The sequence below is a fragment of the Brevundimonas sp. LPMIX5 genome, from assembly GCF_003576505.1.
Taxonomy (GTDB): domain Bacteria; phylum Pseudomonadota; class Alphaproteobacteria; order Caulobacterales; family Caulobacteraceae; genus Brevundimonas; species Brevundimonas naejangsanensis.
The window spans coordinates 1-53,579 of the sequence record NZ_QWTZ01000008.1 but is presented as its reverse complement, the minus strand read 5'-3'; the positions used below and the strand labels follow the sequence as shown (position 1 = coordinate 53,579).

Below are 53,579 nucleotides of genomic sequence, written 5' to 3'. Positions count from 1 at the left end.
CAGCCTGAACCGGCGCCTGCCGCGCCAGCAGTAGCGACCCCCGTTCCGGTCCCGGCGAAGACGCCCCAGAAGGCGCGCGCCGCGCCGACGCCGCCGACGCCTCGCCCCAGTCGTCCGACGCCTCTGGCGCCGCAGGTTGAGCCGCTGCCGGTCTCGGCGCCTGAACCCAGCGTGTCCTTTGTTTTGCTGGGAGATGGCGCGCTCAGCGGCGCCTTGACCGCGGGGCAGGGGACGGGCGGAGGCGGTGGGACGGGCTCCGGGGCAGGCGGCTCCGGCGGCGGCTCCGGTTCAGGGACAGGCGGTGGTTCGGGGCAGGGGTGCGACATGGTCAAGCGCATCCAGGACGCCCTGCGCAACGATGCGCGCATCAACGCGGCGATAGGAGAGGCCTATCGCACATCCGGCGCCTCGGGGCAGGCTATCCTGATGTGGAACGGCGACTGGCTGCAGAGCCCCGGCGAGGAAGGCAAGGGGCTGGCCGGGGTGCGTCAGGCCATCGCCGTCACGGTCGGATTCTCGCCGCGCGCCTGTAAGGCGGAAACGGTGAACGGCTATGTGCTGCTGACGCTCAGCGACCAGCCGGGCGCGCCGCGCGTGGCGCTGGGCAGCGGCGGGCGCTGGCGCTGGTCTGACCTGCTGTCCCTCTAGCCTGGCAACCCGAGGCCGAGGGGGCCGTAAAGCCAGGTCAGCCAGGCGCCGATCGCCAGAAAGACGCCGAAAGGCAGGCGGTCGGTCCCGGCGATGGGGCGGCGAAGGACGACCTTGGCCGCGACGACGCTCAGGCCGCTCAGGGACGCCCACAGGAGCACGCTGGGCAGACCCATCCAGCCGACCCAGGCGCCGATCGCGCCCAACAGGAAGGGATCGCCTCCGCCCAGACCGTCGCGACCGCGCAGGCGCTTATAGATAAAGGCCAGCAGCCATAGGACGCCGAAGCCCGCCGCCGCCCCGATCAAGGGCGTTTTCAGCGGGCCGACCAGCGACCATTGCAGGCCGCTCTGCACATTGGCGGGGTCCAGCGCCACGGCCGCGAACAGGCCGCTGAGAAACAGCGGCAGGGTCAGGGCGTCCGGCAACCAGAAATGCTCGGCGTCGATGATGGCGATCAGCAGCAGCTGCCAGCCCAGGACCGCCCCCGCCAGCGCCCAGGCGGGATCGTCGAGGCGCAGCGCCGTCCAGACGCCGATGGCGGCGGCGGCCAGTTCGATCAGGGGATAGCGCACAGGAATGGCCGCGCCGCAGTCGCTGCATTTCCCACGCGTCATCGCCCAACTGACGACAGGGATCAGCCGCCAGGGCTTCAGGGGACGGCCGCACGACCCGCAACGAGAGCGCTGCACGACGACATCCTGACCCTGCGGCAGGCGCAGGCTGACCAGGCCCAGAAAGCTGCCCACGATCAGTCCCAGGCCGCCCATCAACGTCGCCAGCATGCGTTTCCCTCTGTCTCCATATCCAGGTCCGGCCCCTAGTGCGGCGATCTCCCGGCGACATGCAATCGAATTGCTGCGACGCAAAGGTTGTGTCGTATCGCGGCGACACCTAACGACCTATCGGTCGGACGCGTCGCTGAAGACTGGACGCACGATAGTTCAAATGGATATTCAGGTTTTGTGACCATAGTTTCGGCGATCGATAAATTGACGCCGCGCGAACGGGAAATTCTTCTGCTCGTGGCGGAGCGTCTGGGCGACAAGGAAATCGCCCAGCAACTGAACCTGTCGCCGCGCACCGTTCAGAACCATCTGCATCGCGCCTATGAAAAGCTGGGCGTTTCCGACCGCCAGCAGGCGGCTCGCCTGCTGAGTAATTCCTACTCAGGGCAATCGTCGCCCCTGTCGCCCGCGCCGCTTCTGCCGTCAGAACAGGGCGTCCTTGCAGGTTCTGGCCGTGTCGAGGACGGGAAGACTCCCTGGCCGGTTCCCTTCTACGGAGGTTACCTGCGCCTGGGGCGCTGGCGTCGGCCACGCAGAATCGGCGGCTCTGTCCTGCTGTTGATCCTGGGCGGCGCGCTGGCGTGGATTCTGCTCGCAGCCGCTGCGGTCAGTTTGATCCCTCCCGTCCTGGAGATGATCCAAGGCCTGCGCTGACGCTTCGGGATGGCGGAGATGCGCATGATCAAAGGGAATTAAGCGCCTGACGACCGTCGGGCCGAGCGGAGACGTTGATGAGTCCCTTGCAACTCGCACTGCAGTTCGCATTGCTGGCGTTCAGTCTGATAGGCCTTTCCCTGCTTCTCTGGCGAGGAAGGACCTGGGACCGCGCGGCGGCGGGAGTCGTGCTGATGGCTCTGACACTATCATATGCCATTGATAATACTGGCAAAGATGGCTTTGAGTTCGGCGTGATCCTGATCGATGCAGCGGCCTTTATCGCCCTGTGGTTGATCGCCGAACGAGCGGGGCGTTGGTGGATCGTGATGACCGCTGCGCTGCATCTGGTGTCGAGCCTGGTCTACGTCGCGCCGTTCCTGACCTCGACCAGTCTGGCCTGGGCCGCGATGACGCTGATTTGGGTCCTCTGGCTCCTGACATCACTGACATTTTTCTTCGGCGTCTGGGAAATCGAAGCCGCCCGACGCTTCGCCTTTGGGGGGCGATATGGCTCAACACTGGACGATGGAGGCGGCCCGCGCGCTGCTCCGTCAATGGAATGACAAGCGGTTGGAAGCGTCCGTTCGAGCGGCGGGGCTGATGGCTGAACTGGGCGCGCTTGAGGTCTGGCTGCTGGAGCAGCGGCCCGAGACCCTGGCTGAGGCGGAGCGTCTTCTGGACCTGATCACATCGCATGAAAGCGGCGGCGGGCGTGGGCTGGAGCAGCTGTGCCGCATCGGCGGCGGAGTTCGTAACGACGTCGACGCCCATCGCAGCCGGGTGGAGCACAGCTTCGCTCCGCGCGCCTCGGGACCGCTGGCGGGGCGAGCCTAAAAAGTCATCATTTGATGATCGTCGGCCAGGGTTTCGTCCCGCCGACCGGACTGTTACAGCCGTTGCCAGTCCGCGACGAGGCCTTGCGCCGTCGCTCCGCAAAGCGGTTTTTCCTCCCATGAATTTCGCTGTTCGCGCCGCGTCTCTCGCGTCCGCCTCTATGTCCGTGCTCGCTTTCGCCGCCCCTGTTCTGGCGGACGCCCCCGTTGACGCCGGACCGATCCAAGTGTCCGAGATCGTGGTGACGGCCGAGCGCCGCGAGGCGCCGCTGGCGGCCACGCCGCTGTCGCTGACGGTGGCCGCCCAGCCCCTGCTGGACGGCGTCGGCGTGCGCGACATCAAGGATCTGCAGATCCTGGCGCCGGGCCTGATCGTGGCCTCGACCTCGAACCAGACCTTCACCACCGCCCGCATCCGCGGCGTCGGCACGGTGGGAGACAATCCGGGCGTCGAAAGCTCGGTCGGCGTCATGATCGACGGCGTCTATCGCCCGCGTAACGGCGCGGCCCTGGGCGATCTGGGCGAGGTTGAACGCATTGAGGTGCTGAAAGGCCCGCAGGCGACCCTGTTCGGCAAGAACACCTCGGCGGGCGTCATCAACGTCGTCACCGCCGCGCCTTCGTTCGACGCGCGCATGGCGGGCGAGGCGACCTTCGGCGACTATGGGACGCATGGCGGTTCCGTCTCCCTGACCGGCCCGGTCGTGGACGAGGTTCTGGCCGGACGGCTGTATGTCGCCGCGCGCCGCCGCGACGGCTTTTATGACGTGAAGATGGGGGAGGGGCCGCGCACCTCGACCGACGATCAGACCGAACATTATGACACCGTGCGCGGTCAGTTGCTGTGGCGCGCCACGCCGGACCTGACGGCTCGCCTGACCGCCGACTGGACCGAGCGGGACGAGCGTTGCTGCGTCGGCGTGCAACTGGTTACGGGTGCGACGGCGCCTCTTCTGGCGACCTTCGCGCCCGACGGCGGCGTGGCGGCGACGCCGAAGCCGTGGGATCGCGTGGCTTATTCGAACCGCGACACCAACACCCGCATCCGCGACAAGGGGCTGGCGCTGCACCTGACCGCCGACCTGGGCTGGGCGACGCTGGAGAGCACCTCGGCGGTGCGCGACTGGCGCGGCGTCATCAGCCAGGACTGGGACTTCACCTCGGCCGACCTGGCCTATCGCCCGGACGACGGCAGCTGGTCGAACCGCTTCCGCACTCTGACGCAGGAGTTCCGCCTGTCGGGCCAGAGCGGAAAGCTGGATTGGTCGGCGGGCGCCTTCTTCGCCGATGAGAAGCTGACCCGCCGCGACAGCCTGCTCTACGGCGCCGATTACGAAGGCTACGTCAGCCGTCTGCTGTCGCGCTCGATGTCGAATCCGCTGGGCGACCCGAACTACGTCTCGACCCTGACCGGCCTGCCTGTCGGCCAGAGCTTCGTCGAGGGCGAGGGCCAGCTGGATCGCTATTGGCAGACGGCCCGCAGCGCGGCGCTGTTCGGCCAGATCTCCTACGCCGTGACCGACCGCCTGATCCTGACCGGGGGCCTGCGCCGCACCCATGAGACCAAGGAGATGACGGCCGCCTATCACAACACCGACGGCGGCCGGGCCTGCGCGGCGGCGCTGGCCAACGGCGTGAGCAACGCCACCTTGTGCCTGCCGTGGTCCAATCCGGCCTTCAACGGTCTGAGCCAGTCGGAGACCGTCAAGGACGAGGCCTGGACCGGCATGGCCCGCGCCGAGTTCAAGGCGGCGGAGGGGATGCGCCTCTACGCCTCCTGGTCGCGAGGGCGCAAGAACGGCGGCTTCAACCTGGACCGGGGGCAGACCAATCTGGTCCCCGACGCCTCGCGCGCCTTCCCGGCCGAGAGCGCCGACGCCTTCGAGGCGGGGATCAAGAGCGTAATGCTGGACCGGCGCCTGCTGGTCTCGGCCGCCGCCTTCCGCCAGACCTATGAAGACTTCCAGTTGAACACCTTCCTGGGGACGACCTTCCTGGTCCGCTCCATCCCCGAGGTGCGAGCCAAGGGCGTCGAGGCGGACTTCATGCTGTTGCCGTTTGATGGGCTGTCGCTGCAGGGCGGCCTGACCTACGCCCAGACGGAATACGGCGACGACGCCGTGCCGGGTCTGCCGCTGCTGGCGGGTAAGCGGATGAACTTCGCCCCCCTGTGGAGCGGGTCGCTGGCCGGAACCTATGAGCGGCCGGTGGCGGCGGGGCTGACGGGCCGGGTGACGCTGGCGGCCAAATATTCGTCGGAACACAATACCGGCTCGGACCTGGACCCGGCCAAGAGCCAGCCGGGCTTCTGGCTGGTCGACGGCCGCGTCGCCCTGGCGCGGGACGATGCCTGGAGCGTCGAATTGTGGGGCCGCAACCTGTTTGATCAGGACTATCGCCAGGTGGCCTTCGGCGCGCCGTTCCAGACGGGTACGCTGGGCGCCTTCCTGGGCGCGCCGCGCACGGTGGGCGTGACCTTGCGGGTCACACGCTGAGACCATGAAAAAAGGACGCCGGCGATGCTGGCGTCCTTTTGGATCACGACAGGAAGCGGCGGATCAGTTCTTGTCGCGGTCTACAGCCTTGGCCGCGCGCTCGGCCTGGCCGCGCCAGCCATAGCCTTCGCCATGTTTGCCGACGCTGATGAAGGTCGCTTCCTCGGCCTTGTGGAAATACTGCTCGGACACCATCCAGCCCTTGAAGGGACGCAGCACCGACAGGCACATGGCCGCCAGCACCGGGAAGGTCACCAGAAAGTGGACCCAGACCGGCGGATGAACGGTGAACTCGAAGATCATGAAGGCGATCATGCCGACGACGCCGACGGCGCACATGACGAAGAAGGCCGGGCCGTCCGCCGGATCCGCGAAGCTGTAGTCCAGCCCGCATTCGGGGCAGGACTCGCGCAGGCTCAGATAGCCCTTGAACACGGGGCCCTGGCCACAGCGGGGGCAGCGGGCGCGAATGCCGGTCTTCACCGGGCTGATCGGAGGATAGGCGGGGTCGGACACTAAAACTGTTCCTACGGCGAACGATGTCCATGATGTCGGCCGTTCGCCACGGGGAAGCAAGCGGGTGTTTTGTCCTATGGCTCGACAGACCCTCGGGTCCGGCCCCGTTAACGACGATTAAAGCCCTTCGCGCGAGCATGCGCGCGATATGTCCGGGGCCCCCGCCAAGAAGCGCGTTCTGCAGACGACCGTGGCGGCCGCCGCGGCGGGCGTCGTCGTCTTCGCGCCTCTGGCTCCGGCGCCGTCGCTGGCCCAGGCGGGCGCTCCAGTCGAGATCCGCATTGGGGCCAATGCGGGCTTCACGAGGATCGAGTTCGCCGGGGTCGTCGGAGCGCGTGCGCGGGTTCGCCAGGACGGCCGCACGGTTGTGGTCCGCATCGGCACGACCGCCGCCCCCGACGTCAGCCGTCTGCGCGTCGATCCGCCCAAGGGGCTGGAGAAGATCGAGACCCGCGCGGCGCAGGGCGCGACCGAACTGGTGCTGACCCTGGCCGAGGGAGCGGGCGCGACCAGCGGGTCCGCCGACGGAGCCGTCTGGCTGAACCTCTATGCGCCGGCCAGGGACGGCGACGGTCTGCGCCGCTCGCCCGTGCCGATCGGCGGCGCGGTGCCGGTGGCGGCCGAGGCCAAGGGCCAGCAGACCATCATGCGCTTCGACTGGAGCGGTCCGGTCGGCGCAGCCGTCTTCCGGCGCGGCGAGGCGGTCTGGGCCGTGTTCGACCACGCCGCCCGTATGCAGATGAAGGGCGAGGGCCTGAACGGCGCCCGCTGGGCCGCCGGCCCCGACTTCACCGCCGTGCGCATTCCGGTCGAGCCGGGTCAGGCTGTGGCCGCCCGCGCCGAGGGTTCGACCTGGGTGGTGACCATCGGCGGAACCGCCCCTGCTCCCAGCGGCGTGGACATCGAGCGCGACGACGCGGTCAAGGCGTCACTGACCGCGCGCATGGCCGGGGCGACCCGCACCGTCTGGCTGACCGACCCGATGATCGGTGACCGCTTCGCCGCCGTCACCGCCCTGGCGCCGGGCAAGGGGCTGAAAGTCGGGCGGCGTACGGTGGACGCAGGCTTCCTGCCGACCGCCCACGGCCTGGCGGTCGAGACGCCGACCGATGATCTGAGCGTCACCGCCGACGGCGATCTGGTGACGGTGACGCGGCCACGCGGGCTGACGCTGTCCTCGCCTACCGCAGGGCTCGAACGGGCGGCAGAGGGCGCCGATGCGCCGCGCGCGGCGTCGCGTCCGGCGCTGATCCCGGCAGACTGGTCCGCCGATGCGGGCGAGGGGGGCTTCATCGCCCGCCACCGCGGGCTTCAGGACGCCGCCGAACGCGAGAGCGGCCGCGCCGCCGAAGACCCGCGCGCGCCCATCGAGTCGCGGCTGGCCTACGCCCGCTTTCTGGTGGGGCATGGTCTGGGGTTCGAGGCGGTTGGGGTGCTGAACGCCCTGATCAAGCAGACACCCGCCATGCAGGGCGTGGCCGAGGTGCGCGGCCTGCGCGGCGCCGCCCGCGCCTCGATCGGCCGCTTTAACGAGGCGGAGGCTGACTTCTCCTCCGGCGCGCTGGCGGGCGATCCCTCGACCAAGGTGTGGCAGGGCTACATCGCCGCCCAGCAGGGCGACTGGGCTAACGCTCGGCGGCTGTTTGCGGCAGGCGCAAGCGTGGTCGACGGCTTCGCCCCCGAATGGCGCGCCCGCTTCGGCACCGCCCATGCGATGGCGGCGGTCGAGACCGGCGACGCCGACGCCGCGCGCGAGCTGCTGGCCTATGTCTTCAGCCAGCCGAACGTCTCGGCGCCCGACCAACTGACAGCCCGATTGGTCCAGGGGCGTCTGTTCGAACTGGATGAGAAGCCCGAGCGCGCTCTGGCGGTCTATAAGGCGGTGGCGCGCGCCCCGCTGGACGGCATCGCCACGCCCGCGCGTCTGGGCATCATCAAGCTTGAGATGGCCAAGGGGGCGCTGAAGGCCGACGCCGCCGCCGCCCAGCTGGAGGCGCTTAAATGGCGCTGGCGCGGGGATGCGACCGAGCTGGCGGTGATCCGCACTCTCGGTGAACTCTATCTGTCGCAGGGCCGTTATCGCGAGGCCCTGACCACGCTGAAGACGGCGGGGTCGAAGATCGTCACCCTGCCGGGCGGCGACCGGCTTCAGGCCGATCTCGACAACGCCTTCCGCGCCCTGTTCCTGGAAGGCGCGGCCGATGGCCTGCAGCCGGTGCAGGCGCTGGCCCTGTTCTTCGATTTCCGCGAACTGACGCCCGTCGGCGCTGACGGCGACGAGATGGTGCGGCGGCTGGCGCGACGCCTGATCGACGTCGACCTGCTGGATCAGGCGGCGGAACTGCTGAAATATCAGGCCGAGAACCGGCTGGACGGGGTGGCGAAGGCTCAGGTCTCGACCAATCTGGCCGCTGTCTATCTGATGAACCGCCAGCCGGAAGAGGCGCTGAAGGCCCTATGGTCGTCGCGCACGACCCTGCTGCCTGCCGCCATGAACCTTGAGCGCCGGGCGCTGGAGGCTCGCGCCCTGATGGAGCTGGGCCGTTATGAGCATGCGCTGGAGGTGCTGGGCAAGGACGCCTCGCCCGCCGCGCGCGACGTGCGCGCCGACATCCTGTGGAAGCAGCAGCAGTGGGGGGCGGCCGCCGCCCTCTACGACCAGCGCCTGGGCGACCGCTGGAAGGAGACGGCCGTGCCGCTCAGCGAGGTTGAGGAGACGCGCCTGATCCGCGCCGGGGCGGGATATTCGCTGGCGCGGGACGCCGGGGCGCTGACCCGTCTGTCGAAGAACTACGCCGGTTTCGCCGAGGGCGCGCGCTCGCCGGGCGCGATCCGGGTGGCGCTGGCGGGGCTGGACGGCGGCGACTCGGGCCGCCCGCAGGACTTCGCCGCCCTCAGCGCCGGGGCCGACGCCTACGCCGGCTGGATCGCTCAGACCAAGGCCGAGTTCAGGGCGAAGACGGGCGCGGGCCAATAAAAAACCCCCCTCCCGGCGGGAGAGGGGTCTTTTGCGTCCGCTCCCCGCGAGGAGGACCGGACGCGCCTGAAAGGCTTAGCCGTTGACGGCGTCCTTCAGCGGCTTGGACACGCGGAAGCGCACGGCCTTCGAGGCCGGGATCTTGATCGTCGCGCCCGTGGCCGGGTTGCGGCCTTCGCGCTCAGCGCGCTCGGCGGTGTCGAACACGCCCAGGTTGGAGATGCGGACGTCGTCGCCCGACTTCAGAGCCTTGTGGATGTTCTCGACAATGGCGGTCAGCACCTTGCCGGCGTCAGCTTGCGAAACGCCCGCGTCCTTGGCGACAGCGGCGATCAGTTCAGCTTGAGTGGTCATGAGGGTATTTTCCCAATGGTGGTCGCCCGGAAGAAAGCGCCGGGCGAGGACCGGGGGATCAACGACGGTTTTTATGAACTTGGCAAGCCCGCATTGGCGTCAAGACCTTGCAGGCTGGGGATTTATCCGGTTCCGGAGGCTCTCTGGAAGCTCTCGACTAGGCTTCCGGCGACCAGTCTCCACCCGTCCACCAGCACGAAGAAGATCAGCTTGAAGGGCAGGCTGACCACCACCGGCGGCAGCATCATCATGCCCATGGACATCAGCACGCTGGCGACCACCAGATCGATCACAAGGAACGGAACAAAAAGAAGAAATCCGATGGTGAAGGCGGTCTTCAGCTCGCTGATCATGAAGGCCGGGGTGACGACCCGCAGGGGCAGGTCCTGCACGTTCGCCGTGGCCGTGACGCCCGACAGTCGGGTGAACAGCGACAGGTCGTCGGGCTTCACCTGGGACAGCATGAAGGTTTTTACCGGTTCGGACGCCGCATCGAAGGCCTGAGGCAGTTCCATCTGCTGATCCATCAGCGGACGGACCCCCGAATCATAGGCGTCCTGCCAGGTCGGAGCCATGACGATGGCGCTCAGGAACAGGGCTAGGGACACTAGAACGGCGTTTGGCGGCGACTGCTGCATCCCCAGCGCCGTGCGCAGAAGCGACAGCACCACGACGATCCGCACGAAGCTGGTGGTCATGATGACGATGGACGGGGCCAGCGACAGCACCGTCATCAGCCCGACGAGTTGCACCACACGCTGCGTCAGGCCCGCGCCGGTCCCCAGGTCGATGTTGATGGCCGATCCGCTCTGCGCCGCCTCCTGCGCCAGGGCGCCCAGCGGCCAGATCAGGCACAGGGCGGTGGTGATCAGCGACAACAGAGCCGCGCGTTTGAGTTCGGCGCGGGTCGGGACGCCGAACAGGCTCTGTTTCTCCCTCCCCTTCATGGGGAGGGTGGTCGCGCAGCGACCGGGTGGGGAGGGCTTTATGGAACGCGCGGCGTTCGCCTCTAAGGTCGCCCCCACCCGGCTTCGCCCTTTCGGGCTCAGCCACCCTCCCCATGAAGGGGAGGGAGAGGCGCCATGCTTGCGGCCGTTCACTTCACGCCTCCCGGTTGGCGCGGCTCGATCAGTTCGCGACCCTCGCCCAGCAGGATCAGCCGTTCTTCGTCATCGACGCGGATCAGAACCAGACGGCGCGACGGGTCCAGCACCAGGGTCTCGACGACCTTCATCCGCCGCACCTGTCCCTGCTGGCCCTGAAAGCGCGCCAGGATCTCGGGCGCGTAACGGCGCGCCGCCCAGGCGGCCAGGCCGATGATGCCCAGGGTGATGGCCAGGCCGAAGATCGCCCGGAACAGATCAAGGAAGTTCATACGTCGGCAGGCCCCGGCGACGCGGACCGCCGCGACGCTTCGGGGCCATGTTTCAACGTACGTGGTTAACGGCGCGTTTAGGGATACGGGATATTAACCATGCAGGCGGCAAATTCTGCCGATCCGTTCGTCCGGGGGATTCGCATGTCCGTCACCGACCTGCCGCTGCTCAATCAGATCAAGGGCCGTCTGGCCTGGCTGGACGACCGTCAGCGGGTGATCGCCGAGAACGTCGCCAACTCCAACACCGCCGACTATATCGCGCGCGACCTGAAGACGCCCGCCGATTTCGCCACAGCCGTGAAGAAGAACGCCGGGCTGCGCATGACAGCCACCAATGCTCATCACGTCTCTCCGCCCGCGCGGGCGCCGCGCTTCGAGGGGATGGAGTCGCCCGATTCCGAGACCACCCTGGACGGCAATTCGGTCGTGGTCGAAGAGCAGATGCTCAAGATGGCCGAGAGCCGCATGGCCTATGACGCCGCCATCGGCTTCTACCAGAAGTCCATGCAGATGATCCGCCTGGCGGCCAAGAAGCCTGCGGCCTGAGGGGGAGTGAAGCATGCCTGACCCGATCAACAACCGCCCCGTCACGCCGCGCAACACGGCCATGGCGGTCGCCTCGACCGCGCTGAAAGCGCAGCAGTCGCGGATGCGGATCATCGCCGAGAACATCGCCAACGCCGAGTCCACCGCCAATGTCGCGGGCGGCCAGCCGTATCGGCGCCAGATGCCGGTGTTTCAGAGCCGCGACGTGGACGGCGCGACCGGCGTCGCCCTGGCCGAGGTTCGGCCGGATCAGCGTGACTTCCGCATGGACTACGACCCGTCGCACCCGGCGGCGAACGCCGAAGGCTATGTCATGCGGCCCAACGTCGACACCCTGATCGAGGCGATGGACATGCGCGAGGCGCAACGCGCCTATGAGGCCAATCTGAACGTCATCGAGACGGCGCGGAACATGGATTCGCGCACTCTCGACATCATCAAGAAATAAGAGGGGCTAAGGCATGAATCCCATCATGGCCGCCCGCGCCTACGCCGCCGTTCAGGGCGGCGGCGGCGTTAACGTCGCCTCTACCGCCAACGCCGCGCCGTCGATGCGCCTGAATCAGGCCGGGGGCTTCGCCGACCTGTTGCAGAACGTCATGACTCAGACGACCGAGGCGACCCGCACGGCCGAGGTCCAGATGGCGCAGTCGGTTCAGGGGCAGGGCAATCTGATCGACGTCGTCACGGCCATTTCTTCGGCCGAGGCTTCGCTGGAGACGGTGATGGCCGTGCGCGATCAGGTCATCTCGGCCTATCAGGAAATCATGCGGATGCCGATCTAGGCCGCCTTTCTCCCTCAATGAGGCTGGCGCGCGCAGGGATCGAACCGGGCCGCCGCACGCTTTCTTTCAGATCAGGAAAGGAAGCGTGATGCTCAAAGACAAGAACTCCTCGGCCATCGTGGCGGTAAAGGATCTTCAGCGGGCGAAGACCTTTTATTCCGATGTGCTGGGACTGAACCTGGCGGACACCGGCATGGATGGCGTGCTGGGTTATCGCACAGGCAATACGTGGCTGACGGTTTATCAATCGGACTATGCCGGCACGAACCGGGCCAACGCCGTGGTCTGGGACGTGGGTGTAGAAGTGGACGATATCGTCGCTGATCTTAAGGCCAAAGGCGTCGCCTTCGAGCGCTATGAGGGCATGGAGCAGGACGGCGACGTCCATGTGGCCGGGCCGCTGCGCCTGGCCTGGTTCAAGGATCCGGACGGCAACATCCTGCACCTGTTCGGCGGCGCCGGGGCAGGCTGAGGCTATCCTTCCAGTGAGACCACCGGCTGGCTGACGGCGGCGCTGCGGCCGCGCGCCTTCAGCCAGGCGCGGATGCGGTTCTGGATCGGCTGGTCGATCAGATAGTGCAGGCCGAAGGCGAAGACGAAGGCCGCCAGCACGCCCAGACCCCACAGGCCCCAGCGCCAGACGTCGCCCAGCGCCAGCTTGCCCGCCAGGGCGTCGGCCAGGCCGAACCAGGCGATGCGCACCACTTCGTTCGAGATGAACATGGAGAAGGACACCATCGCCGCCTGCTCGACCAGTTTGGAGGGCTTGCGTCCCGGAACGGCGCCCGCCGCCAGGATGATGATGCTGATGAAGACCAGCGAGATCAGGGCGTGTTTGTCGAAATACTGCACGCCCGCCAGGGCGACGGCAGCCAGCACGCCGGCCCAGCCGGCGACGCGCGGGTTGATCCATACCCCTTGCGCGAACCAGGCCAGACCCATGCCGAGGATGAACAGGGGCAGGGCGCGCCAGATGCCCAGGTTCAGCGGCATCTGATAGACGGGATATTTCAGGATCGCCCAACTCAACTCATTGGCGGCCAGATAGCCGACGACGACCAGAATGAGCGCCGTCCACGGCCCGATCCGGCTGAGGCCGCGCAGCACGAAGGGAAAGGCGACGTAGCAGCCCAGCAGGGCCGAGATCGACCACGTCGGCGCGTTCCAGCCGATGCCGCCGTGCACGCCGAACGACTGCACCAGAGCGACCTGAGCGGGCAACTGATCCCAGGCGAACCACTCGGGATGGTTGGGCGGCATGCCTGCGGCCGTGGCGACGAGCACCAATGCAACGAGCAGACCCAGGACGATCAGGTGCGCCGGAAACACCCTCAGCGCCCGCTTCAGGAAAAAGTCGGCCTTTGACATGCGGCCTGACCCGACGGCGCGGCCATAGACGCGCATCAGCACATAGCCGCTGTCGATCAGGAAGAAGTTGGTCAGCAGAAAGCCGCCCCGCTCGAACACGGGATGCAGCCCTTCGGCCAGCGGCACGGGCGCCGACATCTGGAAGTGATGCAGGATGATCAGGGCGGCCACGATGAAGCGCAGCGCATCCAGCCACCCCCCCCGCCCGATCGGCGGCGGCTCATTCCGGGACGAAAACACGGCCTGCAGCATGGCGACCCCCTTTGTTCAGAGGGTTTCATGCAGGAAAGAGGCCGTCAGATTGCAAACCGCTCCCTCCACGTCGCGGGGAGGGAGAATGCGGGCCTAGCCCCGCACCAGCCGCAGGAATTCCTCACGCGTACGCGGGTCTTCGCGGACGGCGCCCAGCAGGCAGCTGGTGGACAGGCTGGCGCCTGGAACGTCGACGCCGCGCATGGTCATGCAGCTGTGTTCGGCCTCGATGACGACGCCGACGCCGACCGGACGCAGCACGTCCTGGATGGCCTGGGCGATCTCTGACGTCATCTTTTCCTGGATCTGCAGACGCCGGGCGTAGCCGCGCACCACGCGCGCCAGTTTGGAGATGCCCACGACCCGGTCGGTCGGCAGATAGCCGACGTGCGCCTTGCCCACCACCGGCAGCATGTGGTGTTCGCAGAAGCTGACGAAGCGGATGTCCTTCAGCACGATCAGTTCGTCATAGCCGCCGACCTCTTCGAAGGTCTTTTCCAGATAGTCGCGCGGTTCGACCTCATAGCCCTGGAACAGCTCGCGATAGGATTTGGCGACGCGCTTGGGCGTTTCGATCAGGCCTTCGCGCGCGGGATTGTCGCCGGCCCAGCGGATCAGGGTGCGGACGGCGGCTTCGGCTTCTTCCTGCGAGACGGGCGGGGTGGGGGCGTGATCGGTCATGAGCGCTTCATAGCGCTGAGGCGTCGTCGAAGGCCAGAGCCGAGCCTGAGCGACTTTTTGTCCAGACGGTTAGCGCGGCGTTAACCATCCTGTCGGCATTTTCTGCCGACTGACCCGTGTCTGATGTTCGGCGGGGTTTGGGGAACGGCAATGAACGGCGCGGAAGTTCTGGATGTCGGGCGCGACGCCCTGTGGCTGACCATTCAGCTATGTCTGCCGATCCTGACGGTGGCGCTGGGCGTCGGCGTCTCCATCGGCCTGTTCCAGGCTCTGACGCAGGTTCAGGAACAGAGCCTGGTCTATGCGCCCAAGATCGTGGCCGTCTTCGCCGCCCTGTTGCTGTTTCTGCCGATGATGGGCGCGCTTCTGGGCGGGTTCATGAACGAAATCGCCGCCCGCATCGCGGGAATGTAAGGCGAGGGCAGGCGGGTGGAGCCCTATGCGACGGCGGAGCAGGTCTGGACCGGCGGGCTGATCTTCGCGCGCGTCGGCGCCATCCTGATGCTGCTGCCCGGTTTCGGGGAATCCTATGTGCCGCCGCGAGTGCGCCTGTCGCTGGCGCTGGTGCTGTCGCTGGCCTTGTGGCCCGTCGTGGCCAGCAGCCTGCCGGCCCTGCCCGCCACCCTGGGGGCTACCGTCGGCTGGGTGATGCGCGAGGTGCTGACCGGCCTGGCCATCGGCGCCATCCTGCGCAGCTTCATGACCGCCATGACGACGGCGGGCGAGGTCGTGTCCCTGCAGACCACCCTCGGCTTTTCCCAGACGGCCAATCCGATGCAGGCCCAGCCGGGCACCACCCTGTCGGCCTTTCTGATGCTGCTGGGCGTGACGCTGGTGTTCGCCACCAACACCCATCACCTGTTCATCGGCGGCATGGTCGGGTCCTATGAGGCGATCGCCCCGGCCAAGCCGCTGATCATGGCGGACTTCACCCAGATGGCGATCCGCACCCTGAGCCAGAGCTTTACGCTGGGGGTGCAACTGGCGGCGCCGGTGCTGGTCTTCGCCCTGATCTTCAACCTGGCTTCAGGGCTGGTCGCGCGGGTCATGCCCAGCTTTCAGGTCTATTTCGCCGCCGCGCCTTTAAGCGTCATTATGGGGCTGTCGGTGTTCGCCCTCAGCCTGGGGGTCCTGGGAACAGTCTTCATCGACCGCTATCGCTCGGTGGCGGCCTTCTTCACGGGAGGCGCCGTTGGCTGACGGTCCTGATCCCGAGTCGAAAACAGAAGAAGCCACCCCGCGAAAACTCGAACAGGCGCGCAAGAAGGGCGATGCCGCCAAGTCGCCGGACGTGGCGCAGGCCCTGTCGCTGGCGGGCGCGGCGTGGGTGCTGCTGGCGGGCGGCGGCATGTTCGCCACGCAGATTGCGGAGGGGCTGATGCCCTTCCTGTCGCAGCCGCACGCCATGATCGGCGGGCTGGAGGCAGGCGCCGGCATCGAGATCGGGATGCGCGCTGTCTGGGTGGTGACGCCCTTTCTGGCGGCGGTGTCGTTCGCCGTCATACTGGGCGGCGTTGGGGGCAATCTGGCGCAGTCGGGCCTGATCTTCACGGCCGAGAAGCTGAAACCCAAATGGTCCAAGGTGAACCCGCTGGAGGGGTTCAAACGCATCTACGGCCCCGACGGCGTGGTGCAGTTCCTCAAGACCTTCATCAAGCTGGTCGCCATCGGCGCCGTGTGTTTCTGGGTGCTGAACCCGCATGTACGCGAACTGGAGGAACTGGCCGCCATGAGCCCGGCCTACATCCTGCCGTTCGCACGGGACCTGGCGCTGGCGTTGATGGTGTCGGCCCTTGTGTTCCTGGGACTGACGGCGGGCATGGACTATCTGTGGCAGCGGATGCGCTTCGCCAAGCGGATGCGGATGACCAAGGAAGAGCTGAAGGACGACTTCAAACAGTCCGAAGGCGACCCCCATGTGAAGGCCAAGCTGCGCCAGATCCGCATGCAGCGCGGACGCCAGCGGATGATGCAGGCCGTGCCGGACGCCACCGTCATCATCACCAACCCGACCCACTATTCGGTGGCCCTGCGCTATGAACCGGATCAGGGCGACGGCGCGCCCGTCTGCGTCGCCAAGGGCGTGGACGCCCTGGCCCTGCGCATCCGCGAAGTGGCCAGAGAGCACGAGGTGCCGATTATCGAGAACGTTCCCCTGGCCCGCGCCCTCTATGCGGCGGTCGAGGTCGATGATGTGATCCCTCGCGAGCATTTCGAGGCGGCGGCCAAGGTCATCGGCTTCGTCATGCAGCAACGGAAGCGGCGATGAGGGGCGAGGGTATCGTCTCTCCCTCCCCTTCATGGGGAGGGTGGCTGAGGCCGTCAGGCCGAAGTCGGGTGGGGGCGTCTTGGCTGGTCAAGCGCGGCATCCAGCATCACCTCGCCCTCCCCACCCGGTCGCTGTGCGACCACCCTCCCCATGAAGGGGAGGGAGAGGCGTCGCGGCTGCGCGTTAGGGCGCGCGAAAGAGCTTCGGTATGCTGACGAACCCTGATTCGCGCGGGCGAGACGCCATGATGATTTCCCGACCCCAAGACAGGTTGAAGGCGCAGGCGACGCGCCGCCCGACGTTCGATCCCCTGCTGGTGATCATGGCCGTGGGCTTCACCCTGGCGGTCGCCGCCATCGCCTATCCGGCCTTTCGGGCCAACGCCTTCAGCGCGCCGGGTCTGATGCTGATCTTCGCGGCCGGCGCTACGGCCTTGATTTGGCTGTTCGCCTTCGGTCGGGCCGAGGTTCGGCGGGCTAATGGCGATACGGCGGTCGAGATGCTGGACGCCCTGGCCGAGCCCGCCGCCCTGGTGTGGCCGTCGGGACAGGTGCTGGCCTACAACGCCGCCTGGGCCGAAGAGAACGGAACCGTCACCACGCTTCCGCGTGGGAAGTCGGCCCAGGCCCTCTACATGGCCTTCGCACAGGCGCGTGAGGGCCAGCAGGGGCGCGCCATCGTCCAGATCGGCCCGCGAGAGAAAGAGGTGCTGATCGGCCAGGCCGGGCAGGGGCGCTTCCTCGTTCGCGCCGCGCCTGACGCCGTCCTGCCGCTGGCCCCCAGCGCGCCCGTCGCGCCTCAGCCCGCCGCCCCGACGGGCGAGGCCCGCGCCATGGCCGCCGGGGCGCCTTTCGGCTCGGCTGTGATCGGGGGCGAGGACCTGTTCGCAGGCCGGGCTGAGGAGCCGAATGCGGCGATGGCCCTGCTGACCGGCCCGGCCGCTTCGGGCGACGCCGCCTTCGGCCACCTGTTCGATCCGGCGGGCGTGGCCGAGGCCCGCGCCAAGCTGGAGGCCGGATCGTCCGGCCCGATCGAACTGATCGCCCGCGCCCACCCGGATCGCCAGTTACACCTCTATGTCGCGCCCGAAGGCGACAGACGCCGCGTCTGGCTGTTCGACGTGGCGGCGCAGAAGTCGATGGAGCTGCAGCTGTCGCAAGCCCAGAAGATGCAGGCCGTAGGCCAGCTGGCGGGCGGGGTGGCGCACGACTTCAACAACCTGCTGACGGCGATCCAGCTGCAGCTGTCGGGCCTGCTGGAGCGGCACCCGGTCGGCGACCCCTCCTATGAAGGTCTGAACGAAATCCGCCAGACGGCCATCCGCGCCGCCGATCTGGTGCGCAAGCTGCTGGCCTTTTCGCGCAAGTCGACGGTGCGGCGCGAGCGGCTGGACCTGGGCGAGCTGGTCGGCGAGTTCGCCGTGCTTCTGCGTCGTCTGCTGCGCGAGGACGTGCGGCTGGAGACCGACTACGGCCGCGACCTGCCGCTGGTGCTGGCCGACAAGAGCCAGCTGGAGACGGCGGTGATGAACCTGGCCGTCAACGCCCGCGACGCCATGCGCGGCGTGGTCGAGCCGGGGGCGGGCGTCGTCACCATCCGCACCCGCCGCCTGACGGGCGCCCAGGCCCGCGACCTTGGCTGGCGCGAGGCCACCGAGGAAGTCGCCCTGATCGAGGTGTCGGACACCGGCCCCGGCGTGCCGACCGCCCTGCTGGACAAGATCTTCGAGCCCTTCTTCACCACCAAGGCCGTGAACGAAGGGACGGGCATGGGGTTGGCCACCGTCTATGGCATCGCCCAGCAGGCGGGCGGCCACATCACCGTCGCCAATCTTGAGAATGCGGGCGCCGCCTTCCGCATCTTCCTGCCTGCCGCCACGGCCGAGGAACTGGTCGAGGCCCCGGTGGTCGAGAAGGTCGTCAAGGCGCCACGCGACCTGTCGGGCGCCGGCCGCATCCTGTTCGTAGAGGACGAGGCAGCCGTGCGTGGCATCGCCGCTCGTCTGCTGCGCCAGCGCGGCTATGAGGTGATCGAGGCCGCCGACGGCGAGGAGGCCCTGATCCTGGCGGAAGAATGGGCGGGCCAGATCGACATGCTGATCTCGGATGTCATCATGCCCGGGCTGGACGGTCCATCGCTGCTGCGCAAGGCGCGGCCCTTCCTGGGCGACGCGCCGGTGATGTTCATCTCGGGCTATGCCGAGAGCGATTTCTCGGACCTGCTGCAGGACGAGGTGGGAGTATCCTTCCTGCCCAAGCCTCTGGATATCAAGACCCTGGCCGAACGGGTGAAGCAGGAGCTTCACGCGAGCTGATGCAGGGCGAGGGCGTCAGGCCCTGAGGTCGAGCCTATCTTCCGACGACCAGCGGCGCTCCCGCGCAGCTTCGTGCAGGGTGTCGGCGAGATCGAGCAACTGATGACGGCGCAGACGTGGAATCACTTCCAGCAACCGCAGGCGCAGGCTTTCCGCTTCGGCGTCGGAGAGGAAGGCGTCGCGAGAACGGACAGGCATGATGCGCCGTCCTTGAAAAGCGACCGCAATGACGGTCCGGGGCGCTCGGAAAACCGTTATTTGCCGCTTTAGGTTCCGAAAAACGGCCTTGGCTCGACAATTGTGAACAAAGGCGCCGTTCAAGGCTTGGGTATGTCGCGCGCGGCCCTAGATAGGGTCCAGAGGAATCACACGCCGTAAAGAGGAGTCTCCCATGGCCTTCACCCTGCCCCCGCTGCCCTACGCCTATGACGCGCTGGAGCCGGCCATCGACAAGGAGACGATGACCTTCCACCACGACAAGCATCATCAGACCTACGTCGACAATCTGAACAAGGCGATCGACGCCGACTCCTCGCTGCAGGGCAAGTCGCTCGAAGACCTGTTCGCCCAGATGTCGAAGCTGCCCAAGGCGGTCCGCAACAACGGCGGCGGCCACTGGAACCACAGCCTGTTCTGGGAACTGCTGGCCCCGGCCGACAAGGCGGGCGCGCCCTCGGCCGAACTGGCCGCCAAGATCGACGCCGAACTGGGCGGCATGGACAAGTTCAAGGCTGACTTCGACGCCGCCGGCGCCGGTCAGTTCGGCTCGGGCTGGGCCTGGCTGATCCTCCAGGACGGCAAGCTGAAGGTCACCTCGACGCCGAACCAGGACAACCCGCTGATGGACCTGGCCGACGAGAAGGGCGCCGTCCTTCTGGCCGCCGACGTGTGGGAGCACGCCTACTACCTCAAGTACCAGAACCGCCGCGTCGACTACCTCAAGGCCTTCTGGTCGGTGGTGAACTGGAACAAGGTCAACGAACTGTACGAAGCCGCCAAGGGCTGATCGCCCGGCGTCTGAGCGCTTGATCTGCGGCCGCCGTTTCCGATGGGAAGCGGCGGCCGTTCTGCTTAATCTCCCTGCTTGGCCATGAGGGCGGCCAACAGCGTCTCGCCGTCATCCAGCGCCCGCCTCTGCATGGCGGCGGAATCAAGGATCCGGCCGTCCAGAATGATCTGGCGCAGGCGGCGGGTGGCGCGGATATCCTGCGACGGGTCGCCGGCGACCACCAGCAAATCAGCGCGGCGTCCGACGGCGATGAGGCCGATATCCTTGCGCTGAAGGATGTCTGCTGCGGACCCGGTCGCCGCCGACAAGGCCTGAAGGGGGCTCAGGCCCGCACGGGTCATCAACTCCATTTCCAGATGAAGGCCGCCGCCCGGCAGGTTGTAAGCGCCTGCGGGCGTGTCGGAGCCAGCGCCTATGCGGCCGCCCAACTGGGCCAGGCGCACCATCACGGCGGCGCCGATGCGGGCGTCCAGCTTCGCCTTTGCGTTGCTCCCAGGGCTGCTATGAAAATGCTGATGGATGCCGCGCCATTGCTGGTCCAGGCCGTCGCGGACCGTCCCCCGCGCGGCGCCTAACGGCAGTTCGGACAAAACCGGCTCGGGCGATTCCGGCTCGGCCGTGAAGTGAGAGACGGACAGGGTAGGCACCAGCGCCGTCTTCGCCGTCAGCAGGGCGCGGGCAAGCTGATCAATCAGAGCGGGATCGAGAGCGTCCTTCTCCAGGTCGCCGCCCAGACGCTGGTAGGCCAGGGCTGCGCCGCTGGCGTGCTCGAGACTATCGATGCCCAGAGCGGCGGCCTCAAGCAGATCGACCTCGGCGGCCACGAGTCCGCGCGTCGAGGCCATGCCCAGATCGGCCATTGTGGGCAGACCCAGCGTCCTGGCGCGCTGGACGGCGGCGGCGAAGGCGTCAGGCGGCAGCTGTTCGTACAGCTTGACCCAGTCGGCGCCTTCCGCCGCCAGGGCGTCCACGGCGGCGATCGCCTGTTCGGGCGTCTCGGCGATCAGCAGTTCGACGCCTTCCAGCGACAGGCCATCGGCCGGGCGGGCCGGTGAGGGCGCGCCGGGCTCTGCTTCGGGATAGAAACGTTTGATGATGCTGTTATCGCCGTCCAGCATTGGGCCGGCCCAAATCAGACGGGTCTGCGGCGCAGGCAGGGCCTGAAGGGCGCGGACCATAGCAAGGTCGGTGTTGGCGGATCGCACCGTGGTCACGCCCGAAGCCAGGAACCAGCCATAGTAGTGGGGGCGCGGGTGGGCGTGCAGATCGATCAGGCCGGGCATGATGCTGCCTTCGCCCGCGTCGATGAAAACGGCGCCGGGAGGCGCGGGACAATCGTCCGCCCTGCCGACGCAGGTGATGACGCCGTCGATCGCAACGACCCGACCTTCAGGGATGGGCGCCGCGCCCGAGCCGTCGATGATCCGCCCCGAGAGCGCCACAGCGTAAGGTCGGTCGGCCTCGCCGGCCTGCGCCGCCGCCGTCGTCAGAACGGTCAGGGTCGCCGCCGCCGTAAGCCAGAGCTTTTTCATGATGTTGTCAGCCTCCCGAGCTGTTTCTTCTTGCTCGGACAACTGCACGGGACGGGGCTGCGGGCTCAAGTTTCCTTTCTGTCATGCCGGGACCAGAATGGTCGAGGACATTGACTCCGCGGCGCGTCGCCTTCATAAGCCCGCCCTTCTCGCATCGGGTTCGTCCCGAGGCGCGATGTCTATTACGGACGATGCGTGGACCGCCGTTGAGATCGCCGCTCCAATCGGGGAGGGGCCGGGCCGCATCATGATGAAGAGTGACATATGTCCAAGCGCCACAGCGCCAAGTACAAGCTCGACCGGGCCATGGGTGAAAACCTGTGGGGTCGCGCCAAGTCTCCTGTCAACAAGCGCTCCTACGGCCCCGGCCAGCACGGTCAGCGCCGCAAGTCCAAGGTTTCTGACTTTGGTCTGCAGCTGAAGGCCAAGCAGAAGCTGAAGGGCTACTACGGCAACATCACCGAGAAGCAATTCGCGGCGACCTATGCCGAAGCCGCCCGCCGCAAGGGCAACACCTCGGAAAACCTGATCGGTCTGCTGGAATCGCGCCTGGACGCCATCGTCTACCGCGCCAAGTTCGTGCCGACCGTCTGGGCTGCCCGTCAGTTCGTCTCGCACGGCCACGTCACCGTCGACGGCAAGAAGGTCGACATCGGTTCGTACCGCGTCAAGCCGGGCCAGGTCATCGAGGTCAAGGAGAAGTCGCGCAACATGGCTCTGGTGCTGGAAGCCCAGCAGTCGAGCGAGCGTGACCTGCCTGACTATCTGGAACTGGGCGATCGCGGTTTCTCGGTCCGTTACGGCCGCGTGCCGGAACTGTCCGACGTTCCGTACCCGGTGAAGATGGAGCCGAACCTGGTCGTCGAATACTACTCCTCGTAAGTTCGACGGATCAGCCAAGGTTCTTGGCCACGGTTCTTTGGAAGGCCCCGGCGTCGCCGGGGCCTTTCTTTGTTCATATTGCGGCCCTGACGGTTCACTTTCGGGCCAATTGCGCGCACAATGGATAATCAGCAGGGTCGCGCCCAGGGAGGCCGAACATGAGAAGGTCTTTCTTTGGTCTGGTTCTCGCTGCCGGGCTCGCCGCCTGCGCCCATGCGCCGGGTGAGTTGGTGAGGACCGAAGGCATGCCGGGCCAGCTGGAACCGATCCACGCCGCCGCCTTCACGCGCGACCTGGCGGTGTTTCGCGTCAGCTCCAACGGCTGCACTGACAAGGGCGACGTGAAACCCTTCATCACCCGGTTGAAGGATTCGGCGGTCATCACCTTGCGCCGCCTGGATGAGGATCGCTGCACCCGCCCGGTCAAGGACGGCGTCCAACTGCAATGGACCTTCGAGGAACTGGGCCTGCCGCCGGGCGCCAATGTGGTCGTCAATAATCCATATCTGCTGAATGGCGATGCGGGCGTGGCCCAATAGGCCTTAAGGCCGCTGAATTTTCAGCCTTCGTTAGCCACGCTCAAACAGCCGGGTTTAAGACCTGAGCCATAGAACGGCAGGCCGTTTTTTCCTGCTTGGCGTCTCCCCCGCATGCGCGTTCTTTCGTGTCTGACCGATGACCACCATTTCGGTCTGGTGGCTCTGGCCGCTTTTATTTGTCTGGTTGGCAGCTGGATCACCAGCGGCCTTCTACGCAGAGTCCGTGATGAGCGTGGCGTCTCCCTGGCGTCCTGGCTCTTCCTGGGGGCGCTGGCGGGCGGCGCCACCATCTGGTGCACCCACTTCGTCGCCATGATCGCCTACCGGCCGGGCGTGGATATCGCCTATGAGCCGCTGTTGACCGGCGTCTCGCTAGCTATCGCCATTGTGGGTGTCGGCCTGGCTCTGGGCGGGGCGACGATCTGCGGACGTTTCGCGCCTGCCCTTGGCGGGGCGGTGTTCGGACTGGCGGTCGCCGCCATGCACTTTGTCGGCATGGCCGCCATGGCGGTGGAGGGCGTGGTGCACTGGTCCTACGCCTATGTCGCCGCCTCCCTGATCGGATCGGTGGTGTTCGGCGCCGCCGCCTTCCAACTGAGCGCCTGCGAACAGGATCGGTTCGCCCGCATGAAAGGCGCTGCGGCGATGGTTCTGGGCATCGTCTGCCTGCACTTCACGGCGATGGCGGCGATGACCATCATTCCCTTCGCCGCCGCAGACGGCGTGCTGACTGGCGAGGATGCGCAGCATGTGCTGGCGCTGGGCGTCGCCGGGGTGGGCCTGCTGGTGCTGGGGGCGGGCGCCGCCAGCCACGTTCTGGACCGTCAGGCGCACGCACTGAACCGTGAACGTCAACAATATCTGATCGACAGCAGCGTCGACGGCATGGCCATCGAGCGCGACGGCGCCATCATCGCCGCCAATGAAGTCCTGGCGACCCTGCTGGGAGTCGAGCGCGAAGTCCTGATGGGGGCGAGTCTGGAGCAATGGGTCGAGGACGCGCATCGTCTCGCCGACGGCGCCGTGGCCCAGACCGTGCTGCGGTCCGACGTCGGAGACGTCGCCATCGAGCTGTCGGCCCGTCGCGACCAGACCACCGGCGGGCGCACCATGATCTATGCGGTGCGCGACCTCCGCGACCGGATGGCTCAGGAGCGTCGGATCGCTCATCTGGCGCGGAACGACAGCCTGACCGGCTTGCCTAACAGGGCTTCCTTCCTGGAACGGCTGACCCGGCTGAAGAAGACTGCGGCGGAAGGCGAGAATCTGGCTCTGTTCGCCCTGGACCTTGATCGGTTCAAAGAGGTGAACGACCTGTACGGCCACGCCGTCGGCGATCGGCTTCTGTGCACCATCGCCGAGCGGATGAGGGCGGCCCTGCAGGAGGGCGAGTTCATTGCGCGCCAGGGCGGCGACGAATTCCTGGCTCTGGCGTCTGTCGCGAACCGGGACGAGGCTCTCGCCGTGGCCGAACGTCTGCGCGAGGCGGTGATTGAGACCGTGACCATCGAGCACGCTGACCTGTCGTGCGGCGCCAGCATCGGCGTTTCCCTGTGGCCTGAAGACGCCCAGGACGTGTCCACTCTTATCAATAACGCCGACCTGGCCATGTATCGCGCCAAGGCCTCTCTGACCCAGGATGTCTGCTTCTATGAGGCGGACATGGATCAGGCCGTCCGCGCGCGCCGCCGCGTCACCCAGGCGCTGCGCGAGGCGCTGGAGCGCGAACAGTTCGAACTGCACTATCAGGTGCAGGCCTCGGTCGAGACGGGCCGGGCCACCGGCTATGAAGTCCTGCTGCGCTGGAAGAACGACGAAGGCCGCTACACGTCGCCTGCGGACTTCATTCCCGTGGCCGAGGAGACCGGGCTGATCCTGCCGATCGGCGAATGGGTCCTGCGTCAGGCCTGCCGACAGGCCGCCGCCTGGGCCGAGCCGCACCGCATTGCGGTCAATCTGTCGCCGGTCCAGCTGAGCCATGTCGACCTGCCGCGTCTGGTGCATCAGATCCTGATGGAGACCGGCCTGTCGCCGTCGCGTCTTGAGCTTGAGATCACCGAGACGGCGATGATCACCGACATGGAGCGCACCACCCATGTGCTGCGTCAGCTAAAGGCGTTGGGCGTCACCATCGCTATGGATGATTTCGGAACCGGCTATTCCTCGCTGTCGACGCTGAAGGCCTTCCCCTTCGACAAGATCAAGCTGGATCGCTCCTTCATGCTGGAGCTGGACGGGGCGGCGCCCCAGTCGCGGGCCATCATCCGCGCCGTCCTGACCATCGGCGAAAGCCTGGCGATCCCGGTTCTGGCCGAGGGCGTCGAAACCGCCGAGCAGCTGGCCTTCCTGCGGGCTCAGGGCTGTAATGAGGTTCAGGGCTATCTGCTGGGTCGGCCCCAGCCGGAAGCTGACGCCCTGTCGCAGGGCGCCGCCATGATCCCGGCAGTCCCGATGCAGTCCGCTCCGATGCGGGCAGCAAGAGAGGCCGCCTGAGGCGGGCGTTCGCAGCCTTTCCGATTATTCACGTGATCCAGAACCGCGACGCTGGCAGTGTCGGGTCAATCAACACGGGAAAATCCTATGCGTCGTCTCATCATCGCTCTCGCCGTCGCTGCGGTCGCCGCGCCCATGCTGTCGGGCTGCATCATCATCGCCACCGAGAAGCCGACCACGCGCGTCATCCACTCGGCCCCGGCTGAGGCGAACTGATGCGTCTGGCTGCTGTTGCGGCTGCGGCCGCCCTGCTGCCCCTGCTGGGCGGCTGCGTCATCTATTCGAACGAGGGGGGCGAGAAGGTCTCCATCGTCACTGATCAGGGGGCGACGCGCGCCGAGGCGCTGGAAGCCGTGCGCAAGGTCGACTTCGACGGCCAGCGGCTGAATGTTGTGGTCGGCTCCAACGGCTGCACTGAAACCTCCAGCTTCGAGGTCAAGATCAAGGACGGCGATCCGGCCGAACTGACGTTGACGCGCCGTACGCCGGACCTGTGCAAGGCTCTGGTTGCGGAAGGCGTGACGGTCAGCTGGACCTACGCTGAACTGGGTCTTGAGCGCGGCCAGCCGGTGCGCGTGCTGAACCCGATCAGCCTGTAAAAGCCGAAAACTAAGCCTGAAACGGCCCCAGCATCTCAGCCGGGATGCGGGCCGGGCGCAGGGTCTTGGCGTCGACCAGGCACCATTCGGACAGACCCTGCGCGCACAGGCGCCCTTGGGCGTCTTCGATGCGGACATAACGGTTGAAGCGCGGCCCCTGCGGGTCGCCGACCCAGGTGCGGGCGATCACGCCTGTCGCGCCCGGTTCGATGGCGCGCATGTAGTCGATCTCATGACGCAGGGCCAGCCAGGCCCATCTGGCGCGCGTTTCCTCGTCGAAGCGCGCGTTCCAGTGCGCCGTGCCGACATCCTGCAGCCAGCCGACATAGACGACGTTGTTGACGTGGTTGTTCTCGTCGATGTGTTCCGGCCGCACGTCCAGCGGAACGACGAAGACCTCGCGGTCCTCACGCGGCTGAAGTTGCGGCCGGGCCATCGGTCAGGCTTCGCCCATCTTACGCTTCACCAAGGGCGACGCCCTTCTCGGCCATCAGGGCCTGAAGCTCGCCTGACTGGAACATCTCGCGCACGATGTCCGAGCCGCCGACGAATTCGCCCTTCACATAGAGCTGGGGGATGGTCGGCCAGTCGGTGAAGGCCTTGATGCCTTCGCGCAGGGCTTCGTCCTGCAGCACGTCCACGCCGACGAAGGGCGCGCCGACGTGATCCAGGATCTGAACGGCCAGCGAGGAGAAGCCGCAGCGCGGCGAGTCCGGCGTGCCCTTCATGAAGAGCACCACGTCATGCTCAGCCACCGCCTGGGCGATGAAGGCGTGGACGGGATCGGCGGCGGTTTGTTCGGTCACTGTGTCGAAACCCTTCTTGAGGAGCCCGTGAGCTAGGCGCCCTTTGGGGCCGGGTCAAGGCCGGGCCAGTGCAGAGGCAGTGCGGGGCGGACTTTGCGGCTCAGGCGGAATGCGTGCTGGCGGTCAGCCGCTCGGCCCGCTCCGCCAGCGTCTGGGCGCCGTATTCGCGCGCGGTCTGGGCGGCTTCAGTCAGCATCAGGCCGACGCCGCGCGGGCTTTCGCCGGTCCACCGCGCCCGGGCCAGCGCCACCCGCGCCAGGCCGATCTGCTCGGCGGCCCAGTCCAGCGGCGTGGCCGTGACCGAAGGCCGCGCCAGACGGCGCCGCAGGCTGGTCTCGATATCCAACAAGGCGGTCAGGTCGCCGGCGGCGCTGGCGCGGGCGGCGTCCTGTGACACGCGCTGTTCATGGGCCAGGGCGCCCAGGATCAGGCCGCCGCCTTCTGTCAGGGCCTCGGCCTGGATCAGCACCACCGACGGCAGGGTCTCGCGCTCGGCGCGCATGACCTGAATGGCGGACCAGTCCAGCGGGCTGTGATCGGGCGTGAACAACTGGGCGGCGACATCGAACATGGCCTGCGCCTGATCGCGGGCGGCAGGGGCGTCGGCGACGGCCGCCAGGGCCGCCATTCCCGCCGCGCAAAGGGCCAGGGCTCGGGCGCGGCTCAGCGGCCTCTGTTCCGGAGCAGCGGCCTCGACCAGGGCGCGCAGGTCGCGCCCGGCCTGATCCAGCATCCGGGGATCGCGCGCGGTCAGGCCGATCTCCAGCACCAGGGCGGCGCGGTCCAGCCGTATCTCGTCTTCCAGAGTGCGCGGGCCCTTCAGATTGGCCAGGGCGGTTTCCAGCAGGCTGGCGGCCTCGTTCATCTCCGACAGCCGGCCGGACAGAAGCGCCAGCCGCGAGCGCAGTCGGGCGTGCAGCGCCGCAGCCGCCGCCACCGTATCCACACGTCGCGCCGCAGGCAGGTCGCTCAACAGGTCGAGGGCGGCGGTCAGCCGTTCCGGCCCGCCGCGCAGGTCGAAGGCCAGCATGGCGCTTGTCGCCAGATCCAGGGCGGCGCGCACCGCCTGATCGCCGTTGGCGGCGTGTTTGGCGGCGTCGCGGCCGCTGCTTTCGGCCCGCTCCACGCTGGCGGCCGCGCCGCAGCGGCGGGCGTGCTCGCGCCACAGGGCGGCGGCGCGCAGGGCTACGTCGAACGGACGGGGGCATGAGACACGCCCGGCGTCGGTGGATTGCTGACGCGCCTCGACCTCGACCAGACCCACGCCGATCAGCTCCAGCCAGCCAAGGTCGTCGCTGTCGCGCGCCTTCTCGAACAGCCGTCTGAGATCTCTGCCGAATTCGAACATTCGCCTGTATCGCCGCCTGCATCGTCCCGCTTCGGGATCAAGAGGATGATCCCGGCATCGACCAAGCAAACGCAGCGCCGTTGGAACGGTTCGCCTTGGCTATGAAGACAAATTGTCGGACGGGCGTAAGCGCAGGCCTCGGTCCAGCGGCGTCGCGGCGCTCCTCAGCCCAGGCGGGGCGCCTTCTGGCGGCAGCGCTGCAGGGTGGCTCGGGCCTCGGATTCCCCGGCGGAAAGGCGACGCACGGCGTCCAGGCGCGCGCGTGTCTGTTCCGTTTCGGCCACGGCGGGATTGCGACCGGCGACGGTCGCCGCCTGCATGGCCGCCAGCGACCAGTAGAGGGCGGCGTCATAGAGCGAGCGGCCATAACGGCTCTCTCCGCCCTCCAGTTCGGACGCCGCCTGTGTCAAACCGGCGCAACGCACCGCCTCGTCATAGGAGACGAGCCGGGCGCTGGGCGCTGGGGCCGCAGCCTGGGGCGAGGTCTGGGCCTGCGCCGAGGTCTGGGCCAGCGCCATGGCGGCGGTGACGGCAAGGATGAACATCAGAACTCCACAGGCGCGGGGAGCGCCGAACTGGCCCTACTAGAGAACCACGTCCCCGCGAAGGATGAAAGACGTGTTCAGCTAAGCTTCAGGTTGCATCCGGGGCGTCTGGCATGGCGCGGCCCTGATCTGCGAGCCAGCGCAGGAACTGACGGCGGCCTTTCGACATCTCGCCTGCGCCGGGAATGGCCGCCACGGCGCCGTTGTCGCGAGCGAAGCCGAACGGCGCCAGCAGCCGCCCGTCCGCCACCGCCTCGGCTGTCAGCGCCCACGGCAGAACCGCCGCGCCCCAGCCCGCCAGGGCGCCGTCCAGCGCAAAATGCAGATGGGCCACAGGACGCTCGTGCGCATCGGGCAGGCGCCGATCCGTCAGGCGGGCCCAGTCCTTCCACGCCGACAGATGGGTGCGCGGGGCCAGACGCGGCGCGTTCAGGACGTCCATCCGCGCATCGCGCCGGATCAGGGCTGGGGCGATCACCGGCCCGATCGCATTGGGAATGACGCGAATGGCGCCCAGACTGTCGATGCGCGAGGCGTCCAGCAGCCGCAACAGCACATCGGCCCCCCGGCGGCTGACGGCGTGGGGCGCCAGTTCGACCAGATGAACCCGCACCTGCGGATACAGGCGGTTGAAGTCAGCCAGCCGGGGGATCAGCCATTTGACCGCCAGACTGGCGTTGGCGGCGACATGCAGGTCGCGCCCGTCGCTCCGCGCCTCGGCCACGGCGGCGGCGATCTGGTCGAAGGCGGCGGTCAGGCCAGGCAGGAGGCCCCGCCCCGCTTCCGTCAGCGTCAGGGCGTGACGCGGCCCCTCGAACAGGCGCAGGCCCAGTTGCGTCTCCAGCGCCTTGACCTGCCGGCTGACGGCGCTGTGGGTGACGTTCAGCTCGGCCGCCGCGCGGGTCGCGCTGCCGGTGCGCGCCATCGCCTCGAAGGCGCGCAGGGCGTTCAGCGAAGGCAGAGGCGCTGAGGCTGTGAGGTTTTCGAACATCTCGCGTTCGATAGGTCGCTTTCGCCACGCGGGCAAATCCGCTGACACAGCGCGCCATGTCGCGCCTCGCCGTTTCTCGCCTGATCATTCCCGTTCTGGGCCTTGGGATGATCGTTTCCTTCGCCTCCAGCTACTATCTGCTCGGCGTGCTGGCCGAGCCCTTGGCGGCGGGCGTGGGTACAACGCCGGGGGTGGTGTTCACGGCTCTGTCGGGCGCATTTCTGGTCTCGGCGGCGCTCAGCCCGTTCGGCGGGTGTTGGATCGACCGGCGCGGCGGGCGCGAGGTGTTGTCGGCGGCTGCTTTGATCTTCGCTCTGGCGCTGATCCTGCTGGGGCTGGCGCGCGATCCGGTCGTCATGGTCGCGGGCGTGCTGATGCTGGGGGCGGGCATGGGCGTGGGGCTGTACGGCCCCGCCTACGCCGTGCTGGTGGCCCTGCATGGCGAGGCGGCGAAGAAGCCGATCACCGCCGTTTCCCTGCTGGGGGCCTTCGGCGGGGCGTTGGGCTGGCCGCTGACCTTGCTGATGATCGAGACTGTCGGCTGGCGCGGCGCCTGTTTCGTCTGGGCGGGGGCGCATGTCGTGCTGTGTCTGCCGCTCTATTGGGCCGTGCTGCCGGATGGGCGGGCCGGGGGCAGGCCTCCTGCGTCCGGCCGCGTGCGGTGGGACGGGACCATGATCCGGTTGGCCGTCCTGTTCGCCGGAGCCTGGTGGGTGGCTACGGCCATGAGCGCCCATCTGCCGCGTCTGCTGACCCGGCTGGGCTTGAGCGCAGCCGAGGCGGCCATGGCCGCCGGCCTGATGGCGGGCGCGGCCATCGCGGTGCGCCTGATCACCCTGGCGGCGCCGGGCAGGGGCTCGCCCGTTGCGGCGGCGCGGGCGGCGACCCTGCTGCATCCGTTCGGCGCCTTGGTCGCCTTCGTCGGCGGCAAGGGGGCGGCGGGCGCTGTCGCCCTGGGCCAGGGGGCGGGCAACGGCCTGCTGGCGGTGGCCTCGGGAGTCCTGCCGCTGCATCTGTTCGGGCGTGAGAACTATGGCGCGCGACAGGCCCTGATGCTGACGCCCGCCCGTTTCGTTCAGGCGGCTGCTCCGGCGCTTTACGGCGTGGTGCTGGACCGCTCGGCGGGGCTGGCCATGCTGCTGTCCAGCGGGGTCTGTCTGGTCATGTTCGCCATGACCTTCGGGCTCAGACGAAAGCCGGGCCTTTAATTCCCGGCGCGATCAGGCAGAAGGGGGCCATGTTCATGCGCCGCTTCATCCAGCTTCAATTCGGCCTGTGCCTGTATGGCGTCGCCGCCGCCATGATGGTGCGGGCCAACCTGGGCTTGGATCCGTGGAACGTCTTCCATCAGGGTCTGTCGTTGCGCACAGGCATGAGCCTGGGGACCGCCTCCATCCTGATGGGGGTGGTGGTGATGCTGACGTGGATTCCCCTGCGGCAGAAGCCGGGGATCGGCACCCTGTTCAACATCTTCGTCATCGGCCTGTCGATGGACGCGGCTCTCGCGGTCATGCCCGAGATGACGACCCTGCCGCTGCGGCTGGCCTTCATGGCGGGGGGCGTCGTGCTGACGGCGTTGGGCGCCGCGGCCTATATCGGGGCGGGCATGGGGACGGGACCGCGCGACGGCCTGATGGTCGGGTTGAACCAGCGGCTGGGCTGGTCGATCCGCGTGTCGCGGATGCTGATCGAGCTCAGCGTCCTGGCCGGTGGCTGGCTGCTGGGCGGCTCGGTCGGCGTCGGCACGATCGTCTTCGCCGTGGGCATCGGCCCGCTGATCCAGATCTTCCTGCCGTGGTTCCAGGCGTTGGGGCGCGGCGAGAAGCGGGTCGCGCGCGCCTGATCCATCAGCCGCGCTCCCTGGTCTTGCTGAAGACGACCTTGGGGAAGCGTTCGGAGACGTAGCCTGTCTCCCAGCTCGACTTGGCCAGGAAGACCGGGTTCTGGTCGATATCGGCGGCCATCTGGGGGCGGTATTTGCCGGCGAAATCCTCAAGGTCGGCTTTGGCGCCGGACACCCAGCGGGCCTCGGCGTAGGGGCTCGGCTCGAAGACGACGTCCAGGCCGTATTCCTCGCCCAGACGGTCGGCCATGACCTCGAACTGCAGCTGGCCCACGGCGCCGACGATGAAGTCCGCGCCCAGTTCCGGGCGGAACAGCTGGGTCACGCCTTCCTCGGCCAGACCGACCAGCGCCTTTTGCAGGTGTTTGGCCTTCAGCGGGTCCTTGACGCGGACGCGCTGCAGGATTTCCGGGGCGAAGTTGGGCAGGCCTGCAAAGCGCACCAGGCCGCTCTCCGACAGGCTGTCGCCGACGCGCAGCACGCCGTGGTTCGGAATGCCGATGACGTCGCCCGCATAGGCTTCTTCGGCCAGTTCGCGGTCCGAGGCGAAGAACATGATGGGGGCGTTGACCGACAATTGCTTGCCGGTGTTCTGGACCTTCAGCTTCATGCCGCGTTTGAAGCTGCCCGAGGCCATGCGGAACATGGCGATGCGGTCGCGGTGGTTGGGGTCCATGTTCGCTTGAACCTTGAAGACGAAGCCAGTGACTTCGTCCTTGCTGGGTTCGACCGTGATGTCTTCGGGCGCGGGGGCGTTGCGCGTTTCGGGCGGCGCCTCCTTGCGGGCGCTCATCGTCTTGGGCGGCGGCGCCCATTCGCCGATGGCCTTCAGCAGTTCCTCGATGCCGAAGTGGCGCAGGGCCGAGCCCCACAGCACGGGCGTCATGTGGCCTTCCAGAAACGCTTGATGATCGAACGGCTTATAGCCCGCCTCGACCAGTTCCAGCGCATCGACCATGTCGGCCTGCTCGTCGCCCTGGAAGAAGGCGGCGGCCTGATCGAAGGGCAGGGGCGCGGGGTGTTCGCCGTCATTGTCGGCGGTCTTGCGGGTATAGGGCTGGAACCGGCCCTGACCGCCAACCTCGGCCAGACCGCGCAGACGGTTGCCGCTCTCAGCGGGCCACCAGATGGGCGAGGGGTCCAACTGCAGACGCGATGCGATCTCGTCCAGCAGGGCCATCGGGTCCTGCGCCTCGCGGTCCAGCTTGTTGATGAAGGTGATGATCGGGATGTCGCGCAGGCGGCAGACCTCGAACAGCTTCAGCGTCTGCGGCTCGATGCCCTTGGCGGCGTCCAGCACCATGATGGCGCAGTCGGCGGCGGTCAGGGTGCGATAGGTGTCTTCGGAAAAGTCTTCGTGCCCCGGCGTGTCCAGCAGGTTGAACATCTTGCCGTCGTGCTCGAACGTCATGACCGAGGCGGTGACCGAGATGCCCCGTTCCTTCTCGATCTTCATCCAGTCCGAACGGGCGCGGCGGTTTTCGCCGCGCGCCTTGACCGCGCCGGCCGCACGCACGGCGCCGCCCGCCAGCAGGATATGCTCGGTCAACGTCGTCTTACCGGCGTCCGGGTGGGCGATAATGGCGAAGGTCCGACGGCGATCGGCCTCCTGCGCGAGGGTCAATTTGGACATTGAGCTTCCTTTAGGAGGCGCGACCTAGCGCGCCGGGGCTCAATTGTCGACGTTCACGATGGCGTGAGAGACCCTTCGCGTATGAAGGTTATTCGAGGCATGCTCATTTTCGGGAGACGGCGGGCCATGAGTCCGCCGCACTAGGGAAGGGAAACATCATGGCTCTGGTTGATCCGGGCAAGGCCGCGCCTGCACCGAACGCGTCCAAGATTCATCCACTGGTCTGCTTTCTGGCGGGGTTCGGCCTGATCGTCTTGGCGGCGGCGCTGGTGCATACAGTGTTCGGCGTCATTCTCTAGCGCCTTCAGGTCAGGCGGCGTCGGCGGCCTGACCCGGCGCATCGGCGTCGTCTTCGTCGTCAGGCTCGGGTCCTGTTTCCAGCGGAGCCTGGTGCAGGGCCTGTCGCGCGCGGTTGATCATGGCTCGCGCCTGGCGCTTGTAACCGCTGGAATGGGGGCTGTTGGCCACCGGCGTCAGGACCGCGATCGCTTCCGGGTTCATGCCGCGCGCCATATAGGCGTGGGCCAACCGGGTGCGGCAGTCGAAGGACTGCGGCGCCAGGGCGCAGGCGACCTCCAGGGTGGAGATGTCGTTATCTGTCGGATAGCGCGGTTGTCCGTTCCGTACGTCGTTCAGACCTAGATATATACGGAAATCCAGCGGGTCGGCGTCCATCGCCCGGGCGAGATAGACGGAGGCCTGACGACGAAGGTCATTGTCATCGTCTATCGACTCCGCTGCGTCGGTCTGGTCCAGCAGCGCCAGGGCGGCGACGCGCAGGACCTGGGCGTTGCTCGTGTTGGCGTCGAGGCTGGGCGCCAGAGCCGCCAGCGCCAGATCGGGGCGTTGCGACAGTCGGTGGGCGCGGGCGGTGAGCAGACGGCCTATATCGGAGTCCGCGTGAAGTTCGCCCAGGGCGAAGGCCGAGCGGATCAGTTCGGCCCGGTTTTCGCTCGCCTCTTTGCGCTCGCGAGCCCGACGCGCCTTTTGCGCCTCTGATTGAGTTTCGTCGTCGGCCGCTTCCTCGGCCGGGCGTTTGATCGGCTCGTTATCGAGGCGCACATCCAGCCAGATGGCGTCCGCTTGGGCTTTCGACAGCCGACTGATCGCCACCTGGGGATTCGTGACCGCGATCTGGGGCGAGGTCACATTGATGGAGCCGGAAATATACCGCCATACGTCGTCCTGAAGCTGGGCGGGGGTCCGGCCTGTCGCCGCCTGCATGGCGACGACGGAATCCTCTCCCCCAGCCACAGCCGCCAGATAGCGGCCCAGCATTTGGGTGCGTTCGGGCGTGCTCATGAAGTAGTGAGTCATGGCCCAGGCTTGGGCGTAATAGCTATGCGCCGGGTAGCGTCCGGAATCCGAGATGCGCCACTTCAGCACATCCTCCATCTTGGCCCAGGAGCTGAAACCCATTGTCAGAGAGTTCATCCGACCGGGATTGTGCCGTCCGAATTGGATCTTCTTATCGGTCAGGCTGGCGGTCGAGTAGAATTCGGCAAAGCCCTCCACGAACCAGGATGGATAGGCGTTGGCCTGCATCTGGAACATGAAGTGGTGCGCGTATTCGTGGAAGACGACAACGTCACCCATAGAACTGCGCGTATCCACGATAGTGTAGATGCGGCCGCTGTTGGGCGAATAGTAGCCTGCGACCCCCTCGCTGATACCAGGAGACATGCGGTTCATGTCGCGCCGACCCTCGGCCATGAAGATCTCCAGCTTGGGGATCTCATGGTCGGTCGGGATGGGGTAGTAGGTCCTCAGCAGGGCGTCGAAACGCTCGACCTTCTGGGCGTAACGCCGCAGGCTGCCTTCCGAGGTGTCGCCATAGACGATGAAGTGGTCGGTTTCGGCCCGGAGCCATTCCGCCAGTGCCGGCGATGCGGCGAAGCTGCTTAGAGCTGATGCTACGGCCAGCGCCGCGCCGCGCTTCAGGCGAAACCGCATTTTCTTGTTCATCGCCCCTTCGTCCCCCCAAGGCTGAGGAGCAAAACGTAAAGAACGATGGTGTTTTAGGGAAGCCCTAAGCGGCCAGACGGCTCCAGACCGCCTTGTCCGCCGCTACGGCGTTCAGGGCGCCGCGACGCGCGTGCTGGTGCAGGTGACGTAACACGATCTCGGGCAGGGCGCAGAAGCGCGGCTCGACCAGTTCGGGGGCGCAACCGGCCTGCGGCGCCGCGAACAGGGCGGCGCTGACGCCTTCGGCCTTGTGGGCGATCAGCCAGGCCAGACGGCGTGCGCGGGCGGGATCGTTGTGGTGAAGCAGCGGGTCTTCGGAGAACAGCTCGCAGCCCATCTCCAGCACATAGTCGAACGACAGGTTCTCGAACCGACGCACGTCGTGGTTCGGGGCCGGGCAGGCCTCGTCCAGATCGAAGACGACGTCGTTCAGAAGAAACAGCATGGACCGCGCCCGCTCGCAGGACCATTCTGGCCCCATGCGACGGGTTTTAGGGCGCCGCGCTTGCGGTCCGGTTCACGAACGCGGTGAATGGCGCGGTTACTATTCTTTAGGTCGCCCTAACGCGTCTTTAGGTCGCCCTAACGCGCTTTGCGCTGCTTGAGGGCATTTTTAAAGAGGCTCTACCAGCCTTCGGCCTGCTTGAGGGCGGTCTGAAGGGCCCTTTTACGCCGGTGACCTATCGCGAGAGGGTTCAAGACGTTCAGCCCTGCGTCTTCTCGGTCAGGAAGTGGCGGCCCTGACGGTCCTCGATCTCGACGATCCAGAGGTCGGGGTCGTAGCGGCGCTGGCGGTCCAGATAGGCGTCCAGTTCGTTCTCGAACTCACTGGCGATGGGCTGGATCCACAGGGGCTCGCCGTCCTGGCCGGTCGCCTCGGTCCACAGACGGGCGGAGCGGGTCGCGGTGTCATAGGCCTTGACGATGACGGCCCCGGCGCGGGCGTCGCCCTTTTTCACTACCACGGCGTTAGCGCCCTCAAGCTCGGCGCGGCGGATCAGGGCGCCGACCCAGACGTCAGTGGAAAGAAGCAATTGGTTCACCCTGTTTGGACACGGACCCGGAACCGGCGGCGGCTAGGGTGGCTGCATGAAGATAGCGCCGTCGCCCCGCATAGTCAGCAGAACGCTGGCCGCGATCGTCGCCCTGACCCTCGCGGCCGGGACGGCGACCGCTGCCCAGAATCTTGGCTCCGACGTCTACTATGAGCGCGCTTTCGTGCGGGCGGCGCAGGACAAGTGCCGCCTGTTCGAGCCGCGCCTGACGCAGGCGCTGGAGGCGGCGACGCTGCAGGCGCGCGGGGCGGCCTTGCGTGCCGGGCGTCCGGCGAGCGAACTGGCCGCCACGGCCGAGCGGGCCAAGGCGCGGGCCGAGGCTACCCCCTGCAACGACGCCGAGCTGAATCAGGTCAAGACGCGGGTGCGTCACGCCTTCGCCGGATGGTCGCGGGCGGCGCGGATCAACTTCCCCGGCGACAAGGCCGTCTGGAGCGCCGACCGTTTCGAGAGCGCCCACGACGGCTGGCGCCTGTTTCAGGACGGGGCGACCGGCGCCTCGCCCGTGCGCTTCGGTCTGACCGGCAAGGCGCCGCAGGAGGCGCGTCCGGCGGCGGTCGTCTCCTTCGTCGGCAAGCCCCGGCCCTATGCCGCGCGCATCGTCATGCGCGATGCAGCGCGCTCGCCCCGGCCGTGGCTGGGCGCAGACGGCCTGCCGCCGGACGCCGCGCGTCGCGCGGTCTTCGCCGCGGGGGCCGACCTCGCGCCGCGCGATCTGCTGGGCTCAGGCGCGCGGGCGGGCGAGGTCTGGCGCTTTCCCGACAGCGCGGTTGAGGCGCTGGCGACGCTGGATCCGCGCGAGCCCTTCCTGATCGAGTTCCTGTTCCGCGACGACAGCGTGGCGACGGCGCGGTTCGAGGCGGGCGACTTCGCCGCCGCCCGCGCCTTCCTGGCGATGGGCCCGGTTTAACCGCCCGCTTTCGCAGCGGCAGGCGGTTGCGATCCGAGGCGCCGCCGTGTTCCAGTGCGCCCATGTTCGATCCCGCCCTGTTCGCCGCTTTTCTGGTCGCTATCACCATTCTGACCATCACGCCGGGGGTGGACACTGCGATGGTGTTGCGATCGGCGGCGGCCGAGGGCGCGCGTTCAGCCGTCTTCGCCGGGGCGGGCATTCTGCTGGGGTGCCTGATCTGGGGCGCGGCGGTATCGCTGGGGTTCGGCGCGCTGCTGCGGGTGTCGGAGCTGGCCTATACGGCGGTGAAGTGGGCGGGCGCGGCCTATCTGGTCTGGCTGGGTGCGCAGATGCTGTTCAAGCCGCGCCATAGCCTGGGCGAGCCGGGCGCCGCCCCGCCGCCCAGCGCGGCGGTCGCCTTTCGGCGGGGCCTGCTGACCAATCTGCTGAACCCCAAGATCGGCGTCTTCTATGTGACCTTCCTGCCCCAGTTCGTGCCGCCCTCCGTGTCTGAGGGGGCGAATGTGGCGGGCTTCACCTTCTTCCTAGTCGGGGTGCATGTGGCGCTGACCATCGTCTGGTTCGCCGGGCTGATTTTGGCGACGGCGCCGCTGGGCCGCTTTCTTCGTCGTCCGGCTGTGGTGCGCACGATGGACCGGGCGGTCGGCGCGATCTTCATCGGCTTCGGCCTGAAGCTGGCCGCCTCGCGCATCTGACGGCCCTGTTGAGGGGTCAGGTTTCGGCGAGCACGGGCAGGCGCAGGGCGGCGGCCGTGCCCTCGCCCAGGGTGCTGTCCAGGCTCAACGTCCCGCCATGCAACTCGGCCAGGGCGCGGACGAGGGCCAGCCCAAGCCCGGAGCCTTTCGCCTTCTGTTCGGCTTCGCCCGCCTGCTCATAGGGACGCCCCAGCCGCGCCAGATCAGCCTTGGCGATGCCGACGCCGGTGTCGGCGACGATCAGTTCCAGCATGGTCCCCGCCGCCTGCGCCGAGGCCGTGACCGTCCCGCCCGTCGATGTGAACTTCACCGCGTTCGACAGCAGGTTCAGCGTCATCTGCTTCAGCGCCCGACGGTCGGCGCGGATCATCAGCGGTTCGGGCGGCAGGACGGCGTTCAGCGCCACCCCCTTGTCCTCGGCCTGAAGACGCACCAGCGCCAGTCCGGCCGTCACCGCTTCGCGCGCGTCGAAACGCTCCAGCGCCAGTTCATAGCGGTCCGCTTCGATGCGGCTGACGTCCAGCACGTCGTTGATCAAGTCCAGCAGGTGGCCGCCCGCCTCGTGGATCGAGCGGGCGTAGTCGGCGTAGCGCGCCGGAACCGGGCCGAACAGCTCCTGCCGCATGGCGTCCGAAAAGCCGATGACGGCGTTCAGCGGGGTGCGCAGCTCGTGACTCATATGGGCCAGGAAGCGCGACTTGCCGGCGCTCTGGGCCTCGGCCTCCATGCGGGCGGCGTCCAGTTCGGCCTCGCGGGCGTACTGCAAGGTGGCGTCCAGAGCCTGAACGATCAGGCGAGAGCCGCCGTCATCCATGCGCCGCGCCGTCAGGAGGATGCGGCGGTCCAGCGCCAGACGCGGCGTAAAGCGGACCTGGGCCTCGCCCAGATTGCGCGCGCGGGCCAGCGCAGCCAGGACGGCGGGGCGGTCGGCAGGGTCGACGGCCGACAGCAGTCCCTCCTTGAACAGCGGCTCGACCGGCAGGGCGGCGGGCGCTGCGCCATAGGCGGCCAGGGCGCGCAGGTCCTGGTTCAGCGCCAGGGTCAGGGCGGGCTGACCGGCCAGCAAGGTCTCGACTCCGGCCACGTCGGCCTCGGCGACCTCCATCCGGCGGGCCGCGCGGCGGGCGCCGAGGAACAGGGCGGCCGTGGTCGCGCCCGCTGTCATCAGGGCCGAGACACCCGCCGTGGTCGCGGCCGCCATCGGCGCGCCCAATAGCCAGCCGGACAGCAGGCCCGCCCCCGCCGCCCCCGTCGCGGCTATGGCGGCGACCAGCACGCGGCGACGGCCGCCCAGCGCCAGCCCGGCCGCCAAGGGCGCGAACACGAAGCCCGTCAGCGGGCCGCCCGCTCCGCCGCTGAGCGCTGCGCTCGCCAGCGCCGCCAGCGTCCACAGCGTCAACAGGGCCGAACGAGCCTCGTCATCGTCGCGACGCAGCAGGGTCAGCCCTGCCAGCCCTGGCGCGGCCATGACCCCCAGAGCCAGCAGCAGGGGCGCCGCCGTCCCAGCGGCTTCGGCGCCGGTCCCCGCGCCGGTCGCGAACAGGGCCGTCACGCCGACAGCCGCCGCCCAGCCCGCGTGCCAGGCGGCCACGGCGGCGCCATCCCCGGCGTCGTGCACCTCGGGGCGGCGGATCGGATCAAGCAGGGCGGTGTGGGGCTTCAAGGGCGCTGTAGGCGGATGGAATGAAAACAACTGTATATCTAGGCCGCGTCGTTCCAAGTCCCTAGGGCGCTCGCCTGTAGGGGGAGCGGCGTCGGAAGCGCCGTCCCGGTTGTGATCACGGCGGCAGGAGCCTATGTCGCGCCCATGACTTCCGCCGCCGCTCCCGCCCGCTCCATCGACGAGACCCTGGCCGAACTGGTCGAAGAGTTCGACCTGTTGGGCGACTGGGAAGGGCGGATCGAATACGTCATCGACCTGGGCAAGGACCTGCCGCCCCTGCCCGAAGAGGCGCGGATCGAGGCGAACAAGGTGCCGGGCTGCGCGGCCCAGGTCTGGCTGTCGCTTCGCCCCGAAGGCGGGCGGCTGTTCTTCGACGCCGACAGCGACAGCGCCCTGTCCAAGGGCAATATCGCCCTGCTGCTGCGGCTCTATTCGGGGCGTCTGCCGGGCGAGATTCTGGCGTTCGACGCCCGCGCCGCGCTGGACCGGCTGGGCCTGCCCTCGGCCCTGACGCGCCAGCGCGCCAACGGCCTGAACAGCATGGTCGGCCGCATCCGCGAGGCGGCGCTGACGGCGAGTTGACGTCAGAATAGAGCGTCACGCCTTTCCCTCCCCTTCATGGGGAGGGTGACTGAGCCTGTAAGGCGAGGCCGGGTGGGCGGCGAAGCTATTCAGATGCTGAGCCCCGATCGCGAGGCCCTTCCCACCCGGTCGCTGCGCGACCTCCTTCCCCATGAAGGGGAGGGAGAGACGCTGCGTTCGGGCCTACTGTTGCGGGCCCAGGAAGGCGAAGGCCCGCGCATTGCTGAACTTGGCGGTGGCGTCGCCTGCATGGGTGTTGATCTGGTTCTCGCCCAGCTCCAGCCGTTTGACCGGGGCGCGTTCAGAGAAGTCGATCTTCTTCAGGTCCACCCAGAAGGTGTTCGGCGTCAGGGCCGACTCGAAGAAGTACAGCTTGCGCTTGTGATCCACGACGGTGCGCCAGCGGGTCGAGGAGATGTTGGGCTGATCCGGGGTCGAGATGCCGAACGGCACCGAGACGTTGCGGATTACGCTGAACACGCTGGCCACGGCCATGTTCTGGTCTTCGAACTTGGGAATGGCGTTGGCGTAGAAGGAGGCGCGTGCATAGCGGTCGGCGGCCCGGTTGGTGCCCGGCAGCATGACCGTGCCGCCGATGCCCTGCCAATAGGTGTTCAGCGCCAGCTGCTGATCGAAGGTCGGCGAGTTGGTCATCACCTGGTAGTCGCGGCTGTGGTGCACGACCAGCTTGCCGTCGATGTATTCGAAGATGGCGCTGTCGCCGCTGCTGTCCGACAGGGACAGGTGCAGGGTGGTCAGCCGCTCCTGACCCGGCACATTGTCGCTGACCAGGACGAAGGGCTCGTCGCGCAGGCCTTCGACGGCCTCGGCCACGGTGGCGTAGTTGTCCAGCGCATACTGGGCCCAGGCGGCGATGCTGAGGGCGGGCTTGTTCGGGTCGTAGGTCGGGTATTGCGACTCGACCAGCCACAGGACGTTGGCGACCAGACCCATTTCGTTCACGCCGTCGACGGTCGAGATGTCATAGCCGCTGGCGATGACGCTGCCGTATTTGGACGTCCAGGTCAGGGAGTTGGGACCGCCGGAGCCGTCCCGCGCCATGCCGCGCGGAAAGATCCACAGGTTGGTCATGATCTCGTCCTTCCAGTCCATCGACCGGGCCGTGATCACCGCGCCGTCGTGGCCGTGGTAGACAAGGCGCGTGCACGCCTCGGCTGCCGGAACGGCCAGCATGAAGGCGGCGGCCAGGGCGGCGACGCCCTTCTTCATTCCGTTACGCATGTCGTCTCCTTGGGAGTGAGGGGTCGTGAGGGAAGGGTCAGTAGGTCAGCGACAGGCCCAGCACCGGGCCGTGGCGCGTCACCTTCCAGTCGAAGCGCTGGCCGGTGAAGTCATCCTGCTCATAGTTCTGATGCAGCAGGCGATAGCCGGCGTTGATCGAGACCGCGCCCCCCGCCAGCGGGGTGCGATAGGAGGCCAGCGCCTGCCACGACAGGCTGTGGCGGTCGTCGTCGCCCAGACCTCCGGACTCGGCCTGTGCGCGCAGGGTCCAGTGTTCGGACACATCGCCCTCAATTCGAAGGCCCAGCAGCAGGTCGGTCCATTCGGCGCCCTTCTGAGTGGCGCCCAGCGGCGTGTTCAGATCGGCCCGCAGCTTGCTCCAGCGGGCGCCGACCAGCGGCTCCACGCGGAAGCTGCGCATGTCGCCGAAGGCGGTGCGGCCGCCCAGGGGATCTTCCACGAGACGATAAAGGACGCCTGCCGAAACCGTGGTCGATCGGGTGCCCAGCTCGGCCGGGACGCCCATCAGGGACACGCCCTCATTGGTCCTGGCGTATTGATAGTCGACGAAGCCCGCCCAGCGGCCGCGACGCACCTCGATGTCGCCCATGACGACGCTTTCCAATTGGTCGAAGGCGTCCGAGGCGGAGACATCGACCGGCGCCTTGTGCCCGGCCAGCCTGATGTTCCCATCCAGCGAGGTGGCCCAGACATAGGGGCTGACCGTGACGCGCCACGGCTCGCCCGCGCTGGGTTGGGCAAAGGCGGAGGCGCCGCCCGACAGGGCCAGAAGCAAGCCCAGAACATGTGCGGCTGGACGGAAGAATGTCATGGGAATTCTGCTCGCGGCGACCGAAAGGATCGCCTCTGGGTAGAGCATCCATGCTTAAGCAATGATGGATCGACAATCGCTGATTGCATGCCGCAATGTCGCAGTTCGGCCGGATCACCCGATGCCGTAATGCTCCGCCAGCGCCTGCAGCCCCTGTTTGAGCAGGGTCTTGCCCTGACGGCGGCGTAAGGACAGCGCCTGTTCGGTCAGTTGCAGCGACGTGCCGTGGATGCAGACCTGTTCGACCATGGCGCGAAGGCGAGGGCCGCAGGCCTCCAGCGCCGCCTGCACCCGAGTCGAGGCGGAGATGGCGCGGTCGCTGGGCTCGACCCGTCCTGCGCCGCCGCCGGAGCCGCTGCGGGGCAGGCCGTCCCAGCGCATGGTCATGGAGGGGCCAGCGGCGGCGATTTCGGCCTCGGCGCGGAGGCGCTCGCCCGCCGCGACCTCGGCCGGGGTCAGCCAGGGGCGGCCCGACTGGTCCTTGCGCCGCGCCAGCCACAGGATCGGGCTCTCGCCCAGATTGGCGCGGCGCAGCGTCAGGCGGCCGTCTGCTTCCATCACCGCCCGTTCGCCCTCGATGACGCCGGGGCGGCCGGGCGGGGGCGAGGCGGGGACGTGGTCGTTGGCCGCGCGGGGCAGCCAGCCGCCGCCTTCGCGCAGCCGCAGGCCCGGCCGTTCGATCACGGCGCGGAAGGCGGCCTCGTCCAGGGTCAGCACCACCCGGCTGCGCCGGTCGCCGCCGAGACGCAAGGGATAGGCGCCGTTCGCCTGGTCCAGCCAGGCGCCGGGCCGTTGCAGCAGGCTGCGCGCGCGTTCCAGTTGACGGCTCATCGGCGGCCTCCGGTTTCGGGCGCCAGATCGACCAGCGGCAACTCCATCACCGCCCGCAGCGACCCCTCCAGTCCATCCATCAGCGCGTCATAGTCGGGCCGGTCGCGTTCATCCTCGGCCCAGCGGCAGGCCGCGCCCGCCGTCGCCCGGTTCAGGCCGAAGGCGTGGGCCACCCGCTCCAGCGGCCAGCCGAAGGAGACGTGCGCCAGGTACATGGCCGACCAGCGCGCCCGGCAGGCCCGGGGCCGCACCCGCTCGCGCCGCGTCATTTCCGCGACCGGCACCCCCAGGGCCAGACCTGACAGCGACAGGGCGGCGTCCGCCCGGATACGGTCGCCCTCCGTCACCGGCACGCGATAGGGTTCCATGATCTGCGTTTCCTCCCGTCATTCCTGTGGATGCCGCCATTATGAGTGCGTGCGGCGGCTGTGTTAGGAATGTTATCCTATGAGACGTCAGAAACGGTCGTTTCCCCAGGCGGGGTCGGGCATCGGCGGGGGCGGTTGTGCACGCCCCCTGTGGAAGACGCGCCAAAGGTCAACAGGGGAATGCGGCGCCCGTCGTAAATAAATTAACGAATCCTTGACTCGGGACTCTGGACGGCGATTCGCAAATCACCCTACGCGTTCCATATCGGGACCCGTTAACCCTTCTTAAGGTTTTGGCCCGTTAACGTTGGAACAAGGTTACCCGGCCGTATCTCACGTGCGGTCATCCCAAGCTTTGCCTGGAGGGGCATTAATGCGCGTCCTGTTGATCGAAGACGACCACGCGACGGCTCAAAGCATCGAACTGATGCTGAAGTCGGAAGGGTTTAACGTCTACACTACCGACCTGGGTGAGGAAGGCATCGATCTGGGCAAGATCTATGACTACGACCTCATTCTGCTCGACCTAAACCTGCCGGACATGAGCGGGCTTGAGGTTCTGCGCCAGCTGCGCAACGGCAAGATCAATACGCCGGTGATGATCCTTTCGGGCAGCCACGAGATCGACACCAAGGTCAAGACCTTCGGCGGCGGCGCAGACGACTATCTGACCAAGCCCTTCCACAAGGACGAGCTGATCGCGCGCACCCACGCCGTGGTCCGCCGCTCCAAGGGCCACGCCCAGGCGATCATCCACACCGGCGAGATCGCGGTGAACCTGGACGCCAAGACCGTCGAGGTGAACGGCCACCGCGTGCACCTGACCGGCAAGGAATATCAGATGCTGGAGCTGCTCTCCCTGCGTAAGGGCACGACCCTGACCAAGGAGATGTTCCTGAACCACCTGTACGGCGGCATGGACGAGCCGGAGCTGAAGATCATCGACGTCTTCATCTGCAAGCTGCGCAAGAAGCTGGCGACGGCCGCCGGCGGCAAGCACTACATCGAAACCGTCTGGGGCCGCGGCTACGTCCTGCGCGACCCGGCCGAGGGCGCCGCGACCGTCGCCGCCTGAACAGATCCCGCCTGAGCCTCCACTCAGGAACGATCCAGAAACGCCCGCCGATGAACTCGGCGGGCGTTTTTTATGCCCTTCTCCCCCTTGTGGGAGAAGGATTATTGCGCGAACGCCTCCGTCAGCACGCCGAACATCGGATTGGGCCTGCCTGCGTCATTGAACAGCAGGGGGCTGTCCTGGCCGTCGTCGTTCTTGCCGCGGCGCAGCCAGGAGTCGCTGTCGCGCACGCCCCAGACGGTGAAGGCGAAGCGCTGGGCGGTAGGCAGGTCCATGAAGGCCTCGGCCAGTTCGGCCACGCGCGCGCTCTGCTGCTCGCGGCGCTGGGCGCGCGGGCGCAGGTCCGGCATTCGGCCGCCGCGCTTCAATGAAGCATCCAGTTCGGAGACATGGATGGGCAGGCCGAACTGGCGCGCTTCGTTCATGAAGGCGGCGATCTGGCCGCCGGGGATTTCGATATCGAGGTGGGACTGGATGCCGATGCCCTGCACCGGGGCGCCTGCCTTCAGAAGCCGTTCGATCAGACGCAGGAAGGCCGCGCCCTTCTTGGGCGTATTCTCCAGGTTGTAGTCGTTCAGAAACAGGGTCGCCTCGGGCGTGGCGATGCGGGCCTGTTCGAAGGCGCGGATGATATAGGCGTCGATCCCGCCCAGACCCCGGCTCCAGACGCAGTCGCGATAGCCGCTGCCGTCATCCTCGACCGGCTCGTTGACCACGTCCCAACCGACGATCTGGCTGCGCCAGCGCCCGGCCACCTCGGCGATATAGCGGTCGTGTTCGGCGATGAAACGTGGGCGGTCATCGACGATGGCGGTGAACCAGGGATGCTCCTGCGCGTACCAGATCAGGGCGTGGCCGAAGAGGCGGATGTCCAGATCGCGCGCGAAATAGGCGATGCGGTCCGGGGCGTCGAAACGCAGGGAGCCATCTTTTTGCAGGATGTACTCCATCTTCATCTCCCACTCGGGCGTAAGCTGGGAGAAGTGGGTGGAGACGAGGCGGAACCAGTCCTGATCCGACAGCTGGCCGGACATGGCGACCGTGCCGACGGGGAAGGGGGCGACGGACTTCAGCGGGCGAACGGGACCGGTCGGCGGCGGCGCGGGCGCCTCGCCCGCACCGCACGACGCGAGCGCGAGGGTTGAGGCCAGTAAGGCGCGACGGTCGATCACGTCTAGCCCTCGGCGCGGCGACGCAGGCCCATTTCGTCATAGGCGGCGGCCTCGCGCTTGGCGGCGGCCATCAGCTTGTTCAGCCGGGTGGTCTCGGCGACGTGCTCGAACTTCTTCAGTTCTTCAAAGGCGCCGGTCAGGGCGTCGCGGGCGCCTTCCTCCTCAACGGAGACGGCGGCGATCTCGGCCTCGGCATCGAGGCGGCGCTGTCTCCAGCCGTTGAGATAGGCCTGCAGCATCATGCCCGAAGCCGGGTCGAGCCGGGCGTTCTCGCGCTCGATTTCGGCCTCTGCGTCCAGCACGGCGACGCGCATCTCGGCCTCGGCCTTGCGGGCGCTGATTTCGGCCAGGCGCTTCTGCAGCGTCTCGACCTCATAGTTTGAGATGCGGATCAGGGATTGGGCCCAGGCCGTCATGCGTCGTCTCCCGCGATCATTGGTCCACCATGCCCTGGTTCAGGATGGTTTCAAGTCTGTCGAAACTGTCGTTCAGGCGCGTCACGTCGTCCTTGTCCTGGGTCAAGAAGCCTTCCAGGGCCGGGTTCAGGGCGATGGCGCGGTCGACGATGGGGTCGGCCCCGGTGCGATAGGCGCCGATGCGGATCAGTTCTTCCATATTGGAATAGGCGCTCAGGCACTGACGCGCGCGGCGGTTCAGTTCGCGCTCGGGCGGCGACTGATTGCCGGGCATGGTGCGGCTGACGGACTTCAACACGTCGATGGCGGGGAAGCGGCCGCGCTCGGCGATCTTGCGGTCCATGACGATGTGGCCGTCCAGAATGCCGCGCACGGCGTCGGCGATCGGCTCGTCATGGTCGCCGCCGTCCACCAGCACGGTGAACAGGGCGGTGATCGGCCCCGCCTCCGTGCCGTCCGGGCGGATCGGCCCCGGTCCCGCGCGCTCCAACAGCTTGGGCAATTCAGTGAAGACGGTGGGGGTGTAGCCCTTGGTCGTCGGCGGCTCGCCCGCCGCCAGGCCGATCTCGCGCTGGGCCATGGCGAAGCGGGTGACGCTGTCCATCAGGCACAGCACCTCCAGCCCCTGATCGCGGAAGAACTCGGCCACGGCCATGGTCATATAGGCCGCCTGACGCCGCTTCAGCGCAGGCTCGTCACTGGTGGCGACCACGACGACAGCGCGCTTCAGCCCTTCTTCGCCGAGAGTCTCTTCGATGAACTCGCGGACCTCGCGGCCCCGTTCGCCGATCAGGCCGACGACGACGACGTCGCAGGTCGCCTGACGCGCCAGCATGGACAGCAGCACCGACTTGCCCACGCCGGAACCGGCGAAAATGCCCAGGCGCTGGCCCCGGCTGGTGGTGGTGAAGACGTCCATCGCCCGCACGCCCAGATCCAGCCGTTCGCCCACCCGGCCGCGCGAATGGGCGGGCGGCGGCGGCGCGCGCAAGGGGTAGGGAACGAGGCCCGGCGTCAGCGGACCCGCGCCGTCGATCGGCTCGCCGAAGGAGTCGATGATGCGGCCTAGCCAGGCGGCGGTAGGGCGCACGCTGGCGGCGGCGTTGATGATGCGGATGTCGGCGCCCGGCGCCACGCCCTCGACCGGGCCGAAGGGCATCAGCAGGGCCTTGGCCTCGCGAAAGCCGACGACCTCGGCGGGCAGGGGCGGCTGGCCGCGCCGCTCGATCTCGGCGCGGGCGCCGACGGCCAGACGCGACAGGCCGCCACGCGACTCGATCAGCAGGCCGCTGACGCCCGCCACCTTGCCGGTGACGACCAGCGGGTCGATCGCTTCGACGGCGGCGACAAGATTACGCAAGGAGGGCCCCCAGGCCGCGAGCCGCGCGACCGTTCCCAGTCATGGTGCTGCATCATGGTTAATGGTCAATGAAGCTTAGACTGATCATTCAACTTCTGATTGCAAGTAACGAAGATGAAACCTTTCAAGCGCCTCTGTTATCCACAGGCTTATCCAGTCCATCGCCGTTATTCTGAAGGGGGGCGGTTCGGATGTTCAATGCAGGTCGTCGACAAAAACTGGCTGCGGATATTGAGCGGCTTGGGGAACTGGATCGTCGGATGGCGGCCATCGGGCGGTCCCAGGCGGTGATCGAGTTCGACCTTGACGGCACGATCCGGGACGCCAACGAAAACCTGCTCCAAACGATGGGCTACGGCATGGACGAGATCCGGGGACAGCATCACCGGATGTTCATGGACCCGGCCGAGGCGGCGTCAGCGGACTATCTGGCGTTCTGGCGAGAGTTGAACGAGGGGCGCTTTGTCGCCCGCAAATTCCGCCGCATCGCCAAGGGCGGGCGCGAGGTCTGGCTGGAAGCCTCCTATAATCCCGTGTTGGACGAGGCGGGGCGGCCGCTGAAGGTGGTCAAGCTGGCTGTCGACATCACCAAGGCTGAACAGGCCGCCCAGCGGGCCGAGCAGGAGCGTCTGGCGGCTGAGGCGGCGCAGGCCAGACTGGTCGGCGCCCTGGCGGAACAACTGTCCCGCCTGTCGGATGGCGATCTGATGGCCGCTATCGAACAGGATATGGACGGCGCCCATCAGGCGGTGAAGGCGGACTTCAACGGCGCTGTGTCCAGTCTCAGGACTGCGCTTGAAAAGGTCCTTTCGGCGGTGACGACCCTGCGGGGCGGCTCGGACGAGATCAGTCAGGCGTCGGACGACCTGTCGCGACGCACCGAACAACAGGCGGCCAGTCTGGAAGAGACAGCGGCGGCGCTGGACCAGATCACCGCCACTGTCCAGCGCAGCGCCGAGGGCGCCCGGCAGGCGGCCTCCGTCGCCGCCAAGGCCCATGCCGAAGCCGGTCGCTCGGGCGAGATCATGGGGCGGGCGGTGGCGGCTATGGACGGCATCAGCCGCCGCTCATCCGAGATCAGCGACATCGTCGGAGTGATCGACGAGATCGCCTTCCAGACCAACCTCCTGGCGTTGAATGCGGGGGTTGAGGCGGCGCGAGCGGGCGACAGCGGGCGCGGGTTCGCCGTGGTGGCGTCTGAGGTGCGGGCGCTGGCCCAGCGGTCGGCTGAGGCCGCCAAGGAGATCAAGGCTCTGATCTCGGCTTCCGGAGCCGAGGTGGCGCAGGGCGTCGAACTGGTCGCCGAGACCGGCCGCGCGCTGGGGACCATCGCCGAACAGGTCAATGAGATGGACGGGCTGGTCGCCGAAATCGCCGCCTCGGCCCAGGAACAGGCCTCGGGTCTGGGCCAGGTCAATCAGGCGGTGAACCAGATGGATCAGGTCACGCAACAGAACGCCGCCATGGTCGAGCAGACGACGGCCGCCGCCGCCAACCTGAAGACCGAGGCCGAGCATCTGGCCGAACTGGTCGGACGGTTCCGCACGGGCGCCGAGGGCGGCGCGGTGCGCGCGTTGAAGACCTATGGCGGCCTGCCGCCCGCGCTGGAGGCGCAGCGCGCCCGTCTCCGTGCGGTCGTCAACGGCCCGGCCGCCGAGGAATGGACCGAGTTCTAGGCGTTGAGATTAGGCCGGGGCGGCCGGATCCTGCAACGGCTGTTCGTCTGACGGCGAGGTCAGCACGGCGCCGACCGAGGCGGCGATGATGGCGGCGATGGCCAGCCACTGCTGGCTGGTGAGGTGCTCGCCCAGCACGAACAGGCCCGCCAGGGCGCCAATGGCCGGATCGCCGCTGACCGCCACGCCGAAGGTGCGCTTGGGAATATGGCGCAGGGCGACCATGTCCAGCGTGTAGGGCAGGGCGCTGGACACGAGGGCGACGATGAGACCAAGCGCCAGAATCTTGGGGTCCAGAAGGCTCATGCCCGCGCCGGCGACGCCGAAAGGCACGACGGTCATGGCGGCGAAGGTCATGCCGATGGCGACGGTCGAGCCGCTGGGCAGATGGCTGACCCGTTTGCCGAAGACGATATAGCCCGCCCAGAACACCGCCGCCCCCGCCGCATAGGCGCAGCCGATCGGATCAAGCCCCGACACGTTTCCATCCAGCGGCAGAAGCAGAACCAGACCCAGCACCGCCAGTCCGACCCAGACGAAGTGGATCAGCCGCCGCGAGTTGAACAGGGCGATCGACAGCGGCCCCATGAACTCGATCGCCAGGGCCACCCCCAGCGGAATGGTGTTCAGCGCCATGTAGAAGCTGAGGTTCATCAGCCCCATCACCACGCCGTAGACCGCCAGGGCGCGCAGGTCGCTGGTGGTGAAGGCGCTGCGCCAGGGACGAAAAACCGCCAGCAGGACGATGGCCGACAGCCCGACGCGCAGGCCCGCCGTCCCGGCCGGTCCCACCATCGGATAAAGCGTCTTGGCGAAGGAGGTGCCGGCCGAAAGCGACACCATGCCGCCGATCAGAGCGAGATAGGGCAGGACCGCTGACAGGCGCGGATGGCGAAGGACGAGGACCGGGGAGGACATGGCCGGCAATCTATCGAAAAGCCGCTCGTTTTTCTTGGCGATTTCGCCTGCCATGCTGCAAGAAACACGCGTATTGTCAGTCATTATGCAAGAAAACGTCGACCTCGATTCCTTTGACCGTCGCCTGCTGGCCCTGGTGCGCCGCGACAATCTCCAGCCAGCGCGCGTGCTGGCGGACAAGGTCGGCCTGTCGGAATCGGCGGTGTCGCGGCGGTTGCGGCGGCTGCGAGACGAGGGGATCATCATCGCCGATGTCGCGGTGGTCGATCCGGCTCGGCTGGCGCGCGTCCTGACCATGCACGTCCTGGTCGAGATGGAGCGCGAGGGCACGGCGGTTCTGGACGCCCTGATCGACAAGCTGACCGCCCGCCCTGAAGTGCAGGCGGCCTGGTATGTGACCGGCGACACTGACCTGATCCTCTACGTCGTGGTGCCGACGATGGAGGCCTATGAAGTCTTCACGCGTGAAATGCTGAACGACGACGCCCGCGTGCGCGCATTCAAGACGCTGATTTCAATCAGGGAAGTGCTCCCGTTCGACCCGGCGCGACGGGCGCTGGCGCGATGAAGCCCGGTTTCCGGTCCTGTTTCAGTTTCGCCGCTGAATCGCCTTGAGAATCCGGATAGGTTGACATCATGCATGGTCGTTTTCCGATCCTCTATATCGCCGAGGCGGACGCCGAAGAGGCGGTCCTGTCGTCCGGGGCGCTGGCCCAGCTGGTCGAGGCGATCCCGCAGGCGACCTTCACCGTCGTCGGCTCTCCGGCCAGCGCGCCGCTGTTCGCCGATCTGCCGCGTCTTCAGCGGCTGATCACGCTGGATCGCGACGGGCGCTGGGACTGGATCGCCCTGTGGAACCAGGTGCGCGAGACGAACTGGGGTCTGGTGGTCGACATGCGCGGCTCGACCCTGTCAGGCAAGCTGCGGCGCCAGCGGCGTGCGGTTAGAGGTAAGACCCTGCCGGGGGTGCATCTGGTCGAACAGGCGGCGCGGACCCTGCAACTGGACGAGATTCCGGCCCCGAAACTGTTCATCGAGCGGGATACGCAGGAAGCCGCCGACGCCCTGATCCCGGCAGGCGACGGACCGATCCTGGCCATCGGGCCGGGCGCCGACTGGATCGGCAAGCGCTGGCCCGCCGATCGTTACGCCAAGATCGCCATTTCCCTGCTGGGCGAGGGCGGGCCGCTGGCGGGCGGGCGGCTGATGATCGTGGGCGAGGAGGCGGACCGCGATGCGGCCCAGACCATCCGCTCGGCGGTCAAACGCGACCGGGTGATCGAGCTTCAGGGGCGGTTGACGCGCCTGCAGACGGCTGCGGCCCTGTCGCATGCGGACCTCTATCTGGGCGGCGACTCCCTGTGGACGCAGCTGGCCGTGGCGGCGGGCGTGCCGGCTGTGGCGGTGTTCGGCCCCTCGGACGAGACGTTGAAGCGCCCGTGGACCGGCGTCGCCGTGCGCGGCCCGCGCAGCCTGCAAGAGTTCCGCGAACTGGACCCGCGCCTGAACCAGCACATCCAGCACATGATGGACCTGCCCTATGAGCGCGTGTTGAAGGCGGCGAAAAGGCTGCTGGCGGAACGGGCCACCTGACCCCCTCGGCTTGCGTCTCCAAGCCTTCGGCGCGCATAAGCGCCGGAACTTCAGGAGATGCGCGCGATGACCCAGACCTATGACCTGATCGTTCGGGGCGGCGAGGTGGCCAACCACGCCGGGCGGGGCAAGGCCGATGTCGGCGTCATCGACGGCCGCATCGCCTTCATCGGCGATCTGTCGCAGGCCTCGGCCGGAGAGGTGTTCGACGCGACGGGCCTGACCGTGCTGCCGGGCGTCATCGACACCCAGGTCCACTTCCGCGAGCCGGGTCTGGAATGGAAGGAAGACCTGGAGACCGGCAGCCGCGCGGCGGCGCTGGGCGGCGTCGTGGCCGTGTTCGAGATGCCGAACACCAATCCCAACACCACCGATCCCGACACCATGGCCGACAAGCTGGCGCGGGCGCGTGACCGGATGTGGACCGACCACGCCTTCTACGTCGGCGGCACGCATGAGAACGCCGACCATCTGGCCGATCTGGAGCGCCTGCCGGGCTGCTGCGGGGTCAAGGTCTTCATGGGCGCCTCGACCGGCGACCTGCTGATCGCCGACGACGAGGGGGTGCGCAAGGTTCTGTCGAACGTGCGCCGTCGCGCCACCTTCCACTCGGAAGACGAATACCGCCTGGTCGAGCGCCGCAACCTGGCCCGCACCGGCGACTGGACCAGCCACCCGGAAGTCCGCGACGCCGAAAGCGCCATCATGTCCACGCGCCGTCTGGTCGGGCTGGCGAAAGAGACCGGCGCCCGCATCCACGTCCTGCACGTGACGACTAAGGATGAGATGGAGTTCCTGCGCTTCCACAAGGACGTCGCCACCGTCGAGATCACGCCCCAGCACCTGACCCTGGTCGCGCCGGAAGCCTATCAGCGCCTCGGCGCCTACGCCCAGATGAACCCGCCGATCCGGTCGCAGGAGCACGTCGACGCCCTGTGGCTGTGGGGGATGCAGCAGGGCGTGGCCGATGTGCTGGGCTCGGACCACGCGCCGCACACGAAGGAAGAAAAGTCCAAGCCCTATCCGGCCTCGCCCTCGGGCATGCCGGGGGTGCAGACCCTGGTGCCGCTGATGCTGACCCACGTGGCCGAGGGCCGCCTGTCGCTGGAGCGCTTCATCGACCTGACCTCGGGCGGGGCGCAGCGGGTGTTCGGGACGGCCAACAAGGGCCGCATGGCCGTCAGCTATGACGCCGACCTGACCATCGTCGACCTGAAGGCGAAGAAGACCATCACGCATGACCAGCAGGCCACGCGCTGCGGCTGGACGCCCTTCGACGGCTTCGAGGCGACGGGCTGGCCGGTCGCCACCATCGTGCGCGGCCGCGTGGTGATGAAGGACGGCGAACTGATCGGTCAGGCGCATGGCCAGCCGGTACGGTTCCAGGAGACGCTGGCGGGGTGAGCGGTCCCAAGCCTCAACTCGGCTTGATCGGCTTCGGCGCCTTCGGGCGGCTGACGGCCAAGCATCTGGCGCCGTGGTTCGACATTGTCGCCCATGATCCGGCGGCGAGCGACGGCGATGGGCTGGCGCGGCTGACGACGCTGGAAGAGGCCGCCGCCTGTCCGGTGGTGGTGCTGGCCGTGCCGGTCGGGGTTCTGGCCGAGACGGTCGCGGCGATCGCGCCATTCGTGACGCCGGGCGCCCTGATCCTCGACGTGGGGTCGGTGAAGGTGAAGCCGGCGCACGTCATGCTCGACGGCCTGCCGCAAGGGGTTCAGATCGTCGGAACCCACCCCCTGTTCGGCCCCCAGAGCGGCAAGGACGGCATCGCCGGTCTGCGCATCGCCGTCTGCCCGGTGCGCGGCGACAAGGCGGCTTGGCGGGTCGCTGCCTTCTGTCGCCGGATGCTGGCGTTGAAGGTCTTCGTCGTCAGTCCTGAGGATCATGACCGCGAGGCGGCGACGGTGCAGGGTCTGACCCATCTGATCGCCAAGGTGCTGCTGGCGATGGAGCCGCTGCCGACGCGGATGACCACCACCAGTTTCGAGCGGGTCATGCAGGGCGTCGACATGGTCCGCCACGACAGCGCTGCGGTTTTCCGCGCCATCGAACACGACAACCCCTTCGCCGCCGAGGTCCGCCGCCGCTTCTTCGATCTGGCCGAACAGGCGCGGGCGGAACTGGACGACTGAGTCTGGC

General features: G+C 67.6%; 59 protein-coding genes (1 of these 59 running past the window's edge). 32 read left to right on the top strand and 27 right to left on the bottom strand.

The window, feature by feature from the left end; genetic code table 11:
• Nucleotides 1–648, top strand: partial view of a hypothetical protein gene (locus D1604_RS15735; protein ID WP_158584922.1) — the 3' portion only. It extends 237 nt beyond the left edge of the window; only the last 648 of its 885 coding nucleotides appear in the window; its start codon lies off the left edge, out of view; the stop codon is at nt 646–648.
• On the opposite strand, the gene D1604_RS09345 is transcribed toward D1604_RS15735, so the two are convergent.
• Nucleotides 645–1,433 carry a prepilin peptidase gene (locus D1604_RS09345; protein WP_119413065.1) on the bottom strand — a complete coding sequence of 263 codons (789 nt, stop codon included), beginning with the start codon at nt 1,431–1,433 and terminating at the stop codon, nt 645–647. The two genes, D1604_RS15735 and D1604_RS09345, sit on opposite strands and share 4 nt — an antisense overlap.
• 180 nt (nt 1,434–1,613) lie before the next feature.
• Here D1604_RS09345 and D1604_RS09340 point away from each other — a divergent pair, with 180 nt between their 5' ends.
• The 4 genes from D1604_RS09340 (at nt 1,614) to D1604_RS09325 (ending at nt 5,421) form a co-directional block, all read left to right on the top strand.
• The gene (locus D1604_RS09340) at nt 1,614–2,090 is read left to right on the top strand and encodes a helix-turn-helix domain-containing protein (protein WP_233552014.1); all 477 of its coding nucleotides are present in this window, start codon (nt 1,614–1,616) and stop codon (nt 2,088–2,090) included.
• Between the two features lie 77 nt (nt 2,091–2,167).
• Nucleotides 2,168–2,656, top strand: coding sequence for a hypothetical protein (locus tag D1604_RS09335; protein ID WP_119413064.1), 489 nt, complete (start codon nt 2,168–2,170; stop codon nt 2,654–2,656).
• Between the two features lie 37 nt (nt 2,657–2,693).
• Nucleotides 2,694–2,927 carry a hypothetical protein gene (locus D1604_RS09330; RefSeq protein ID WP_025978483.1) on the top strand — a complete coding sequence of 78 codons (234 nt, stop codon included), beginning with the start codon at nt 2,694–2,696 and terminating at the stop codon, nt 2,925–2,927.
• Between the two features lie 160 nt (nt 2,928–3,087).
• The gene (locus tag D1604_RS09325) at nt 3,088–5,421 is read left to right on the top strand and encodes a TonB-dependent receptor (protein WP_233552013.1); all 2,334 of its coding nucleotides are present in this window, start codon (nt 3,088–3,090) and stop codon (nt 5,419–5,421) included.
• Nucleotides 5,422–5,484: 63 nt separating this feature from the next.
• On the opposite strand, the gene D1604_RS09320 is transcribed toward D1604_RS09325, so the two are convergent.
• The gene (locus tag D1604_RS09320) at nt 5,485–5,937 is read right to left on the bottom strand and encodes a DUF983 domain-containing protein (RefSeq protein ID WP_024353565.1); all 453 of its coding nucleotides are present in this window, start codon (nt 5,935–5,937) and stop codon (nt 5,485–5,487) included.
• 148 nt (nt 5,938–6,085) lie between these two features.
• Between D1604_RS09320 and D1604_RS09315 the strand changes: the two genes are divergently transcribed.
• Complete coding sequence (locus D1604_RS09315) at nt 6,086–8,914, top strand: tetratricopeptide repeat protein (RefSeq protein ID WP_119413062.1); 2,829 nt, start codon at nt 6,086–6,088, stop codon at nt 8,912–8,914.
• Between the two features lie 75 nt (nt 8,915–8,989).
• Here D1604_RS09315 and D1604_RS09310 read toward each other — a convergent pair whose 3' ends face one another.
• The 3 genes from D1604_RS09310 to D1604_RS09300 form a co-directional block, all read right to left on the bottom strand.
• Nucleotides 8,990–9,268, bottom strand: coding sequence for an HU family DNA-binding protein (locus D1604_RS09310; RefSeq protein ID WP_003170475.1), 279 nt, complete (start codon nt 9,266–9,268; stop codon nt 8,990–8,992).
• 122 nt (nt 9,269–9,390) lie between these two features.
• Nucleotides 9,391–10,215, bottom strand: a complete 825-nt coding sequence (fliP, locus tag D1604_RS09305; RefSeq protein ID WP_119413061.1) for a flagellar type III secretion system pore protein FliP — start codon at nt 10,213–10,215, stop codon at nt 9,391–9,393.
• A gap of 149 nt (nt 10,216–10,364) precedes the next feature.
• A complete protein-coding gene (locus D1604_RS09300) occupies nt 10,365–10,643 on the bottom strand; it encodes a FliO/MopB family protein (protein ID WP_024353562.1) in 279 nt (92 codons plus the stop codon).
• A 144-nt stretch (nt 10,644–10,787) separates the two neighbouring features.
• On the opposite strand from D1604_RS09300, the gene D1604_RS09295 reads away from it, so the two are divergent.
• The 4 genes from D1604_RS09295 (at nt 10,788) to D1604_RS09280 (ending at nt 12,449) form a co-directional block, all read left to right on the top strand.
• Nucleotides 10,788–11,192, top strand: coding sequence for a flagellar basal body rod protein FlgB (locus D1604_RS09295; RefSeq protein ID WP_119413060.1), 405 nt, complete (start codon nt 10,788–10,790; stop codon nt 11,190–11,192).
• A gap of 13 nt (nt 11,193–11,205) precedes the next feature.
• The gene (flgC, locus tag D1604_RS09290; RefSeq protein ID WP_024353560.1) at nt 11,206–11,640 is read left to right on the top strand and encodes a flagellar basal body rod protein FlgC; all 435 of its coding nucleotides are present in this window, start codon (nt 11,206–11,208) and stop codon (nt 11,638–11,640) included.
• A gap of 13 nt (nt 11,641–11,653) precedes the next feature.
• Complete coding sequence (gene fliE / locus D1604_RS09285; RefSeq protein ID WP_119413059.1) at nt 11,654–11,977, top strand: flagellar hook-basal body complex protein FliE; 324 nt, start codon at nt 11,654–11,656, stop codon at nt 11,975–11,977.
• Nucleotides 11,978–12,065: 88 nt separating this feature from the next.
• Complete coding sequence (locus tag D1604_RS09280; RefSeq protein WP_024353558.1) at nt 12,066–12,449, top strand: VOC family protein; 384 nt, start codon at nt 12,066–12,068, stop codon at nt 12,447–12,449.
• Nucleotides 12,450–12,451: 2 nt separating this feature from the next.
• Here the strand turns inward: D1604_RS09280 and D1604_RS09275 are convergent, their stop codons facing one another.
• On the bottom strand, nt 12,452–13,597 hold the full coding sequence (locus tag D1604_RS09275) for an acyltransferase family protein (RefSeq protein WP_119413058.1): 1,146 nt from the start codon (nt 13,595–13,597) through the stop codon (nt 12,452–12,454).
• Between the two features lie 93 nt (nt 13,598–13,690).
• Entirely contained in the window at nt 13,691–14,278 is a 588-nt protein-coding gene (folE, locus tag D1604_RS09270) for a GTP cyclohydrolase I FolE (protein WP_003170484.1), read from the bottom strand.
• A 150-nt stretch (nt 14,279–14,428) separates the two neighbouring features.
• Here folE and fliQ point away from each other — a divergent pair, with 150 nt between their 5' ends.
• The 4 genes from fliQ to cckA all read left to right on the top strand — a co-directional run bounded on the left by fliQ (nt 14,429) and on the right by cckA (nt 18,861).
• A complete protein-coding gene (gene fliQ / locus D1604_RS09265) occupies nt 14,429–14,692 on the top strand; it encodes a flagellar biosynthesis protein FliQ (RefSeq protein ID WP_024353554.1) in 264 nt (87 codons plus the stop codon).
• A 15-nt stretch (nt 14,693–14,707) separates the two neighbouring features.
• Complete coding sequence (gene fliR / locus D1604_RS09260; protein ID WP_119413057.1) at nt 14,708–15,478, top strand: flagellar biosynthetic protein FliR; 771 nt, start codon at nt 14,708–14,710, stop codon at nt 15,476–15,478.
• Entirely contained in the window at nt 15,471–16,547 is a 1,077-nt protein-coding gene (flhB, locus tag D1604_RS09255) for a flagellar biosynthesis protein FlhB (protein ID WP_119413056.1), read from the top strand. The genes fliR and flhB overlap by 8 nt, the downstream gene beginning before the upstream one ends.
• A 244-nt stretch (nt 16,548–16,791) precedes the next feature.
• Nucleotides 16,792–18,861 (top strand): cell cycle histidine kinase CckA, encoded by a 2,070-nt coding sequence (cckA, locus tag D1604_RS09250; protein WP_441299826.1) that lies wholly within the window; start codon nt 16,792–16,794, stop codon nt 18,859–18,861.
• Nucleotides 18,862–18,876: 15 nt separating this feature from the next.
• Here the strand turns inward: cckA and D1604_RS09245 are convergent, their stop codons facing one another.
• Entirely contained in the window at nt 18,877–19,059 is a 183-nt protein-coding gene (locus D1604_RS09245; RefSeq protein ID WP_025978468.1) for a hypothetical protein, read from the bottom strand.
• Between the two features lie 193 nt (nt 19,060–19,252).
• Here D1604_RS09245 and D1604_RS09240 point away from each other — a divergent pair, with 193 nt between their 5' ends.
• Complete coding sequence (locus D1604_RS09240; protein ID WP_024353549.1) at nt 19,253–19,867, top strand: superoxide dismutase; 615 nt, start codon at nt 19,253–19,255, stop codon at nt 19,865–19,867.
• Nucleotides 19,868–19,932: 65 nt separating this feature from the next.
• Here D1604_RS09240 and D1604_RS09235 read toward each other — a convergent pair whose 3' ends face one another.
• Complete coding sequence (locus tag D1604_RS09235; RefSeq protein WP_119413055.1) at nt 19,933–21,402, bottom strand: amidohydrolase family protein; 1,470 nt, start codon at nt 21,400–21,402, stop codon at nt 19,933–19,935.
• A 264-nt stretch (nt 21,403–21,666) separates the two neighbouring features.
• On the opposite strand from D1604_RS09235, the gene rpsD reads away from it, so the two are divergent.
• The 5 genes from rpsD (at nt 21,667) to D1604_RS09215 (ending at nt 25,915) form a co-directional block, all read left to right on the top strand.
• On the top strand, nt 21,667–22,284 hold the full coding sequence (gene rpsD, locus D1604_RS09230) for a 30S ribosomal protein S4 (RefSeq protein ID WP_003169687.1): 618 nt from the start codon (nt 21,667–21,669) through the stop codon (nt 22,282–22,284).
• Nucleotides 22,285–22,442: 158 nt separating this feature from the next.
• A complete protein-coding gene (locus D1604_RS09225; protein WP_003169685.1) occupies nt 22,443–22,823 on the top strand; it encodes a lipoprotein in 381 nt (126 codons plus the stop codon).
• 111 nt (nt 22,824–22,934) lie between these two features.
• Nucleotides 22,935–25,316, top strand: a complete 2,382-nt coding sequence (locus D1604_RS09220; RefSeq protein WP_119413054.1) for a bifunctional diguanylate cyclase/phosphodiesterase — start codon at nt 22,935–22,937, stop codon at nt 25,314–25,316.
• Nucleotides 25,317–25,403: 87 nt separating this feature from the next.
• Entirely contained in the window at nt 25,404–25,532 is a 129-nt protein-coding gene (locus D1604_RS16015) for a hypothetical protein (protein WP_003169681.1), read from the top strand.
• A complete protein-coding gene (locus D1604_RS09215; protein WP_119413053.1) occupies nt 25,532–25,915 on the top strand; it encodes a hypothetical protein in 384 nt (127 codons plus the stop codon). Before D1604_RS16015 ends, D1604_RS09215 begins: the two co-directional genes overlap by 1 nt.
• Nucleotides 25,916–25,925: 10 nt before the next feature.
• On the opposite strand, the gene D1604_RS09210 is transcribed toward D1604_RS09215, so the two are convergent.
• From D1604_RS09210 to D1604_RS09190, 5 genes are all read right to left on the bottom strand, one after another.
• Nucleotides 25,926–26,351, bottom strand: coding sequence for an acyl-CoA thioesterase (locus D1604_RS09210; RefSeq protein ID WP_024353544.1), 426 nt, complete (start codon nt 26,349–26,351; stop codon nt 25,926–25,928).
• A 19-nt stretch (nt 26,352–26,370) separates the two neighbouring features.
• Nucleotides 26,371–26,721 (bottom strand): Grx4 family monothiol glutaredoxin, encoded by a 351-nt coding sequence (grxD, locus tag D1604_RS09205; protein ID WP_003169676.1) that lies wholly within the window; start codon nt 26,719–26,721, stop codon nt 26,371–26,373.
• Between the two features lie 100 nt (nt 26,722–26,821).
• Entirely contained in the window at nt 26,822–28,069 is a 1,248-nt protein-coding gene (locus D1604_RS09200; RefSeq protein WP_119413052.1) for a hypothetical protein, read from the bottom strand.
• Nucleotides 28,070–28,233: 164 nt separating this feature from the next.
• Nucleotides 28,234–28,614, bottom strand: coding sequence for a hypothetical protein (locus D1604_RS09195; RefSeq protein WP_024353542.1), 381 nt, complete (start codon nt 28,612–28,614; stop codon nt 28,234–28,236).
• Between the two features lie 88 nt (nt 28,615–28,702).
• Nucleotides 28,703–29,605 carry a LysR family transcriptional regulator gene (locus D1604_RS09190; RefSeq protein ID WP_119413051.1) on the bottom strand — a complete coding sequence of 301 codons (903 nt, stop codon included), beginning with the start codon at nt 29,603–29,605 and terminating at the stop codon, nt 28,703–28,705.
• Nucleotides 29,606–29,661: 56 nt separating this feature from the next.
• Here D1604_RS09190 and D1604_RS09185 point away from each other — a divergent pair, with 56 nt between their 5' ends.
• Complete coding sequence (locus D1604_RS09185; RefSeq protein ID WP_119413050.1) at nt 29,662–30,813, top strand: MFS transporter; 1,152 nt, start codon at nt 29,662–29,664, stop codon at nt 30,811–30,813.
• Between the two features lie 29 nt (nt 30,814–30,842).
• On the top strand, nt 30,843–31,448 hold the full coding sequence (gene yczE, locus D1604_RS09180; protein ID WP_024353539.1) for a membrane protein YczE: 606 nt from the start codon (nt 30,843–30,845) through the stop codon (nt 31,446–31,448).
• A gap of 4 nt (nt 31,449–31,452) precedes the next feature.
• Here the strand turns inward: yczE and D1604_RS09175 are convergent, their stop codons facing one another.
• Nucleotides 31,453–33,081: a peptide chain release factor 3 gene (locus D1604_RS09175; RefSeq protein ID WP_119413049.1), complete on the bottom strand. Its 1,629-nt coding sequence runs from the start codon at nt 33,079–33,081 to the stop codon at nt 31,453–31,455.
• A 158-nt stretch (nt 33,082–33,239) separates the two neighbouring features.
• Between D1604_RS09175 and D1604_RS15805 the strand changes: the two genes are divergently transcribed.
• Nucleotides 33,240–33,380, top strand: coding sequence for a hypothetical protein (locus D1604_RS15805; RefSeq protein ID WP_169469175.1), 141 nt, complete (start codon nt 33,240–33,242; stop codon nt 33,378–33,380).
• 10 nt (nt 33,381–33,390) lie between these two features.
• Here the strand turns inward: D1604_RS15805 and D1604_RS09170 are convergent, their stop codons facing one another.
• The 3 genes from D1604_RS09170 to D1604_RS09160 form a co-directional block, all read right to left on the bottom strand.
• Complete coding sequence (locus D1604_RS09170; protein WP_119413048.1) at nt 33,391–35,046, bottom strand: DUF1570 domain-containing protein; 1,656 nt, start codon at nt 35,044–35,046, stop codon at nt 33,391–33,393.
• Nucleotides 35,047–35,110: 64 nt separating this feature from the next.
• The gene (locus D1604_RS09165; protein WP_119413047.1) at nt 35,111–35,491 is read right to left on the bottom strand and encodes a hypothetical protein; all 381 of its coding nucleotides are present in this window, start codon (nt 35,489–35,491) and stop codon (nt 35,111–35,113) included.
• Nucleotides 35,492–35,750: 259 nt separating this feature from the next.
• A complete protein-coding gene (locus D1604_RS09160; protein WP_119413046.1) occupies nt 35,751–36,080 on the bottom strand; it encodes a DUF1491 family protein in 330 nt (109 codons plus the stop codon).
• 55 nt (nt 36,081–36,135) lie between these two features.
• Here D1604_RS09160 and D1604_RS09155 point away from each other — a divergent pair, with 55 nt between their 5' ends.
• Nucleotides 36,136–37,011 carry a hypothetical protein gene (locus D1604_RS09155; protein WP_119413045.1) on the top strand — a complete coding sequence of 292 codons (876 nt, stop codon included), beginning with the start codon at nt 36,136–36,138 and terminating at the stop codon, nt 37,009–37,011.
• Between the two features lie 62 nt (nt 37,012–37,073).
• A complete protein-coding gene (locus D1604_RS09150) occupies nt 37,074–37,709 on the top strand; it encodes a LysE family translocator (protein ID WP_119413044.1) in 636 nt (211 codons plus the stop codon).
• A 16-nt stretch (nt 37,710–37,725) separates the two neighbouring features.
• On the opposite strand, the gene D1604_RS09145 is transcribed toward D1604_RS09150, so the two are convergent.
• Nucleotides 37,726–39,372: a sensor histidine kinase gene (locus D1604_RS09145; RefSeq protein ID WP_233552010.1), complete on the bottom strand. Its 1,647-nt coding sequence runs from the start codon at nt 39,370–39,372 to the stop codon at nt 37,726–37,728.
• A 144-nt stretch (nt 39,373–39,516) separates the two neighbouring features.
• Here D1604_RS09145 and D1604_RS09140 point away from each other — a divergent pair, with 144 nt between their 5' ends.
• Nucleotides 39,517–39,954, top strand: a complete 438-nt coding sequence (locus D1604_RS09140) for a SufE family protein (protein ID WP_119413074.1) — start codon at nt 39,517–39,519, stop codon at nt 39,952–39,954.
• A gap of 183 nt (nt 39,955–40,137) precedes the next feature.
• Here the strand turns inward: D1604_RS09140 and D1604_RS09135 are convergent, their stop codons facing one another.
• The 4 genes from D1604_RS09135 to D1604_RS09120 form a co-directional block, all read right to left on the bottom strand.
• On the bottom strand, nt 40,138–41,196 hold the full coding sequence (locus D1604_RS09135; RefSeq protein WP_233552008.1) for a linear amide C-N hydrolase: 1,059 nt from the start codon (nt 41,194–41,196) through the stop codon (nt 40,138–40,140).
• A 37-nt stretch (nt 41,197–41,233) separates the two neighbouring features.
• Complete coding sequence (locus tag D1604_RS09130; RefSeq protein WP_119413042.1) at nt 41,234–42,028, bottom strand: hypothetical protein; 795 nt, start codon at nt 42,026–42,028, stop codon at nt 41,234–41,236.
• Nucleotides 42,029–42,142: 114 nt separating this feature from the next.
• Nucleotides 42,143–42,859, bottom strand: coding sequence for a DUF6456 domain-containing protein (locus D1604_RS09125; RefSeq protein ID WP_119413041.1), 717 nt, complete (start codon nt 42,857–42,859; stop codon nt 42,143–42,145).
• Nucleotides 42,856–43,227, bottom strand: coding sequence for a chromosomal replication initiator protein DnaA (locus D1604_RS09120; RefSeq protein WP_024353527.1), 372 nt, complete (start codon nt 43,225–43,227; stop codon nt 42,856–42,858). The genes D1604_RS09125 and D1604_RS09120 overlap by 4 nt, the downstream gene beginning before the upstream one ends.
• A gap of 373 nt (nt 43,228–43,600) precedes the next feature.
• On the opposite strand from D1604_RS09120, the gene ctrA reads away from it, so the two are divergent.
• Nucleotides 43,601–44,302 carry a response regulator transcription factor CtrA gene (gene ctrA / locus D1604_RS09115; RefSeq protein ID WP_024353526.1) on the top strand — a complete coding sequence of 234 codons (702 nt, stop codon included), beginning with the start codon at nt 43,601–43,603 and terminating at the stop codon, nt 44,300–44,302.
• 101 nt (nt 44,303–44,403) lie between these two features.
• Here the strand turns inward: ctrA and D1604_RS09110 are convergent, their stop codons facing one another.
• Genes D1604_RS09110 through fliI form a run of 3 tightly spaced genes read right to left on the bottom strand, consistent with a single transcriptional unit; the run spans nt 44,404 to nt 47,250 of the window.
• Nucleotides 44,404–45,474, bottom strand: a complete 1,071-nt coding sequence (locus D1604_RS09110) for an endo-1,4-beta-xylanase (RefSeq protein ID WP_119413040.1) — start codon at nt 45,472–45,474, stop codon at nt 44,404–44,406.
• Between the two features lie 2 nt (nt 45,475–45,476).
• A complete protein-coding gene (locus D1604_RS09105; RefSeq protein WP_119413039.1) occupies nt 45,477–45,890 on the bottom strand; it encodes a flagellar export protein FliJ in 414 nt (137 codons plus the stop codon).
• A 16-nt stretch (nt 45,891–45,906) separates the two neighbouring features.
• The gene (gene fliI, locus D1604_RS09100) at nt 45,907–47,250 is read right to left on the bottom strand and encodes a flagellar protein export ATPase FliI (RefSeq protein ID WP_119413038.1); all 1,344 of its coding nucleotides are present in this window, start codon (nt 47,248–47,250) and stop codon (nt 45,907–45,909) included.
• Between the two features lie 260 nt (nt 47,251–47,510).
• Between fliI and D1604_RS09095 the strand changes: the two genes are divergently transcribed.
• Nucleotides 47,511–48,926 carry a methyl-accepting chemotaxis protein gene (locus D1604_RS09095; RefSeq protein ID WP_119413037.1) on the top strand — a complete coding sequence of 472 codons (1,416 nt, stop codon included), beginning with the start codon at nt 47,511–47,513 and terminating at the stop codon, nt 48,924–48,926.
• Between the two features lie 9 nt (nt 48,927–48,935).
• Here D1604_RS09095 and D1604_RS09090 read toward each other — a convergent pair whose 3' ends face one another.
• Complete coding sequence (locus D1604_RS09090) at nt 48,936–49,844, bottom strand: EamA family transporter (protein ID WP_119413073.1); 909 nt, start codon at nt 49,842–49,844, stop codon at nt 48,936–48,938.
• Nucleotides 49,845–49,929: 85 nt separating this feature from the next.
• Here D1604_RS09090 and D1604_RS09085 point away from each other — a divergent pair, with 85 nt between their 5' ends.
• From D1604_RS09085 to D1604_RS09070, 4 genes are all read left to right on the top strand, one after another.
• Nucleotides 49,930–50,412, top strand: coding sequence for an Lrp/AsnC family transcriptional regulator (locus tag D1604_RS09085; protein WP_119413036.1), 483 nt, complete (start codon nt 49,930–49,932; stop codon nt 50,410–50,412).
• Nucleotides 50,413–50,480: 68 nt separating this feature from the next.
• Nucleotides 50,481–51,437, top strand: a complete 957-nt coding sequence (locus tag D1604_RS09080; protein ID WP_119413035.1) for a glycosyltransferase family 9 protein — start codon at nt 50,481–50,483, stop codon at nt 51,435–51,437.
• Between the two features lie 66 nt (nt 51,438–51,503).
• Entirely contained in the window at nt 51,504–52,841 is a 1,338-nt protein-coding gene (locus D1604_RS09075) for a dihydroorotase (RefSeq protein WP_119413072.1), read from the top strand.
• Nucleotides 52,838–53,572: a prephenate dehydrogenase/arogenate dehydrogenase family protein gene (locus D1604_RS09070; protein WP_119413034.1), complete on the top strand. Its 735-nt coding sequence runs from the start codon at nt 52,838–52,840 to the stop codon at nt 53,570–53,572. Before D1604_RS09075 ends, D1604_RS09070 begins: the two co-directional genes overlap by 4 nt.
• Nucleotides 53,573–53,579: the final 7 nt, after the last annotated feature.

What these genes read in the sequence shown, in the direction of transcription:
- D1604_RS09080 (WP_119413035.1), top strand. Translation starts at nt 50,481, where the DNA reads ATGCATGGTCGTTTTCCGATCCTCTATATCGCCGAGGCGGACGCCGAA.
- D1604_RS09170 (WP_119413048.1), bottom strand. Translation starts at nt 35,046, where the DNA reads ATGAACAAGAAAATGCGGTTTCGCCTGAAGCGCGGCGCGGCGCTGGCC.
- D1604_RS09300 (WP_024353562.1), bottom strand. Translation starts at nt 10,643, where the DNA reads ATGAACTTCCTTGATCTGTTCCGGGCGATCTTCGGCCTGGCCATCACC.
- folE (WP_003170484.1), bottom strand. Translation starts at nt 14,278, where the DNA reads ATGACCGATCACGCCCCCACCCCGCCCGTCTCGCAGGAAGAAGCCGAA.
- D1604_RS09200 (WP_119413052.1), bottom strand. Translation starts at nt 28,069, where the DNA reads ATGTTCGAATTCGGCAGAGATCTCAGACGGCTGTTCGAGAAGGCGCGC.
- D1604_RS09135 (WP_233552008.1), bottom strand. Translation starts at nt 41,196, where the DNA reads ATGCGTAACGGAATGAAGAAGGGCGTCGCCGCCCTGGCCGCCGCCTTC.
- D1604_RS09185 (WP_119413050.1), top strand. Translation starts at nt 29,662, where the DNA reads ATGTCGCGCCTCGCCGTTTCTCGCCTGATCATTCCCGTTCTGGGCCTT.
- D1604_RS09345 (WP_119413065.1), bottom strand. Translation starts at nt 1,433, where the DNA reads ATGCTGGCGACGTTGATGGGCGGCCTGGGACTGATCGTGGGCAGCTTT.
- D1604_RS09085 (WP_119413036.1), top strand. Translation starts at nt 49,930, where the DNA reads ATGCAAGAAAACGTCGACCTCGATTCCTTTGACCGTCGCCTGCTGGCC.
- D1604_RS09245 (WP_025978468.1), bottom strand. Translation starts at nt 19,059, where the DNA reads ATGCCTGTCCGTTCTCGCGACGCCTTCCTCTCCGACGCCGAAGCGGAA.
- fliQ (WP_024353554.1), top strand. Translation starts at nt 14,429, where the DNA reads ATGAACGGCGCGGAAGTTCTGGATGTCGGGCGCGACGCCCTGTGGCTG.
- D1604_RS09095 (WP_119413037.1), top strand. Translation starts at nt 47,511, where the DNA reads ATGGCGGCCATCGGGCGGTCCCAGGCGGTGATCGAGTTCGACCTTGAC.
- D1604_RS09120 (WP_024353527.1), bottom strand. Translation starts at nt 43,227, where the DNA reads ATGGAACCCTATCGCGTGCCGGTGACGGAGGGCGACCGTATCCGGGCG.
- D1604_RS09280 (WP_024353558.1), top strand. Translation starts at nt 12,066, where the DNA reads ATGCTCAAAGACAAGAACTCCTCGGCCATCGTGGCGGTAAAGGATCTT.
- D1604_RS09150 (WP_119413044.1), top strand. Translation starts at nt 37,074, where the DNA reads ATGTTCGATCCCGCCCTGTTCGCCGCTTTTCTGGTCGCTATCACCATT.
- D1604_RS09105 (WP_119413039.1), bottom strand. Translation starts at nt 45,890, where the DNA reads ATGACGGCCTGGGCCCAATCCCTGATCCGCATCTCAAACTATGAGGTC.
- D1604_RS09310 (WP_003170475.1), bottom strand. Translation starts at nt 9,268, where the DNA reads ATGACCACTCAAGCTGAACTGATCGCCGCTGTCGCCAAGGACGCGGGC.
- yczE (WP_024353539.1), top strand. Translation starts at nt 30,843, where the DNA reads ATGTTCATGCGCCGCTTCATCCAGCTTCAATTCGGCCTGTGCCTGTAT.
- D1604_RS09240 (WP_024353549.1), top strand. Translation starts at nt 19,253, where the DNA reads ATGGCCTTCACCCTGCCCCCGCTGCCCTACGCCTATGACGCGCTGGAG.
- D1604_RS09220 (WP_119413054.1), top strand. Translation starts at nt 22,935, where the DNA reads ATGCGCGTTCTTTCGTGTCTGACCGATGACCACCATTTCGGTCTGGTG.
- D1604_RS09075 (WP_119413072.1), top strand. Translation starts at nt 51,504, where the DNA reads ATGACCCAGACCTATGACCTGATCGTTCGGGGCGGCGAGGTGGCCAAC.
- D1604_RS09235 (WP_119413055.1), bottom strand. Translation starts at nt 21,402, where the DNA reads ATGAAAAAGCTCTGGCTTACGGCGGCGGCGACCCTGACCGTTCTGACG.
- D1604_RS09210 (WP_024353544.1), bottom strand. Translation starts at nt 26,351, where the DNA reads ATGGCCCGGCCGCAACTTCAGCCGCGTGAGGACCGCGAGGTCTTCGTC.
- D1604_RS09295 (WP_119413060.1), top strand. Translation starts at nt 10,788, where the DNA reads ATGTCCGTCACCGACCTGCCGCTGCTCAATCAGATCAAGGGCCGTCTG.
- cckA (WP_441299826.1), top strand. Translation starts at nt 16,792, where the DNA reads ATGATGATTTCCCGACCCCAAGACAGGTTGAAGGCGCAGGCGACGCGC.
- rpsD (WP_003169687.1), top strand. Translation starts at nt 21,667, where the DNA reads ATGTCCAAGCGCCACAGCGCCAAGTACAAGCTCGACCGGGCCATGGGT.
- D1604_RS09335 (WP_119413064.1), top strand. Translation starts at nt 2,168, where the DNA reads ATGAGTCCCTTGCAACTCGCACTGCAGTTCGCATTGCTGGCGTTCAGT.
- D1604_RS09275 (WP_119413058.1), bottom strand. Translation starts at nt 13,597, where the DNA reads ATGCTGCAGGCCGTGTTTTCGTCCCGGAATGAGCCGCCGCCGATCGGG.
- D1604_RS16015 (WP_003169681.1), top strand. Translation starts at nt 25,404, where the DNA reads ATGCGTCGTCTCATCATCGCTCTCGCCGTCGCTGCGGTCGCCGCGCCC.
- D1604_RS09330 (WP_025978483.1), top strand. Translation starts at nt 2,694, where the DNA reads ATGGCTGAACTGGGCGCGCTTGAGGTCTGGCTGCTGGAGCAGCGGCCC.
- fliP (WP_119413061.1), bottom strand. Translation starts at nt 10,215, where the DNA reads ATGAAGGGGAGGGAGAAACAGAGCCTGTTCGGCGTCCCGACCCGCGCC.
- D1604_RS09315 (WP_119413062.1), top strand. Translation starts at nt 6,086, where the DNA reads ATGTCCGGGGCCCCCGCCAAGAAGCGCGTTCTGCAGACGACCGTGGCG.
- D1604_RS09195 (WP_024353542.1), bottom strand. Translation starts at nt 28,614, where the DNA reads ATGTTCATCCTTGCCGTCACCGCCGCCATGGCGCTGGCCCAGACCTCG.
- D1604_RS09190 (WP_119413051.1), bottom strand. Translation starts at nt 29,605, where the DNA reads ATGTTCGAAAACCTCACAGCCTCAGCGCCTCTGCCTTCGCTGAACGCC.
- ctrA (WP_024353526.1), top strand. Translation starts at nt 43,601, where the DNA reads ATGCGCGTCCTGTTGATCGAAGACGACCACGCGACGGCTCAAAGCATC.
- D1604_RS09090 (WP_119413073.1), bottom strand. Translation starts at nt 49,844, where the DNA reads ATGTCCTCCCCGGTCCTCGTCCTTCGCCATCCGCGCCTGTCAGCGGTC.
- D1604_RS09165 (WP_119413047.1), bottom strand. Translation starts at nt 35,491, where the DNA reads ATGCTGTTTCTTCTGAACGACGTCGTCTTCGATCTGGACGAGGCCTGC.
- D1604_RS09125 (WP_119413041.1), bottom strand. Translation starts at nt 42,859, where the DNA reads ATGAGCCGTCAACTGGAACGCGCGCGCAGCCTGCTGCAACGGCCCGGC.
- D1604_RS09140 (WP_119413074.1), top strand. Translation starts at nt 39,517, where the DNA reads ATGACTTCCGCCGCCGCTCCCGCCCGCTCCATCGACGAGACCCTGGCC.
- D1604_RS09325 (WP_233552013.1), top strand. Translation starts at nt 3,088, where the DNA reads ATGTCCGTGCTCGCTTTCGCCGCCCCTGTTCTGGCGGACGCCCCCGTT.
- D1604_RS09215 (WP_119413053.1), top strand. Translation starts at nt 25,532, where the DNA reads ATGCGTCTGGCTGCTGTTGCGGCTGCGGCCGCCCTGCTGCCCCTGCTG.
- fliE (WP_119413059.1), top strand. Translation starts at nt 11,654, where the DNA reads ATGAATCCCATCATGGCCGCCCGCGCCTACGCCGCCGTTCAGGGCGGC.
- D1604_RS15805 (WP_169469175.1), top strand. Translation starts at nt 33,240, where the DNA reads ATGGCTCTGGTTGATCCGGGCAAGGCCGCGCCTGCACCGAACGCGTCC.
- D1604_RS09155 (WP_119413045.1), top strand. Translation starts at nt 36,136, where the DNA reads ATGAAGATAGCGCCGTCGCCCCGCATAGTCAGCAGAACGCTGGCCGCG.
- D1604_RS09225 (WP_003169685.1), top strand. Translation starts at nt 22,443, where the DNA reads ATGAGAAGGTCTTTCTTTGGTCTGGTTCTCGCTGCCGGGCTCGCCGCC.
- D1604_RS09130 (WP_119413042.1), bottom strand. Translation starts at nt 42,028, where the DNA reads ATGACATTCTTCCGTCCAGCCGCACATGTTCTGGGCTTGCTTCTGGCC.
- D1604_RS09175 (WP_119413049.1), bottom strand. Translation starts at nt 33,081, where the DNA reads ATGTCCAAATTGACCCTCGCGCAGGAGGCCGATCGCCGTCGGACCTTC.
- flgC (WP_024353560.1), top strand. Translation starts at nt 11,206, where the DNA reads ATGCCTGACCCGATCAACAACCGCCCCGTCACGCCGCGCAACACGGCC.